Here is a 57,671-nt window from a genome sequence, read left to right as displayed (position 1 = left end):
ATACTGTCGTAAAGAGCTCGACCCACCACGCGGATCGACTCATCCATCTCGTGAATTTCAACGCCCATTTCCTGCAGCTTGGCCGTCATGGCTTCCATATGCTTCGGAATAATATTATCTACCGTCACGTCTCCCCGCGTTGCGGCTGCGGCAATCATGTAGGTCCCCGCCTGGATACGGTCAGGGATAATGGAGTGACGGCACCCGTGCATCTCGTCTACCCCTTCGATGCGGATCGTTTCCGTCCCGGCTCCTTTGATTTTCGCTCCCATGGAGTTGAGAAGTGTTGCTACATCTATAATTTCAGGCTCTTTGGCCGCATTTTCAATCAAAGTGAAGCCTTTGGCACGGGAGGCGGCAAGCATGATGTTGATGGTTGCGCCTACACTGACCATATCCAAATAAATTTTGGCTCCGCGGAGCTGTTTGGCCCGAATATGCAGCGAGCCGTTCTCATTCGAAATTTCGGCGCCCAGCGCCTCGAATCCTTTGATATGCAAATCAATCGGACGCGGCTCGAAATTGCAGCCGCCCGGCAAACCGATTATGGCCTCACCGAATCTTCCCAGCATGGCTCCCATGAGATAATAGGAGGCTCTAAGTTTCTTTACGTTGCCGTTGGGCATCGGCTTGCTCTTCATGGCGCTCGGATCGATAATCATCTGCTCGTTGTTCCATTCGATGGAAGCCCCGAGTTCGCTAAGAATTTCTGTATAGATAGCCACATCGCTGAGATGCGGCAAATTGTCCAAGGTAACCGTCGATTCGGCGAGTATCGCGGCGGGTATTAAAGCAACGGCACTGTTCTTGGCCCCGCTGATTGTTACTGTCCCTTTGAGCGGACGTCCGCCTGCGATCATTAATTTTTCCATAATGCGTTATCTTCCCCCTGCTTCCGGTAGATAGCTTAGCTGCTTAACTACAATTTGTAAAAAAATCAAAAGTGACCTGCTGCAACAACTAGAAGCAGCTTGTGTCTGGCTGCATACAAAAATAGAAGGCCGCCCGTTAAATCGGGGGCTGGCTTCCGGCTCACAAAATAAACATATCGGATAGAAATCAAGCGTACATATCTAAATAAAACGCAGTTTGCGTGCGTTGTCAACTTTTAAGGGAGTATGGGGCGTCTGGGATGGATACGGAACCTAAAATAGAAGAGAGAAATGCATCCGTTAAGATGCATTTCCCGTCTCTGTCTCTATCTGAATCGGTATTAAGCTTGGTTAGCGCTGCCGAACAGTTGAATTTTGGATTTCACGACTTCAACCATCGCTTTGCGTGCTGGGGTGAGGTATTTGCGAGGATCGTATACTTTAGCGTCGGCACCGAGAACTTCACGGATAGCGGCTGTAGCGGCCACTTGGTTCTCCGTGTTCACGTTAACTTTACCTGCGCCTGCTGCGATCGCTTTCTTGATCATTTCGTCGGGAACGCCGGATCCGCCGTGAAGAACGACAGGAATCGGGATCGCCTGCGAAACTTTCTCGATGATGTCAAAGTGAATGTTCGGCTCGCCTGCATACATGCCGTGTGCAGTTCCGACCGCGATTGCCACACAATCGACTCCGGTTTCTTCGTAGTAGCGGATCGCTTCTTCCGGCTTAGCCAGGTTAGCATCAGCTTCGTCTACGGAGATATCATCTTCAACGCCGCCGATCGTTCCAAGCTCGCCTTCAACGGAAACGCCCATTGCGTGCGCGGCTTTTACGACTTCTTTGGTCAGGCGTACGTTCTCTTCATAAGAGTAGTGGGAACCGTCGAACATAACGGAGCTGAAGCCGGCACGGATACATTTCATAGCCACTTCAAAAGAGCTGCCGTGGTCGAGGTGAAGAGCAATCGGAAGGCCGGACTGCTTGGCAGCCGCTTCCGCGATCGCTACCGTGTATTCGATCCCCATATACTTGAGCGCGCCTTCGCTGACACCGAAGATGAACGGAGAGTTCAGCTCCATAGCCGCTTCCGTGATCGCTTGGGCAAACTCCAGGTTGTTCATGTTGAACTGGCCTACCGCAAATTTGTTTGCTTTAGCCTTAGGTAAAAATTCATTCATCGAAACCAATGGCATGATTTCTTCCTCCTACTGTGTGTGTTGGCTTGATCGTTTTTAAGATGCGCTGCCGCTCTTTTTGTCATACGGTGTTATTATAGCACACTCCCTGATAAAACGTAACCGAGCCTGCCGGGTGACGTGAAAGTTTTCACAAAAAAAGGACCCTTGCAATCAGGATCCCAGCGGTGTAGTTTCAATCAACTGCGTATGAACAGCCAGTCGCAATTCGTCGATATCGAACGGTTTTGTAAAGTGCATGATGGCCCCAAGTTCCGTGGCTTCTTTGATCATATCCAGCTCTCCGTAGGCGGTCATCATGATGACCTTGATGGAGGGATCGATACTTTTGACGTGCTTCAGAATATCTAAACCGTCCATGCCTGGAATTTTCATATCCAGAAGGACCAGATCGGGAGAATGCGTTTTAACAATCTCCAAGGCGGTTTTGCCGTTAGGCGCTTGATAGGTTTCGTAACCCTCGTTGCTGAACACTTCCATAAGAAGCATCCGGATTCCATTCTGATCGTCCACGATTAGGATTTTTTTACTCACGGGAAAGCCTCCTTCCACAAGCTCAAGGCTGAGTTCCGAATATGAACTTTGCAGCCGTGCGAACTCGAACTCCCCCCTACTTCGCTATCGACTTGCCGATTTCCTCCCTACCATCCGCGAGAATGAACAAATAAGTAAAAAAAAGAAAAATCCCGGCTATTACGCCCGGGATTCTTGCTTATAGGTAAAGGCTGCTTTCACGAACTCACGGAAAAGCGGCTGCGGACGGTTCGGACGGGACGTAAATTCCGGATGGAATTGAACGGCCAGGAACCAAGGGTGGTCCGGAAGCTCGACGATTTCGACCAGACGGCCGTCCGGAGAAGTACCGGAGATGCGCAGCCCTGCGGATTCGATCATTTCACGGTATTCGTTGTTAAACTCGTACCGGTGACGGTGACGTTCATACACAAGCTCGTCATTGTAGCACTGCATGGCCAGGGAACCTTCCGCCAGTTTGCAAGGGTAGAGTCCCAGACGCATCGTTCCGCCAAGGTTCTCGATATCCTTCTGCTCAGGCAGCAGGTCGATAACCGGGTAAGGCGTAACCGGGTTGATCTCGGAGCTGTTCGCTCCCTCGAGGTTGGCAAGCGCGCGTGCATACTCGATCACCGCAACCTGCATACCCAGGCAGATACCGAAGAACGGAATCTTCTTCTCGCGCGCATGGCGGATGGCGATAACCTTGCCCTCGATGCCGCGGTCTCCGAAGCCGCCCGGAACGAGAATGCCGTCCACGCCGCCGAGAAGCTCGTCCACGTTGTGATCGTACACTTCTTCCGCGTTAACCCAGCGGATCTTCACTTCGGCTCCGTTGTCGATGCCGGCATGGCCCAGAGATTCCACAATGCTGAGGTAAGCGTCGTGAAGGGCGACATACTTGCCTACGATGGCGATCTCGGTCGTTTCTTTCAAGCCTTTGACGCGCTGGACGAGCTGTTCCCACTCGGTCATGTCCGGCTGCGCCGAGCCGCCGAGTTTCAAGTGGTTGACGACGATATCGTCAAGCCCCTGCTCTCTGAGCATCATCGGCACTTCGTACAAGGTCTCGGCGTCCAGGCATTCCACGACCGCTTCCGGATCGGTGTCGCAGAACTGGGCGATCTTGCGTTTCATGTCTTCCGTAAGAGCATGCTCCGTACGGCAGACGATCACGTGCGGCTGGATACCGAGGCTGCGCAGCTCTTTTACGCTGTGCTGGGTCGGTTTCGTTTTGACTTCGCCCGCGGCTTTGATGTAAGGAATCAGGGTGACGTGAATGTACATCACGTTCTCGCGGCCGATGTCGCTCTTGATCTGCCGGATCGCTTCGAGGAACGGAAGGCTCTCGATATCGCCCACGGTTCCGCCGATTTCGGTGATCACTACATCCGAACCCGCTTCGCGGCCGGCACGGAACACGCGGTCCTTGATTTCATTTGTAATGTGAGGAATAACTTGTACCGTTCCGCCCAGGTATTCGCCTCTGCGCTCTTTGGTAATAACGGAAGAATACACTTTACCCGTCGTTACGTTGGAGTTCTTAGAGAGATTGATGTCAATAAACCGTTCATAGTGACCCAGATCGAGGTCAGTCTCGGCGCCGTCGTCCGTTACGAAAACTTCCCCGTGCTGGTAAGGGCTCATCGTCCCCGGATCGATGTTAATGTAGGGATCAAACTTCTGGATGGTCACTTTCAGACCCCGGTTTTTGAGCAAGCGGCCCAGAGAAGCCGCCGTGATGCCTTTACCGAGCGAGGAAACGACACCCCCGGTTACAAAAATATACTTAGTCATCTGAGAACTCCTTTCGAGCATATCTAAATTCTTGGGTGCATAAAGGTTCGCCGTACAAAAGTGGGGGACCGAACGCCTGAGTGCCTGCCGCATATGCGGCAGTCCAAGAAAACGGCCGGTCCCTTCTAGGCTTCCACCAAAACCTCCGGGACATCAAATAATGTCCCTGAAAAAACAAAAAAAAGTGACACCCGTGGTATACGGGGCACTTTTTATATGGCGTAAATTTGGTCGTTCTTTTTAAAGCCCATGCAATAGTTTACTAAGAACGACATCCTCTGTCAAGAACCGCCGCGATGAATTATTTATCCTTCTTGTCGTCGGCCTCGAAATCTTCATCGTCGTCGGATTCATCGTCGGATTCTTCATCCACTTCTTCGTCGAGTTCGGCGTCTTCCAGTTCTTCGTCCAGCTCTTCTTCCTCGAAGAATTCGGTGTCTTCCTCTTCCTCTTCTTCCTCTTCTTCTTCTTCGGCGTCATTCTTGTCGAAGCCGTCCGCCGTGAAAGTATCGTACTCTTCTTCTTTGTATTCTTCTTCCTCGGAGTACGGATCCTCGTCGAGATCGTCGTCCTCGTCGTTGATGATACGCGGACGCTTGGCGTTGCCTACGGCATCGTCCGATTTCTCGACCGGATACCAGCGCTTCAGGCCCCACAGGTTTGTTCCGACGCAAGCAAAACGGCCATCGATATTAATCTCTGTATATAGTTGGGCAATGACATTCATCGTTTCATCTTCAGCCAAGCCTTTGATTTTCGCGATTTCCTGCATCAGGTCGCGATAATAGAACGGCGTGTTGGCCGCTTTAAGCACCTCAAACGCCAGATCCACCATCGGCATTTCCGCGGCTTTTTCCGGCTTGATTTTCAGTGTGTACGGGCTACTCATTTGTGGCACTTCCCTTCACCGTATTAACAATACTTTAACTACCTTATCCCATTTCATCCTTAAGTAAAACCTATTTTATGTAAAAATGCAACTCCCGCCCGCCTGTCCCCCGAAACAAGAGTAAAAGCGAAGGTTTCCCTCCGCTTCCCGACTGTATCCTGCGGTTACGAACGAATCGCCGATCCGCCCATCTCCGCCCCTTGAAACCGAGAGATGTTTCACCTCTCCCTTTATGTTATGTAGGCAAGAGCACGTTGACACGGCAATGCACCTATTTATTTGGAAAGGGGCCTTAATCTCAGTCGGGCCCCCCGACCTGTACATATAATAAGCCAGAATTGCACCTTCGGTTTATGGGAGGAATGGGGCTTTGGACTCGAAACGATTGCTCATGATGCTGCATGAAGAAATCCAGGCATCGCAGGGGGAGCGCCGGCACATCATTCTTTTCCAGAGCGATCGGGATTACCGCCAGGTCACCGAGCTTATCCGCCTGCACAAAGATACACATTCCAGCCTGTCCTCCGTCTATGATCTGAAACTGATCCGGGGGATCTCTTGCCCTATCCGTAACTGTGCGGAACTGATTAAGCATCCCGCCGTTCTCTCTATTGAAGAGGATGCGTCCATAAATATCCAACTGCGGCCCAGAAAGACAGTAAAGACATCGGAAATCGTCGAAAAAACTTCCGAAGGCTCTCAGTTTATCCCCTGGGGCGTCCAACAGATCAAAGCTCCGGACGTATGGAAAAAAGCTAAAGGAAGCCGCGTCACGATCGGCGTTATCGACACCGGCATCGACTACTACCACCCGGATTTGCAGGCTTCGGTCGCCCGGGGCATCAACCTGCTCAACCGCAACCAGCCCCCTTATGACGACAACGGACACGGTACACATATAGCCGGAACCATCGCCGCGGCGGGACGGATAGGCATTGTCGGGGTGGCTCCAAAGGCCATCATCCACGCGGTTAAAGCATTCGACATGAACGGGAGCGCGTTCGTTTCGGACATTGTGGCGGGTATCGACTGGTGCGTGCGCAACGGCCTGGACATCATCAATATGAGCTTCGGGATGAAAACGTACAGCCGGGCGCTGGAGGAAGCGGTGATAAACGCTTATCAATCCGGCACCATCGTCGTCGCTTCATCCGGCAACGACGGCAAAGGGGCTGCGATTGACTATCCGGCGCGTTTTCCGAGTGTCTTCTCCGTAGGAGCCACGACCAAGGTCAACAAAGTCGCCCCCTTCAGCAACCGCGGCAAACGCATAGACATTTTTGCTCCGGGGGAAAGCATCTATTCCTGTTGGCTGCACGGCAAGTACAACGAGCTCAGCGGCACCTCGATGGCGACGGCGCATGTGAGCGGCGTCATCGCGCTTATGCTGTCGGTTAGGCCCTCCCTGCGGCCGCAGCAGATCAAGCAAATTCTCCGGCGAAGCGCAACGCCGCTCACGAAAGCGAAGCAGCCGGAAGGCACGGATGCTCCCGGCCTCATCCATGCGAGGCGCGCCGTAACCGCCCTGCTCAAAACAAACCAAACCTGACACCGCTGAAAGCGTCAGGTTTGGTTTGTTTTGGTGCGCCGTGAAGCGGCAAGGCCGCTGACCCGCCCGCGGAAGTGCCGCGCGCAAGCGGCTGCAGCCACGAGCGGGGAAACCCGGTGGTCCAGGGCGGCTACTCCGGTTGCGTCCCCGTAGAACGGGACGCAGCCGGAGGCTGTCCCATTCAACGGGAATGGACAGCCCGGTCCGGACAGCCGAGTGAAGCCGCCCATGCTCAGCCGCCGCCAAGCGGCGCTCCACGACGTGCTGGCAGCTAGCGCCGTGCTTGACGCACAGCCCCTGTGCACAGGGGCTGGAAGCGCCTGAACGCGGCTGCGCAGTTGGTGTCCGGCCGCGCCGGAGCCTACATCCGGTCCGGAGCGGATACGCCTACGACCGCCAGCACGTTGGCGATAACGGTGCGCAGCGCGCCCAGCAGCGCCAGGCGGGCCTGTGTCTGCTCCGCATCCTCGGTGATGACGCGCTCCGCTCTATAGTAGCTGTGGAACAGCCCGGCCAGATCGTACACGTAGCGGATCAGGCGGTGCGGCGCATACAGCTCGGCCGCGACGGCGACTTCCTGCGGAAGCTCGCCGATTTTGCGCAGCAGCTCATACTCGGCTTCCGTCGAAAGCCGGGACAAGTCCACCTGCGCCAGCTCGCGCAGCTCCACACCCTGCTCTTCCGCCTGCCGGAAGATGCTGCAAATCCGTGCATGTGCATACTGCACGTAGAACACGGGGTTCTCATTGGATTTGGAAATCGCCAAATCCATGTCGAAATCAAGATGCGAGTCCATGCTGCGCATCGTGAAGAAATAACGGATGGCATCGACGCCGACTTCGTCCATCAGGTCTTCCATCGTAACCGCTTTGCCGGTACGCTTGGACATTTTCACTTTCTCGCCGTTCTGGAACAGGCTCACCATCTGGGCGATAAGCACTGTCAGACGGTTCGCGTCGTAACCGAGCGCCGTCATGGCCGCTTTCATACGCGGAATATAGCCGTGATGGTCCGCTCCCCAAATATTGATCAGCTCGTCGTAGCCGCGCTGGAACTTGTTCCGGTGGTAAGCCACGTCCGGCGTCAAATACGTGAAGGAACCGTCGTTTTTGATCAGGACACGGTCCTTATCGTCGCCAAGCTCTGTCGTACGCAGCCAGGTTGCTCCGTCCATCTCGTACACGTAACCGGATTCACGGAGTTTGCCGAGCACGTCGTCGATCAGATTGTTTTCATAAATCGAAGTCTCGGAGAACCACTCATCAAATTTAACGCCGAACCGTCCGAGGTCGCGCTTGATTTTATCGAGTTCTTTTTTCAGCCCGTACTGGCGGAAATAAGCCAAACGCTCGTCCTGTGCAAGTTTGGTCAGACGGTCGCCCTCTTCGGCCGCCAGCTCGCTGGCGAATCCTTTGATATCTTCGCCGTGGTAGCCGTCCTCCGGCATTTCGGCATCCTGTCCGAGAGCCTGCAAATAGCGCGCCTCAATGGATTTGGCCAGGTTGTTCACCTGGTTGCCCGCATCGTTGATGTAGTATTCGCGCGTAACGTTGTAACCGGCAAGAGCCAGTACGTTGCACAGGGCGTCGCCCACCGCCGCGCCGCGTGCGTGTCCGAGGTGCAAGGAACCGGTCGGATTCGCGCTGACGAACTCCATCTGCACCTTGCGTCCTTGTCCCACGTTTACTGCGCCGTAGGCGTCCGCTTGCTCCGCCACTTGGGCAAGAATCGGATAGAGGTAGCTTTTGTCCATACGGAAATTGATAAAACCGGGACCCGCGATTTGAACATCCGCGATCTGAGCCTTCTCTTTGTCGAGTTTCTGGATCAGCTGTTCCGCAATCGCGCGGGGATTCTGCTTGGCTATCCGGGAAAGCTGCATGGCCAGGTTAGTTGCAAAATCACCGTGAGACTTATCTTTCGGTACTTCCAGCACAATCTCGGGAAGCTCCGAAGCCTGTACGAGTCCCGCTGCGACCGCGGCCTCGCCTATCGTTACTTTAAGCGTTTCTTTTACCTGCTCGAGCACATTCATCTTACATCCTCCTGAATCGTTAACGATAATATATATAAACCGGCATGTTCCTCGCCTACATACAGGTCGTAGCTCCAATCAATGACTCCGATGCCGTCTTGGAGATTCCGGACGTACGTCCGCGTGCGGGTTTCCATAGGGAGAGAACCCTGGGGCATCCGGTACCAGCCTGTCCGGGAATGACCCGCGACAAACGTCTGCTCGGAGCCGACCTGTCCTTTTCTCGTAATCTTAAGCTCCTCGGGACCCGCTTTTACCATCGTCGAGGTGCTGCCCATTTCTTCGGATGTCTCCTGGTAGAGGACATATACTTTCCCCTCCCGGATATACAACTCTCCACGGGCTTCCTGTATGATCGATTCCTGTCCGGCAACGCTTGTTATGCGGATACGGACGTTTTTCTTGTTGGACATGGCCCGAACGCTCCGTTCTTTCTTGACTGTGCCCTGCCGCTTCCGGGAATCCCGGCCAAAACCGTCTTCCCGCCCGTGCGGCCCGGCAAAAAGCAAAGTTAGCTCTAAGTGTATAGTATCATACGGGTATTTTCAATGGATCATTGCAGCCGCCGTCCAAAGCCTTTATTTCGCCGGCACTGTCGCACGTGAAACCCCCGACGAGTAAAAATCCCCCAGACACAAGGCCTGGAGGATGGGATTACGCATCGTATGTTGTTGACGATTAAAAGCTATTTCACCAGACCCAGCAAAATCTCGCGGATCAGCTTGGCCGCTACGATCTGTGTCTGTTCGGACGGATCGTATACCGGGGCCACTTCAACCACGTCGGCGCCTACGATGTTCAGCTCGGAACCTGCGATAGCGTGAATAGCCGCAAGCAATTCCTTGCTTGTGATACCGCCAGCTTCGGCTGTGCCTGTGCCCGGCGCTGCGGACGGATCGAGCACGTCGATGTCGATCGTCAGGTAAACCGGACGGCCCGCAAGCTCCGGCAGCACCTTCTTGAGCGGCTCCAGAACTTCGAACGGGTAAAGGTTCAAGTTCTTGCGCGCGTATTCGAACTCTTCGCGCATACCGGAACGGATACCGAACTGGTACACGTTCTTGCCGCCGATAAGCTCGGCCGCTTTGCGGATCGGCGTCGAGTGAGACAGCGGCTCGCCTTCGTACTGCTCGCGAAGGTCGGCATGCGCGTCGATGTGAATGAGCGCCAGATCCGGGTACTTCGCGTACACTTCGCGGATAACCGGCCAGGACACGAGGTGTTCGCCGCCCATACCGAGCGGGAACTTGCCGTCGCTCAGAAGGCCGCGGACGTATTCGCCGATGATGTCGAGGCTGCGTCCCGCGTTGCCGAAAGGCAGCATCAGGTCGCCGGCGTCAAAGTAATTCACCTCGTCGAGGCTCTTATCGAGATACGGGCTGTATTCTTCCAGCCCGATGGAAACTTCACGGATGCGGGCAGGGCCGAAGCGGGAACCCGGACGGAAGCTGACCGTGTAGTCCATGGGCATTCCGTAAAGTACGGCACGGGAGGACGCGTAGTCCTCGGAGGCGGCGATAAAAATGTTACCGGAGTAAGCTTGGTCTAAACGCATGCGGTCATCGCACCTTTCTGTTCGGAAACGGTCCTTATTTTACGAGATCTTCAACGAATTTAGGCAGAGCAAACGCGGCCTTGTGGAGGCGCGGCGTGTAGTATTTCGTTTCGAATTCGGGAATCGAAGCTTCTTCGACTTGAAGCGGATCGTATTTTTTGCTGCCCAGGGTGAACGTCCAGAGACCGCTCGGGTAAGTCGGAATATTCGCGCCGTAAACACGGACGATCGGGAATATCTCACGAACGTCGCGGTTAACCGTTTGAATCAGGTCCGCTTTGAACCAAGGGTTGTCCGTTTGCGCCACGAAAATGCCGTCTTCTTTAAGCGCATCGTAGATGCCTTGGTAGAAGCCTTTCGAGAACAGTTCCACGGCCGGACCGACGGGCTCGGTGGAATCCACCATGATCACGTCGTATGTATTTTTGTGATCGTGGATATGCATGTAACCGTCGTTGACGATGACTTCGACACGAGGGTTGTCCAGCTCGCCGGCAATCTCGGGAAGGTATTTCTTCGAATACTCGATTACTTTGCCGTCGATTTCAACCAGAACGGCTTTCTCCACTTTCGGATGCTTGAGCACTTCACGAATGACGCCGCCGTCGCCGCCGCCTACCACAAGAACGTTCTTAGGGTTCGGGTGGGTAACCAGGGCAGGATGCGCAACCATTTCATGATAGACGAATTCGTCTCTTACGGTCGTCATGACCATGCCGTCCAGAACGAGCATGCGGCCCCATTCGGCTGTATCGATCATGGCCAGATCCTGAAAATCGGTTTTCTCGGTCACCAGCGTTTCTTTAATCTTGGCGGTGATGCCGAAGTCTTCCGTCTGTTTCTCGGTATACCAAAGTTCCATATTCCCAGCCTCTTTTCTTAAGTATAGTGATGTAAGGAGTGCATGCGGACAAGCCCGGAAATGAGACCGACCGCTCCATTATTTCGTACTGAATAGTATCCTCATCATTGTACCACAAGCGGGTAAATCCATGCGCGGAATGAGCCTTGCGCCTTGAGGGTTTGCACGCACAAATTGTATTATAGAGGATTGAACCCGAAATGCAAGAAATTTGCAGGACGGACGGGCCGTTTTACGAAATTTTAGGAAGCGGAAGGGAGAATACCTGAATAGGGGCCGGAAAGCTTTTCCATACTGTGTAATATGCCGCTATTATTTATCCTAAGCTCATGCTTGAACCCGCTAGGCCCGACAAGAAAGGAGAGTGAGTGACTCTTGGCCGACGACCAACAGAACGAACCCGAAAACAATGCCGCTCCCGACAAAAAGCCGCCAGGTCCAGCGGACAAGAACTGGCCTCGCCGTTTAAAACGGGGATTCACTTTCTCCTTTACGACGTTTCTGGTCCTGTGCGTACTGGGAGGAGTGTTCCTTCTCTATCTGCGCTCACAGGCGCTTCCGGTCACGAAGGTACTCCAGACGTCCCAAATTTTTGACGTTAACGGAGCTTTAATCGATACGCTGGATTCCGGCCAGAACCGCAAGATCGTGCCGATCAGCGACATTTCCGTGTATGTGGTTAAAGCGACGCTCGCGATAGAAGATCAGAACTTCTACAGTCATCCGGGCTTTGATGTCAAAAGCATTGCGCGCGCAGCCATCGTCAATCTGAAAAGCATGTCCAAGGTGCAAGGGGCCGGGACGATTACCCAGCAGCTGGCAAGGAACTTGTATTTGAATCATGACCGCACCTGGACGCGTAAAATCAAAGAAACGGTGTATGCCGTGCAGATGGAGATGCAGCTGACCAAGGATCAGATTCTGGAAAGCTACCTGAACCAGATTTACTACGGCCATTCCACGTATGGAATCGAGGCGGCTTCCCAGCTGTTCTTCGGCAAGCATGCCAAGGACTTGTCCCTGGCGCAGAGCGCGATGCTCGTAGGCGTACCGAAAGGGCCGAAATTTTATTCGCCCTACTATAACATGGAGAATGCGATGGACCGGAAAAATGTCGTGCTCCAGACGATGGCGAAGGAAGGCTTCATTACCCAGCAGGAAGCGGATGCGGCCAAGCAGGAGAAGCTGACCGTTCAGCCGCTGGTAGAGAAGAAACCTTCGCAGGCCCCGTACTTCCGCGACTATATCAAAACGCTGGCCGTGCAGAAGCTCGGCATCACGGAAGATCAGTTCGAACAAGGCGGCCTGAATATTTATACGACGCTGGATCTGAAAGCGCAGAAAATCGCGGAAGAGCAGATGACCAAGCAGCTGCCCAAAGAAAGCGAGATTCAGGGCGCTCTGATCTCGCTCGATCCGCGAACCGGCTACGTTAAAGCGATGGTAGGCGGCAAGGATTACGGAGCGAATCAGTTTAACCGCGTGTTTGCGACGACCCGCCAGCCGGGCTCCTCCTTCAAGCCGTTCGTCTACCTGACGGCTCTGCAGAACGGCTTTACGCCGCTCAGCACCGTCCGAAGCGAACCGACCGTCTTCAAATACGATGAGGGCCGGCAGTCTTACACGCCCCGCAACTACAATGACCAGTACGAAAATGCGGACATCGACATGCGCCGGGCGATCGCGAAGTCGGACAATATTTTCGCCGTCGATACGATCCTGAAGGTCGGTCCCCAGAAGGTCATCGACAACGCGCGGAAGTTCGGCATTACAAGCGATCTGAAACCGCTGCCCTCCCTCGCGCTGGGCACCTATCCGGTCAGTCCGTACGAGATGGTCGCCGCCTTCTCCGCCCTGGCCAACCAGGGAGTCCGAGTCGAGCCAACGGCCATTATCAAGATCGAAGATATGGCCGGCAGCATCCTCTATCAGGCTGCGCCGAAAAGCGAACGCGTCGCCGATGCCGCGCCCGCTTACGTGCTCACCCATATGATGGAGAGCGTATTCGAGGATGGCGGTACCGGCAGCCGGGTGGCCGCCACGATCAAGCGGCCCGTCGCGGGCAAGACGGGCACGACCGACACCGACGCGTGGATGGTCGGCTACACGCCCGAGCTGGCCACCGCCGTCTGGGTCGGCTACGACAAAGGGCGTGCGATCAACACGGCGGAATCGCATCTCGCTTCGCCGATCTTCGCCGGCTACACCGAAGCCGTCCTGGAGGCGATTCCGCCTAAGCTCTTCCCGGTGCCGGAGGGAGTCACGACCGTCTACATTGATCCGAAGAGCGGCAAGCTCGCCAATGAAGACTGTACGACCGGCGCGCGCAACGAGGCGTTCCTTTCCGGCACGGAGCCGAAGGAGTACTGCACGAACCGGGCTGCCAAAGGCAAAGGGTTCGGCAGCGGAGCGCGCTCCTGGTGGGAAGATGTGAAGCGCTGGTGGAACGAGTAGCAGAAGCGGAAGGCAGAAGCGGCAGCGATGCCGACAGATTCTCTCCGTTGAGGGTAACACCCGCAGACCCATTCCCGGTAAAAAACAGAACAAAGGCAGATGGCGAGCCCTCGCTCCCATCTGCCTTTGTTGTTTTCCAATCGGATTAATACCGGCCGGTGAGGATTTGTGTTCAGCTTCTTTCGTGGCTTGAACCAGGTTCTTTTATTGAAGCTTCTCCAAGCGGCGAAAGCCCTTTTACAGGAAATAACCGGGTGAACAGTCATTTATCTCCAACGCAAAAAGGCAGAACTAAGCGTCCTTAGTCTGCCTTTTTGCTGTCCTAGTATATGAGTGTAACATACACTAGTGTTAGTATACCCGCTTCCCCTGGGTCTCACAATCCATGACACAATTTGTACACATTTTCCGCAAGGCTAGGCAAGCGCCTGTTTAAGCTCCTCGGAAGAGTGGTTCCACCATTCCTCGTTATGCTCGATCAAAGCCTTGCGCAGCGCGGATTTTTCCGTTTCATCCAGACCTTCTACCATGATCTTGCGCTTCATTGCGGCGTCCATCCGGTTCACGTGATCGGCTAGGATTTTCCAGCCTCTGCGCGCTTCCGTATCGATCAGCATCTCGCAAGCCGTCACTCCGCCGTAGGAAGTTCCTTCCGGGGAACGGTCCACGGCTACCCATACGATCCAGCAGCGGCGTCCGTCCGGGACGTCTTCTTTGTTCGTCGAGAATTTAATCCGCTTCTCCACCTGGCTCTTCGCGTGCAGCGCGCCCATGTCGAGATAAGCTTCATCTCCGTCGAGGATAAGGCTGGATACGTTGCTCAGATCAATCGAACCCGCCCCGAATCCTTTGTGATTCACCTTCGTGCTGACGATATTCAGCGCCGCCGGTTTTTTCTTCGGTTCTTCTTTATGGGAATCCATGAAAGGCACCTACGCTTTCCTAGAAAAATAATTCTGCTCTTCTTCATTTATTTTAGCTAATAATCCCCGGAATGCAAACATATACATGCTGTAGATGCTTGTCAACGGGGTGAAAATCATGAAAGTAAAGATGGCCAACCGAAAAAAAGCCTGGCTCGTATCCGCAGCCGCCGCGTTCCTGGGCGCAGCTTTCCTCGCAAACTCGCTCCTTTCTTCCCCTGAAGAAAGGACGGGCCAGACAAGCCGGGCCGTTCTGTCCGGAACCGCTCAGAATCCAGTCGCCCCGGTGAATGCGGAACCTTCTTCTTCAATCGGTCAGCCGCCGGCGACAGGAGAAGGTGTCCACCAGCCTCTCAGCAAGCGCATCGTCGAATATCACATCAATGTGGAATACAGCCCGGAAAACCAGAAGCTCCTCGGCCAGCAGACCGTCACCTGGAAAAATCCGGGCAGTCAGCCTGTGCAGGAACTGTACATGCATCTTTATCCGAATGCCTTCGCATCGGAAAAGACGACTTTTATGAAGGAATCCGGCGGCAAGCTGCGGGGAGACGAAGCCAAAAAAGGCAGCTTCGGAGATATGGAACTGCGCAGCATCAAAACCGAGGACGAAACCGACCTCAGCTCCGCCATGCAGTTCGTCCAGCCCGATGACGGAAACCCCGACGACCGGACGCTGATCAAGATTACGCTTCCGAAGCCTGTCGCCGCAGGAGGCGCCATTACGCTGCATACGGATTTTGCGGTCAAGCTTCCGCAAGTGTTCGCTCGCATGGGCGTAACGAAAGATTTCGTTATGGCGGGACAGTGGTTTCCCAAGCTTGCCGTGTACGAGCCTGCCGGCACCCGGGGACGGACCGCGGAAGGATGGAACCTGCACCAGTACCACGGCAATTCGGAGTTTTACGCGGACTTCGGCATTTTCGATGTCCGTGTGAAAGTCCCGGCGGATTACATCGTGGCCGCCACCGGTTTTCCGACCAAAAATCCGGTCGTCGAAGCCGGTAAGAAAACCTATCAGTTTTATGCGGATGACGTGCACGATTTCGCCTGGTCCGCTTCGCCCAACTTCAAGGTGTTTGAGGAGCCCTATGCCGCTCCCAATTTGCCGGGGGTCAAGATCAAGCTGTACCTCGACCCCAAGCATGAACCGTACAAGTCCCGCTATATGATCGCCGCCAAAAAAGCGCTGAGCCGGTACTCCCAGTGGTATGGTACGTATCCGTACTCGACCTTATCCGTTGTCGTGCCTCCGGAAGAGGCTAACGGGGCGGGCGGCATGGAGTATCCCACGCTCGTTACCGCTTGGGGAGCCTCCGAGGGGACGCCCGACTTGGAACTCGAGCGGGTCGTCGTCCATGAGATCGGCCACCAGTTCTGGTACGGACTCGTCGCCACCAACGAGTTCGAGGAAGCCTGGCTGGACGAAGGGTTCACTTCCTACACCGAGGATAAGCTGATGGAACTGGAATACGGGTCGAAACCCAACCTCCCGGTCGAAGCCAGCTATATCACCTCTCCGGCCGCGCTGCAGAAAAATGCGTGGGGTTACCGCAGCCACGGCGAGTACGCCGACAACGTGTATACCCGCGCCAAGCTGGTTCTCAAGGAAATCGAAAACCGTGTCGGGCTGAACACGATGGACCGCATTATGAAAACATACTTCCAGCGCTGGAAATTCAAGCACCCGGGAACCCGCGATTTTCAAACGGTCGTGGAGGAAATCACCAAAACGAAATGGACGGAGTTTTTCGATCAGTATGTATACGGCAGCATGATGACCGACTATGCGGTCGATAGCATCCGCATTCGCCAGGCGAACGAGTCGGGACAGACGTTGTACGAAAGCAGCGTGCTGGTCCGCAAGTTCGGAGGCACTGTACCGGCTGTGCCGATCCGGTTCCATTTTGCCGACGGTTCGACGACAGAGAAGATCTGGGACGGACAGGGCGAGCAGATCGAATACAAGCTGACCCATAAATCCCCGGTGGATTGGGTTTCCCTGGATCCCAAGTACACCCTGAAGCTCGAAAACCGGCATATCAACAACTATATGAAAACCGAAGTCGACACCACGTGGAGAATCCGCTGGACCCTCGGCGTCGTAAAACTGCTGGAAACGCTGTTCGATACTGTAGCCTGGTGAGGTGATGAGATGCTCCGCTATCTTCGACAAGGCTTGACGGCCGCCCTCAAGCAGCCGTTCGCCGTTTGCGTGCTGTATGTGTACCAGTTTGCCTGGGGAATTCTGCTTTATAAATGGGTCCAATCCATTATCGTTCCCCTGCTCCACCGTTATCCGGCCAACGATCAGCCCCAGAGCGCCGTTCATTTGTTCTTGATGGAAAGCCAGTTCCGGCTTGTAAAAACGGATCTCATCCAGCCGTATCTCGAATGGCTTCTCATCCTGCTGGCCGTCCGGATGCTGATCAGCCCCATGCTGAACGCCGGCGTGCTGTACTCTCTGGAACACCGGCAGATGAATGCGGGCTACCGGTTTATGAAAGGAATCCGCGAGCTGCTGCTGCCCTTCTTCCTCTATTATCTCCTTCAAACGGTCCTGATGCTTGCGCCGCTCTACTGGCTGGCTCCCAAAGCGCTTGCTTTGTTCAACAAAGCCTACGGATTCGAGCAGCTCCTTCTGTCCATGCTTCCCTGGACGGCTCTCTATGCCGTGTATGCCCTGCTTGTTCAGCTCCTCTTCCTGTTCCTGCAGTTCGGCCGGGCCTCCGAGGATCGACGGGGACTTCTCTCGGTGCTTCCGGTCGTGTTCCGCCAAGGCTTACGGATCGCGGGCAATGCCCTGCTGCTCGTCCTGCTCGGCTTCCTTCTGGCCGTCGCGGCGACTTATGCCTCCTATATATGGGCAGGCCTGACGGCCCTCATTATCCACCAGTTATACCCTTTGGTCCGCACCTTCGTCAAAATGTGGTCCATCGCCGCGCAGCGTGAAATCTGGGAAAGCTACCGCACCTAGAAAGGCCTGTTTTTCTGCCCGTAAGCCGGGCGGCAAAACAGACGAGTCACAAACGCCACCCTCTTCTTAACCGTGCTCTTTCCGGATTGTTCCGGCGCGATATCCGTCTCCCCCTGCCGTTCACCGGCCAGGGGGTTTTTAGTTTCCATTTGCGTTTTTTTCAGCTATCATGGAAAGATAGAAGATAAAAGGAGGCATTACCGATGATATCCCCACGGACAAGCACCGTCGTGGCGGCAGTAATTGGCCTTTGTGTCGCCGCCGGGTCGTTCTTTTACGGACAGTCCGACGTTAAAGCCAAAGAGGTTGTGGCGATCGGTCACGACGTCCGCATCTCCAACCAAGCTTTCGACAAAATGAAAGCCGAAGTCGACCTGGCCTTTCAAATGCAGGGCGCTCAAAACAATTTGACCAACGATCAGCTTCTCGATCTGATGCTTAAGGACGAGCTCTTCGTCCGTTACGGCCAGAAGCGCGGCGTCAAAGTCAAAGAAGCCGAAGTGAAGCAGGCTATCGACCAGCAGCGCAAAGCGCTGGAAGCGGCCGGTCCCGAAGCGGCTCAGTTGAAAGAGATGCTCTACAAAAGCGCCGGCTTGACCGAAGCGACCTACTGGACCGATCCTAAAACCGTCAACCAGTACGCCAAATATCTCCTCCAGCAAAAGACGATCGAGTACCTCGTCAAAAAAGGCGAGCTGAAAACGCAGGAAGACCTCAACGCCCTGCAAGAAAAACTGCTTGCCGAAACGAAACCGGGGCTGCGCGTGAAGTTTCCGGATCAGCCGAAAACTTAGATTGCCTCTAAGCTGAAAGACATGGAAAACCCGCCCTTTTTATACAAGAAGGCGGGTTTTTTGATCTATTTTTTGCCCTGAAATCCGACTAAATAACTGCTTTTGAAACTTTTTTGTAACTATTTTTAGTTTTTTGGAAGGAATTTCTGGACCTATGGCGAATATTTAGTGTCGAACAGAAAAAGATTGCCGAATTTCTTCTTAGACGAAAGGAAGAGAACGGGGGATCCACTCTGGGTGAATTGATCTTGCAACAAAGGGATCATAGGGGACCTTCTACCGAACCCTCCAGCTAACCTCGTAGGCACAGGAAGGAGCAACACAGTTGAAGAAAGTCTTGTTGTTTGTTTTGAGCTTGACCCTGTTTTTGAGTGTGGAGATCGGCAGCGCTTCCGCGAAGTCGACGCTCAGTTCCACGATTGACGGATTGGTAGGGACGCCTTACAAGTATTCGGGCACATCGACCAGCGGTTTTGATTGCTCGGGTTTCACGTCCTACGTATTCGACCGGTTCGGCATTGATCTGGCACGCACTTCAAAAGCACAGAACGGCCAAGGATCCTCGGTTGCGAAAAGCGATCTGAGACCGGGTGACCTTGTATTTTTTAACACCGACGGAAAAGGCATCTCCCATGTAGGTATTTACATCGGGAACAACAAGTTCGCCCACTCCGCTACGAACAAAGGTGTTACAAAGAGTGACTTGAGCGAATCTTACTATGCGAAACGATACGTTTCTGCACGCCGCGTTATCGGCGATGACCTTTTTAATAAGATCACTGCAGACTAGTAAGACGCACTCGTAATGGAACGCAGCATATACCCGAAAGGGAGCCCCGTAATCCAGGTTGCCGCCTGGCTTGCCGGGCTTCTTTTCATTTGCGCCGGATTTCCTGTTACTATGAAGTTAGACGAAAAAGTAAGGAGCGTCCCTTCATTATGATCCTTTTTATTCATCGCAAAGATCTGCGGATTGACGACCTCACTGCGTTTGATTACATTCACAGCTTGGGGCGTCCAAGCCTGCACATCCTGATTCTGGACCCCTTCCTTCTGCGCGACGGCCGGGACCGGGAACACAGCGGAGTCAACTTCCTCCGTCACGTCTCCAGGCTCATCCGCGAATACCGGAGAGCCGGCGCTCATCTGGAAGTGCTTGCCGGCGAGCCTCATGCCGTGGTCGATCAGCTGCTGGCCGAGCTGCCGATTGAAGAAATCGTCCTGCACGGCGACGTTACGCCCTACGCATTAGTACGTGACTGCAAACTGAAGGTTTCAGCTTCCGCCCGCGGCGTTCCGGTTACCACACTGATCGACTATACGCTCGCCGATTTCGGAGACTTCCAGCACTTCGCGAAGCGCAGCGCCCCTTACCAGGTATTTACCCCTTTTTATAAAAAATGGAATTCTTATATGCATCTTTTTTTCCGGCCGTCGTCGCCCGTCACCGTGCGCGATTTGCAGACACGGCCGCTGCCGGACCGCGAAGCCTGGTCCGCCCGGTTTCCGCTTCCGCTGGACCCGGAAGCGGCAGGCACGGCGCCTGATCCCGCTCAGACTCTGAGCGGTTTTCTCGAAGGAGGTCTCCGCGCTTATGAAGCGCAAAGAGACCGGTACGCCTTCGAGACGACCAGCGGGATCAGCCGCCACCTGAACACCGGCGCGCTCTCCGTGCGCCGGGCGTATGAAGCCGCTCTCGGCAGCGAGTGGCACGAAGCCTGGACGCGCCAGCTGGCGTGGCGCGACTTCTACCTGTACCAGGCCGTCTATAATCCGGATTTCTTCGTCTACGAGAAGAAATTCGACTTCTCCGGCCTGGAGGACACACTCTTCGAGCGGTGGTGCCGGGGGCAGACCGGCATTCCGGTCGTGGATGCGGCCATGGCGGAGCTGAACGCCACGGGGCACATGCCGAACCGGCTGCGGATGGTGACGGCCATGTTCCTGACCAAGAACCTGCGCTGTCCCTTCACGCTGGGTGAACGGTATTTCCGGCGCAAGCTCGCCGATTACGACAACGTGCTCAACCGGGGCGGCTGGCTGTGGAGCGCTTCGCTCGGCTTCGACGCGTCTCCGTACTTCCGCGTCATGAATCCCGTCACCCAGTCGGAGACGCATGATCCGACGGGCATGTACATCCGGCGGTGGCTTCCCCAGCTCTCTCATCTGAGCGATAAGGAAATTCACAAGCCGCAGGCGGACGCGATTGTCGATCTGAAAAGCTCCCGTGCGGCAGCGATCGAGATTTACAAGCACATGCTGGCGGAGGCTAAACCTGATGCCGGTGCGGGTCCGGCCGGATTTTCTCCGGATGGCTCTCCCCCTGTTTAAAGCTCCGTTCTTCGGGTAAATAGAAGTACGAGGTGATAAACATGGAAAATCCAATGGTGAAATGCAGCATTGCCAACTGCGAATACTGGGAGCAGGGCAATAACTGCAGTGCGGAAGTTATTATGATCGAAGTAAACGCTCATTCGAACAAGCCACAACCGCAAGAACGGGACGGTCTGCCTTACGATTCCGGACATCAGGATTCCGCCGATGGCATCACCGACACCTGCTGTCAAACTTTCGAGGAACGTCATCATCACTAATTTCAATCAAACGTTTCATTAAAAAATGAAAATGCCGACAGCAGAGGAGCCGTAGAGCTCCCCTGCTGTCGGCTTACAAAAATAATCCCGCTGAGATCAGCGGGTGATTAAAGGCCGCGCAGGCTTCATCCTGCCCGGCTTTTTTTGTATGGACACGCTTCGTTTACTCTTGCAGGATGGTTCTATACGGAATCCCGTCCTTCTCCGCCTTACCAGCCGAGATCCAGTTTCTTTCCGGTCTCCACGAACGTTTTGATGGCGCTCAGCAGCATCCACCATGCGGGGTCCGCCTTCTCGTAGGAAGGGTGATTGTCGACCCACTCATCGTTGATCAGGGTTAATTTGGTGCAGCCGCCGACCGGCTCCAGCTTAATGGTTACCCGCGTTGTGATCTCCGCATGATTCGGATAATAGGAAGGTCCGGGATGTTCCGTATAACTCAGGATACGGTTCGGCTCGTATTCCAGCACTTCTCCGTAAATATGGACGGTCTGCTCGCCGTCATTGCCGGGTCCGATATACCGGATAGATTCACCGGGGACATAAGAAGAATCGATCACACAGTCGAAAAAGATTTTACGGGTTTTCTCCGGCGTTACGAAAACATCCCACACCTGCTCCGGGCTGCCGTCGATATAAAAATGATAAGTGAGATCCATTGAAAATTCCTCCCTAGCCTAGTGTCGGCGTCTTGTGATAGCTTGGCCGTTTTGCTACCATCAACTTTACAGGGCCACGGCGCAAAGCGATTGTAAAAAAGCGACATCTTCCCTGAGACTTCATCTGGAACGGAGGCGGCTCCGCATGAAACCCGAGGAGAACCCGGTCGTCGTCAACAAAGGCATTTTGAATTACGAAAAGGGCCGGCAAAAGTTCACCATTTCCCGAAGATTGCCCGCTCCGGAGCTGGCTTTTTTTATCCGGCATTACTGGCTGATTCATTGGGACTTGAGAGGACTTCCATCCCATACCCAGGAGGTGCTCCAGCCTCCATGCTTTAATCTGGTTTTCGAAAAAGACAACACGCGGATCTACGGGACGAATAAGGGGAAAATGTCGCAGCTTCTTGAGGGCAAAGGAGAAGTATTCGGCGTTTTGTTCCGGCCGGGCGGGTTTTATCCGTTTTATCGGCAGCCTGCTTCGGAGCTGGTCAACCGCAGCCTGCCCTTCCAGGAGGTTTTCGGCAGAAGCTGCCTTCCGCTGGAAGAGGCCCTTTTCTCCGAACCGGATGAAGAGGCAAAGGTCCGCTTCGTGGATGATTTTTTCATTAGAGAGCGGCCGCCGGCTGACGAACAAATCGAAATCGTCAATTCGGTGATCGATTATATTGCGGGACACAGGGAAATCAACCGGGTTGAGGACGTTGGAGCCAGGTTCGGCATCTCCGCAAGAACGATGCAGCGGATGTTCAGCCAGTATGTCGGCGTCAGCCCAAAATGGGTTATCAAGAGATACCGCTTGCAGGATGCCGCCGTATCGGCGGATGCGGGAGAATCGCCGGACTGGTCGAAGCTCGCGGTAGATCTGGGCTATTACGACCAGGCACATCTAATTAAAGATTTCAAAACGGTTATCGGCAAATCTCCGGAGGAGTACGTGCGCGGTAAACAAGGTTAGATCGGCAGAGCTGCATAAAAAAATGGAACGGCCCGCCGATTTAGCGCTTGGAAGCACTCTGCAATTCAGCGAGGCCGCTTTCTGAAAGTAGTCTTTAGTCCGCTTTCCGTAAAGACGGGATTTTAACGATCAGCCAGAAGGTAAAGGCGAGCAGAAGAAGAGCGCCGCCCATTACAATGTTCTGTATTTCCACACCAACGCTGAGAAGCAGTGAAGTCAAACCGTATGAAATAGGCGTAAGTCCCATGGAAGACATCGTCTGAATACTCATCACACGACCGATATAGGCATTGTCGGCATGATTCTGGATCACGGAAGTGGCGCAGATGTTCGAGATTCCCATCGAGATTCCCATACAAGCGGCGAACACGGCTCCGGTCCACAGTGTGCCGGCCATGCTCAGCGCGAGAAAGCTGAACGACAGGCCTAACTGGGCCAATACGCTAATCAAGCCTCTCCGGCGTTTCAAGTTGAGAATGCCCAGCACAATCGAGCTGACCAGCATTCCTCCAGCCAGGAAGGATTGCAGCATACTGAAATCGAGTGTCTCCCCGTGCAGAACGTGTTTGACGAAAACCGGGATGCCGATTGCAAAGGGACCGGTAAAAAACAGATTCAAAAACAGCGTCTTCAGCACAAACGCCTTCAATACGGGTGCTTGACGGACGTAGCCGATCCCTTCCTTGACGCTGGTCAGCATCGGAATCCGTTCCGCTTTCGTGTCCGGCGATGGGGATTTCCGCACGCGGACAAGCAGCGCGAATAGGGCGCCTAGCGCCAGCAGCACGGTAATCAGGCCGAAGATCCCTTCATACCGGAGAGCGACGATGACAAAACCGCTGATCATCGGCCCGAATATCGAGGCGGACTGATTCGTCGTCTGGATAATGGAGTTGGCCCTCGTCAGCTCCTCTTTGGAGACGATTGACGGGACGATCGAACCAGAAGCGGGCCAAAAGAACGCGTCCAGTATGCCGAACAGCAGCGCGAAAGCGGTCAGGGCTCCCAATCCGATTCCCCCGCCCTCCACCAGAACCAGAACCAGGGCGGCGAGCAGCGCCGATTTGGTTATCGTCGACACGAACATGATCTTCGACGGGCTGATCCGGTCCGCCAGCACGCCCCCGATCGCCATGAACAAGACGCGGGGCAGCGTCCCGATCAGATAAATAACGCCGAGGGAAGCCTCCATGTTCAAGACGTTCACCACGTACCAGGCTTCCGCGAAATAGAACATGTTCAGGGCGAGGCCGGAGAAAATCGTAGACAGCCACAGCATCGCGAATGCCCTTTCCCGGAAGAGCGAAGATGCCGGCCGGGGCATCCTCTCCGCTCGGATTCGGGCCTCCAAGCTACTCATCTTCCTTCTCCTCTTTGAAATACGGCTCGTCGATCTGGAACGCTACCGTCATCAGATAAAAAGTTTCCATCTCCTCTTCCGAAACCTCTTCTTCCGCCATCCGGTTCAGCTCCTGGATCAGCTCGTGATACTTCGCGACCCATTTCTTAAACTTTTCCTTCGGAATGTTCACCTCAGTCTGACTGGCTATGCGGTGCCACTTCCTGTGGTCTTCGGAATCCGTCAGGAAGGCGCTCTCCGGAGCCGCCAGGGCACGGCTCTTGGCCCGGTCCAGAGTGGATAGCGTCATCAGCCGGCGGCTCTCCCCGTATTCATTGTGAAAGGATAGCAGCTCCGTAGACGGAATAAAGCTTTTCGCCACGGCTTGATACAGCTTCTGGGTCATGTTCCCCTTGCGGTTTTCCTCCACCAGCCGAATCAAGCCGTTCTTCTCCAGATCCTGCAGGTGGTAGTGGATTTTCGAACGCGATTCCCCCATCTGCTGGGAAAGCTGCTGCCCCGACCGCGCCTCCTCCACCAGCAGGCACAGGATTTCGATTCGCAGCGGATCGCTCAAAGATTTCAACTGTTCGAGATTCGTTAATACCATAACGTCATTTTGTTTTTCCATACATGTCAGCTCCATTTTACTTGTCAGTTTTTATTGACAACAAGAACTTACCAAATAATCTTCTCTCCTGTCAAGGGGGATTCCGGAAAAAGAAAAGGCTGCATGGGATACTTTGCGTACCTCATGCAGCCTTTTAGAGAGAAGACCCCTCAAAACTCGGATCGGGATAATGCTGGCTCCCGAATTAATTTTTGTACAGCTTGCCGTGCCAGTTCATAAAATTGTTCACGACCACATTCAGAAACTCAATAGTAGGCTCGTGATGCAGGTTGCCGTCTTTATCGATTTTTTCATGGACAAGGCCTACGTACACTTCGTTACCGGGGAGCAGTACAGAGGAAATGCCGGGCGAGAACAAAATATCGCGCAGATTCTCCTGTGCCCGCACAGTGCCTAGAGTTCCCATCGAAGCGCCCATGATCCAGGATGGCTTGCCGATCATCACCCGGTCACCGCGCGACAGCCAGTCCAGGGCATTTTTCAGCACGCCGGGGATGGAGTAGTTATACTCGGGCGTAACCCAAAGCACGGCATCGGCGCCTGCAATTTTGCCGCGGAAATCCAGCACCGACTGGTCCGGATTCAGCTCGATATCTTCGTTGTAAAACGGCAGATCGTTTACGCGGACGATTTCCACGTCGAGCCGGTCTTTGAAGGTCTTCTGCACATACTCTGCAAGCTTCAGATTATATGAGTTTTTGCGGTTGCTTCCGATAACTGCTGCGATTTTCATAAGCGAACCCTCCGATATATAGTTTTAGTTGCTATATCAACTAAAAGATGAACAGGAGCGCAAGACGGGCTACCGCTTACGCACATTCTCGCGGACCTTTGTAAGAAGCCTCTTCAGCTCGGCCGTCTCTTCAGCCGTAAAGCCTGCTCTGAGATGCTGTTTCATATGGCTGCTGATCTCTTCCACGTTTGCTTTTAGCGCCCGTCCCTCATCGGTCAAATACACTTCAATCGAGCGGCGGTCGCCTGCGCTGGGAGTACGGCGTATAAAGCCTTTGTTCTCCAGACTGGCAAGCATTCGCGTAATGCCGGATTTGTCTTTGCTGAGGCGTTCCGCGATCTCGTTCTGCGACAAGCCCTCCTGCCTCATGAGAAGCGCGATCACCAGATGCTGTTCCGGAGCAAGCTGCATGGGAGCCAGCCGTTTCTTCAAGTAGCTGGTAATCTCCAAATCCGCCATATGGATCATCAAACCGATATGTTCTTCCATGTCCCGTTCCATTCGTTCACCCTGACCCTATTAGTTGATATATCAACAATTTCACTTTTATTATCTTAAAAACTTGGTGGAAAGTCAAGGGAAACGGGATTGTTGCAGACTGGTTTTGGATAAATTGGATTAGTCTAAACTAAACCTTGATAACCATGCAAAATTATCCCACGATGGTTCATGGGGGAACAGACAATCAGCATGCAATCTTTATATCCCCACATGACCTGAAGGAGTGATGTTGTTTGAATAGGAACAAAAATACAAAGAGCCTCCGCAGCGATGAGGATATGGAGGACCCTGACTCATCGGAGCTGGCCGTTGAGCTTAAAGAGAAGCTCACAGGGGCATGCGATCGGACAGGTGAACGTTACCGAACAACCGTCGAACTCAAGCCTGTTGATGAGAATAACTGGTATGACTGCACCGAGCTTGTAGTTACGGACGAGCAGAAGAACGTATTTCCCGTTCCGGTTGTGTATTGGCTTGCAGAGTCGGCTTATTGCGGCTTCACTCCTCTTGCCATGTACAATGGCGAACAGTTAATCGGATTTGCGGTCTACGCCGTCGATCCTGACGATGGGAGCTACTGGATCATGGCCTATATGATCGATCATAAGTTCCAGCATAAAGGCTTGGGGCGATCCGGCATGAAGGAACTGGTACGTTACATCCACGAAAAGCACGGCTGCGACAAAATCGTACTCGGGCATCGGGCCGAAAACGAACGGGCGTCCCATTTATATGCTTCATTAGGTTTTGAAGAAGTAGACCGGGACGGCATCGAAATTATACGGGAATTGACCCTTTCGAAACCATGATGATTAACGTTCGGGACTTAAAAGAGCCGCAAGATTTGCGGCTCCTTTCCATTTCCCCCGAGACCCGGCAGGCTACCGTTTATCGGATTGCTTAATTTCTTCGGAAGTAACGGTTGCGCCAGCAATACAACACCTCGAAAATCGCGAATACGCCAACTACCGCAGCAACCAAAAGAATTACCGAGATACCGAAAACGGTCATCGTCCCCGTAGTTCCTTTATCCTCCAGCAGAAGCACACTGCCGGCGACCCAAAGAATGTCGATCACGGCAATGACAAGCACCGCCGATGGAGGAACCATACTTCTGGATACGGTCCAAACGAGAAATGCGACAAACAAGAGTAGAAAAACCGCGGTTTCGACCAAGGCGGTTCTACTTTCTAGTCCCGTCCATTCGGCGACATACCCGGGAAAGGCCAATAACAGCAGCCCGAATATTCCGGACGAAACGGCATTCGTCAGCAAAACTTTACGGATGAGAGTTTCTCCTGTCGGCGTTATTGCTTCATTTGGTTTCATCTTGCACACCTCTTTCTTTCGGGGCGATTATTGATCGGCTTGTACGGCTTTCACAAGTGAAGAAATGATTCCCAAGTGCACGGCTTCGTGGATAAAAGCGAAGTTAAACAACTCGCCTGCCGTCTCGAACCTCAGCGGCCCCATTTCAAACGGCGCGCTCAAAGGTGCATTCAACGACTCGATGTCTAGATTGGACAAATCGTCAAGCTGCGCGGATAAAAATTGAATCAGCTCCGACTTCGACGGAGGCGTGACGGTCCAGTCCGACGGCTTCGTTCCGGTCATAAATAAGCCGGCATAGCTTTGCGGCAGCTTCGTATTTAACGCCGGACCTGCGGAGAGAAACCAATTCAGCATGGTAACGATATGGCCGGCGTTCCAACGAACCGTATTATTGAATCCTGCGGGCGTAATATCGTAAATTTCTTCCGGAATCGCTTGAATGGATCCGACAACCAATTGATGAGCCGTTTTTGCGGTTTGGATGCTTGCTTGTGACATTGTACATTCCTCCTAATGGTTGGGTTGTGCCTGACAACACCGAGATTAGCCTACAAACGACTGCCAGAACCATGCTTTTCACTGCCGTTTGGTGCCAATCTTGCCTATTTTCGTTCAAAAAAAAGGCGGCCGCTTCCCTGGGTATTCCCAAGGAAACAACCGCCATCCATGTCATTCATTTTTATTCCGCCTTAATAAGGCATTCTTCTCCTTTAGACTTGTCGCAATAAGACGCGCGCCGGCGTTCTGCCAATTATAGCAGGTGCGCTCGGGCACACAGGTACGGAACCACTCCAAAGCTTCTTTGGAAGGAGCATCCAGTTGATTGTTCGAATAACGCACGCTATACGGCTTAATGCCGGCGACGTAAGGAAAGTACAAAGCATTATAAAATTTCCATTCGTCCGTCGTGCCAAACGCTTCATCCGGGCGCGGCTTCATTTGCAATATACTTTCGATAAGCAAAGACTTAAGCTCGTTAGCACGTTCCACTACACCATCCGCCGCCCCGGATTTCCGAAGCCGCTCGTCAATTAGCGCCAATTGCGCCAGCGGACTTGCCGCCAATCGCTCCAAGTTCCCCAAGTTACTAGTCGCTCGCCGGATATGACGGTAGAACTCCTCATTGTCCATCTCCTCCGGATTCGCATCGTCATCAATACGGACCTGAACGCTTTCGACCAGACGCAGTTTGGTGCGTTCCGTGCGCAGCTTCGGGAACGTCATTAGAGCAATGTTGTCGAGTAAAGCCCGAATCGGATATACAAACACTTGGAATGCAATGGAAACCATTATGCTGACCATCAATAACAACAGCGTCGCAAAATCGAATCCCGTCCCCGTTCCGAGTATAATTACAAGGGCGACCTGACCGGAAAAAATGAGTGTAAAAAAGACGGAATAATCGAGAGACCGGAACAAATCCGGCAGCCAGGATTCCCCCTGCTCCCTGATCTCCTTGACTATCGTATATGCGCCAAACAGCAGCATTCCGGCACTGTTGGCCACAAGCGTCCACTTATTCCATACAACCTCAGGAAAAAACAAATTCAAAACCGTCATACAGGCAAATACAAAAAGCGGCACATAATTAAAGACATAGAAGGGAAAAGGCCGTTTAGTCCCACCGGACACCGCCCCCCATATGGAAAGCACCGTTACCAGGATAAAAAACACACATACTGCTGCTTTGCTGGAAACGAAGTATATGTCCGGATTAGCAGCGAAGGCCAGCCAAATCACGATGCCTACTGTCAACCCCGTCAGAACATACCTCCATAGCTGCCATAATACGTTTCGTTCACCCTCCTCTCGGGAGACAGTAGATAGAACGGCACCTTGCCACAATACCAAGGGCAGATAAAAGCAGATGTCCCGTACCGTGCTTAGCGGCGGCGCCATAAACGGGTCCCCTTGGCTATAGGGCATCAGTAAAGTCACCCCGAAACCAAGCGAGCAAACAATTACGCCGAGACCGGCCAGCAATAGCCGAATGTTTCTTACATCGCGATTAACCATGTATAAGCCGAACCAAAACAAGAGTCCGAAGTAGCTGAGCTGCACAATGATCAAGACGATCGTTCTCCTTTACCTGAGAGCCATCTTCAGTAAGATAAAGCAAAAAACCCACCCTATAGGTAGCCGCCGAAGGTGAGTTGGGTTCCAGTCATTATCTTGAAGGAATATCCCATCCAAAAACCGATTATGTAAGCTGAATGTCCGCGTACTCGTTTTTTCTAACGTAATTTTAACATGGAGGGCTCTCATTCAACAATAAGCGATGCCTGCAATGCCAAAGGAATGAAAATGCTGCTGACAGCACCCTAAGGGATGGATGGGTTGTGAGTGTATTTGCCTCAAATCAAAGCAGATTAAAGAATTGCCCACTCTTTCTCTGCTTGCCCAGAATATATTACAGATATCAATCAATAGGAGTTGATATTTTGGTACGTATTCTCGATAAAGCTGCCGTTCAGCCGCGCCGCAGATTCAACTTAGCAAACTCATTTATTATCCGACGTTCACCAGCAAGATCTCGTCTTGCAACAATCACAATCCTTATTCCAAGGAATTCTCAACCTAATCGGGTAGATTTGGTAGCAACCGTCGGTGTTCGAGGTGTCACTGGCATTGCCCAAATATTATTTAGAATCTTCCGCGATGGGAAAGAGATTTTCAACACACAGCAAGGTATCGAATCTGCTGGTTCTGAGCAAAATTATGCGGTTACGTTCCAGGCGGAAGATAGAAATGTAAGAACGGGCACCCATGTTTATACAGTCACAGCAGAAAACCTTACTGCAAATACAAGAGCAGATGTTGTCGGGCCTATATCGTTCAGCGGGCTTGCCGTTAAAACGAGAACATAACAACCCATTTGCATTTTTCAGCACCTGAATAGAGAGACCTGCAGATGTCTCGATTCGGGGAATGGTGTAGATGACAAAGTAAAAGCAGCTCGTTCCTTATCAGAGGATGGGCTGCTTTGTTCTAGTACGGAAGAGACGGCAACTTAAGCCTGCACGGCACTGCTGATCGAATCGAACGGGTCACGCTTGCCCATGCGGAAACCGGGGCGTCGGATGAAGTCGAAGTGGATGAAGTCGTCGTAAGTCACGGATATGATCGTGATTTCGGAAACCTCGTGAAATGGGGACTGGAGCGTGAAGACTACGGAATCACCGTCGACGCGAAAATGCGGACGAGCCAGTCGGGCATCTTCGGCGCGGGTGACTTCATCACCTACGGCAGCGGCCAGGCACCGAACGAATCCTCTTCGATCAGCAGCCTGGCTTATTGTTTTAACAAGGACTTTCGACAGGAAGCAACGATGTTTAGCCTTCTCGCAAAAGGGATTGAGGGGTTGTGGCATAAAACTTGCATGCATATCCTTAATTGTTGGGTCTGTTTGAAGCCCACTCCGTCGCTCTTGCCATTAATTCGCTAACAAATGATTCCTTGCCTTCTTGATACTTATATGTGTTGTCCGGAAACTTTTCAGCCAGGCTTATTTTCAATTCACCGTATTTTTTAGCTTCTTCAGGATGGGCGAGTAAGTATCCTTTGAAATCCAAATGCTTTTTAATGTTTATATTGTCGGCAGCATAGGTATGTACGTGATGGGTTCTATTATAGCCACCCTTTGTAAAATATCTTCTTCCTTCGATCCCTTGCTCCCCTCGGGTGGCATACCCCAGTTTGACCATTCCATCAACGTGTGAGTCGACTATATTAATATCCCCTACAACAACTAATAGGTCTATAATCGGTTTCGCATAACCAATATAGGGAACCGATGTACTTCCAATGTGATAAATATCAAGAATGTTATCACCAAAAATCCGTCTTATTTCCTTTGCTTCTACTGAATACATCTTATCCCATTCCTCAGTCCAAGCAGATATTATCGTTTTTCGCATAAATTCTCCTTTGGATTTTTGAAGGGTTCCGAAACAAAAAAATGGGGGTTCCGATCAGCGCGGCGGGGATGCCTCGGAGGATATGCCAGCACTTTCGTGTGCAATAATCTCCCTTGGCTACGCTTGAGAGCAATTCAAGAGTAAGAAGCCCGGTTGTTTGCAAGCCATCACAGTTGAACTATCGTTCCGTTAGTTCAATAATGATTTGGTTTTCAGCAGACTTTCCGTTTCCTGAATAAGATCGTGCATAATGCTGAACGCCTTCTTTAAACAATCTTGATCTTCTGTGATTAAGCCGTAGAGTTCATTTATTCTATGGGAATATTCGTTTGGTATTATGTCTAATGAATCGGCGATAGCGGTAGCTCCCTTCTCGTTCATCAAGTAGGTTTCATTAATTGCAAACAAAACCTGATTTAAGCAAGATACCGACCTGAAACAACATCCGGCGATATAGGATAAATCTTTTTTGTAGATACCTTTATATCCATTATCGAGAGAGAAGGCTGCCTCCCAAAAAAATTTTTGAATGATTGCTTTTTGAAAAGCGGGTGGAAATGGAATTGTTCTATTCTTCAGCTTTCCTACTACTCCAGAAGGGTCCCATAACACTTTGCATAACGCTATTTCCGCAAAATAAATCGAGTTGACAAATCCATGAGGATGTCCTGGCTGGTAATCAATTGTAATATCTCCCCTAACACACTGTTCAATCACTTGTGACACTTTATTTTGATCGCGGAATAAAAAATCGACTGGAATTTGATTAACTTTCAACCAGCCACCGCCATTAATCCATGGTCCCCATTCACCAATTTCTGTCACCAAGTTATCTCTACGGTCGTCATCCAGTGCAGCAGCAACCCGACGGAGCCCGGAAATGTCCAGTCCTTTATCGGAATCGTAGTAGATACCAATATCAATATCAGAGTTGGGGCTTTCAGCCCCCCTGGCTCTTGAACCGCCTAGAACCAGAGTACTTACCCCGTCGATTTGTTTTAAGCTGTCCACTATATTCGAAATTGTGTCTTGTACATTCATACTTCCCGCACCAATCCTAATTTTCATTATGTTCAATTATAGTCAATACAGTTCAAACAGTATGGTTTGAGCCAAGGCGAGGTATACTCCTGTGGCTGAGTCAAGCCGAACGGATCGCCAACAAAAGGCCAAGTGAAGCAAAGCGATGAACCGAAGGGATGGATAGGTTGTGGTTCGGTCAAGACTCAGCTGTTTGCAGACTGTTGATGAACGTTTGCAGCTTCAAGGAACGAAAACAACTGTCGATTCATTTCATCGGCACCTGTTCCAAGCCAAATCAAGTGTCCCCATAAGTCAAGCTCGCAAAGTCGGGAGTTCGGTATTAATCGACTAGCATGCCGAGCATGATCCACACTGACGGATGCATCATGAATACTATGCATAATTAGAGTAGGGCACTTGATGGCAGCAAGTGCTGAAGTCGCATCTTTACCCGTATGAACCAAATCTATCAGAAAGCCGTGTCCTGACCGCTGTTGAGCTATAATGCTTTTAAATTTCCTGCGATCGGCATCATTGATTTGCGGTAATACCTTCTCCTTGGGCAGTTTGCTAAAAGAGGGAATCATATTGCTCAACAGAAAGGACGGAAATAGCTTATTCAAAAGTCGAATCATGGCCCAAACGTATTTTTCTATAGGAGGCCGAAACAAGAATTGAGCAAATTTATACAGCTTGTCGTCTGGACTTAACCAGCATTGGGTTACGGCGGATTGCAAGACAAGGCTTCTTACTCGATTTGGAAATCTGGATGCCAAATGAATTCCGCTCGGGCCTCCGGCGGACATAGCAATAACATGGACCTGGGGAATTTGCAACTCATCAAGCAACTCGATATATGAATCACATGCGACAATAAGCGATTCTCCAAGTTCCTTGGATGTTCTGCCGTAACCCGGCCTCGAAGGAGTAATGACAGAGAAGTGACGAGCCGCGAGTTCGTTTCTGCCTAATTCTCCATAGCAACTCGAATGGCCCCCGTGCAGAACCAAAACCGGTTCTCCTTGGCCGACAATGCTGTACTCTAAGATAAATCCGTCTTTTGTCTGGTGTTGACGAATAGACTTATTCATTTACACCCTCCATAAATAAACTTAAATTCGTTATTGAAGCAAAAAATCGTAATCGTTTTTAAAGAATGGCTTGCAGACCTTGAAACCAAACCAGCAAATATTGGCGAACCATTCTTTTGCAATCTTCGGTTCCTTCATGGAGCCTAATAATCTCAAAATATCCTTGTAGAAATGCGACAGAAACAGGCCACGCGACTTGCGGCTTCAAGCCCTCCCCGCCCTTATTGCTGTAATCCGTTAAATGTACAGCTACATTATCCGCCATCATTTGGTGAAATTTCTGAACGGCGTTTTCGTTCCGGGTGCCTCTAGCACCATCGATTAAAATCAAGAGTGGTGTACGGTATTCAACGACGATATTCGTTAAAGCTTCAACGATAAGTTCAAAGATATTCCTTTGACCGTGTGGTTGAGCATGATGATTCTTTATCAGCGTTTCCAGCTCATGGTACACCGGCGATATAACGGAATCAAACAAGTCTTCTTTATCCGTATAATATCTGTACAAGTTCCCAACGGAGATACCTGTCTGGGCCGCAATTCTTTTCATGGATGCCCCCGCATATCCGAATTGAGCAAACTCAACTTGAGCACTCTTGATAACCGCTTGCCTCAATTCCTCTTTCAAAACCTGAACCATAAATGAACCTCCGTTCACTATTGATTGTAGAAAAAAATTTCCATAAACGCAAGTTGTTTGTTTAAAGCATACCCGCAACTGCCTTTTTCGACTTTATGTTTGCAAACTGTCGAATGGAAAGGGCCGCAACAGCCCGCCCTTCGGCAGTCTGTCACAGCCCTCTCAACCCGCAGCCGCGATAACCTACGGCCTATTCCTCGCCACCCGCCGCCATCGGATTCCCCGCGTAGGAAACCCAATCGCTCCAGCTGTCCTCCTATGTTATGACGTCGGATTATTATGACGCCTATGCTACAATAAGGTGACAAAGGGGGCGTCATTATTGAGTAAACAAAAAATCGTGATTATTGGCGCAGGAATTGTAGGGGCGTCCGTGGCCTATCATCTGGCCAAACGAAATCAAGATGTAACCGTTATTGAACGACACCCCGCCGCGGCGCGTGGAGTCACGGAAAAATCGTTTGCCTGGATACATACGACGCATAGGGTGGCTCCCGAATACTGGCATTTGTACGATGCGGCTTGTGAAGAATATCATGCGCTTCAGCAAGATTTGTCCGAACTGCACATTCATTGGCACGGGGCGCTGACTTGGGACAATCCGTCCCTAAGGGAGCAACTCCGTTTTCAAAAATTAAACCGGGAGCAGCTTGAGGCATTGGAACCGAATCTGAAGGAATATCCGGATGAAGCGATGTTTGTCAGCGAAGAAGGGGCGGTGGACCCGATAGGGTTAACGGATCTGTTGTTGAGCAAAGCGCGGGAGTACGGAGCAAAGGTTCAGTTCGGTACCAACGTTACACAGCTGCAGCAAGAAGATTCCTGCCTGGTCGGCGTCCACACGTCCAAGGGTTTTCTGGAGTCGGATGTCGTGGTATTGGCCGCAGGTACAGGCATACCCGAACTTTGCAACCCGTTAGGTTGTCCCGTGCCGGTAACGCCGTCGCCTTCCATTCTGATTCGGATGAAAACTGAGAATAAGCTGATACGCACATTAATCTCAAATGCGCAATTTGAAGCGCGTCAACTGACGGATCAAACGCTGCTGGCTGCGGAAGATTATATCGACGAGTCGGAAGAAAACGGGCCAGAGGCGGTCGGCAAGCGAGCGTTCGAGACGTTGCGTCGCAGTCTAAAGGGCGGAAATCAATTGGAACTGGAAAGCATCCGGGTCGGGATGAGACCAATGCCTGAAGACGGCTATCCGATCGTGGGCTTCCATGATCACATAAAGGGACTTTATCTGACAGTGATGCATTCTGCAATTACGCTTGCGCCGCTGATTGCACGTCTGGCTGCAAGTGAAATAATCAATCGGGAATCAAGAAGCGAATTAGTCCCTTGTCGACTCTCCCGTTTTAAGGACCACACGAGGGATGACCCCGCTGTTTCTCGCGCGTGAGGTTGTGAATCAAGTGGAATCGCATGCACGTGCAAATTGACCTCGATACTCCCGGACACAAAGCAAAGGAGTACATCGTCACATGAGCGACGACGTACTCCGTGTTACAACCTGTATAACTGCTTACGCCTTTTCCTTTTCCTCTTCCCCCACCGCAACTGGATTTTCCTCATAACTAATCCAGTCGCTCCAGCTTCCCGCGTACAGCTTCACGCCCGGGATGCCGGCTTCCTCCAGCGCGAGCACGTTCGGGCAGGCGGTGACGCCGGAGCCGCAGTACACGATCAGCTCTTCCGCGTTCTCCAGCCCGCGGAATCTCTCCTTCTGCTCCTCGGCGCTCCGCCAGGAGCCTTCCGCGTCGAGCGCGTCCTTCCAGAAGCGGTTACGCGCGCCCGGGATGTGTCCCGCCACCGGATCGATCGCTTCCTGCTCGCCGCGGTAGCGGGCTCCCTCGCGCGAATCGATCAGGACGGTGCCTTTCTCGCCGAGCTTCGCCTTCACCTCGTCCATGCTCGCCAGCATGTGCCGCTGAACCTTCGGCGAGAAGGTCGCCGGGCTTGCTTGCGGAGCCTCGGCCGTTACCGGGTAACCGGCCGCCTTCCACTGCGAATAGCCGCGGTCAAGCACGTAAACGCGCTCATGACCGAGAAAGCGCAGCATCCACCACAGCCTCGCTGCCATCGCTCCGCCCTGGTCGTCATAAGCCACGACCGTCTTGGAGGCGTTGACTCCGATCGCGCTCGCGCGCATGGAGAAAGCGCCCAGGTCCGGCAAAGGATGGCGGCCGCCGTGCTCCCGCTTCTCGCCGGACATGTCTTCCTCCAGATCCACGTAGAAAGCACCGGGGATATGGTCGATGCTGTAGTCCTGGCGGCCGCTCCACGGCTCACCCAGCGCAAACCGACAGTCCGCGATCAGAAGATCGGGGTCCTGCAAGTGTTCGTAAAGCCATTCCAAACTGACAATATTCCGCATCCGAATCAATGTCCTCCCCGCCCTAGCAGGCTGCATAATGAGTTTAAAACCGCATGGCGGAGCGGGAAGAACGGGCCCCTCTCCGGCAGAACCGCAGCCGTTCCGGTTATGGAACCGGCCGACAGCTTAATCTCCTACGCCGATGACAGGCTTGATGGAGTAAGGGTACCATTCTTCGCGTTCTCCGCCCATTTTCTCATAAAACTTCTGGGCATTCTCATTGGCCTTAGACGTTTCCCAAAGCATGGCCACATAGCCATTATAAGCGGCATACTGGTTGCATGCACGGAACAATTTGGTACCGACGCCCTGAATCCGGCATTTCTCCGTCACGAAAAGATCGTTCATAATGACGACTTTGCCCGTGCGTAACGTACTATATGTAAAATATAAGGTGGCGAAACCGACTAACTCCCCGTCGTACACGGCGACGAACTGCGTACCTGCTTTCTTTTCCATCAGGACATCCAACAGGTTCTCCAACTTTTCTTCTTCCGGACGCGGATATTGATAAAAATCATAAATATAAGTATTCATCAACCCGCGGAGAGCATCACGGTCGTTCAGCTCCGCCTCGCGTATTTCAACACGGCTCATACACAGCCTCCTCTTCTAATCCTTAGTATTCCTTAATTTCCCATTCCTGTCACTTGATTTTTATCGACAAAAAATGTGGGATTTCTTTTTGCCCTTATAGACAAGGTATTTTATAATAGAGATAATAAACGGGGGTAACTATAAGTTTACCATATGGAGCCCCATAAGAAAAATACCTATAGCGGTATATGATTTAGTTCTAAAATATTTTTTAGAATCTTATGCCCGGTAAAGGAGATGGATCATGCCCGATCAGGGTTATCTTGAGATGGAAAAGTCCTTCAGACAACTCTTGAGGAAAATGTCCAATGAATGGACGAAGTACGTCGATCGCTCTTTTTCCAAATCGCAGTTTCTTATTCTGGAAACGCTGGTTAAAGAAGGACCCCAGAAAGTATCGAGCCTGGCGGAAGCGTTGTTTATTACGGCGGGAGCTATCACGGGAATGTCGGACAAACTGATTGCCGGGGGTTATGCGGAACGGATACGGACGGAAGAAGATCGTCGTGTCGTGTTCCTGGCTGTTACTGAGAAAGGCCGCGAGATGGTAAAAGTGATGAGTGAGTATCGGCTCGGCATTATCAGGCGAATGATGCAGGGCTTAACCGACGAAGACATGACCCATATGTCGCGGATTTTCGCTCACATGATCGACAACCTCGATAAAGGAGAAGAAGCGGCAGACTAGCTTGCCGATAGCTGTCTCTCCTGCGCAAGCGGTTCCGCATCCGAATATTTTACAAAGAATAACGGCCTATTCCTTTATGAAAATTACCGGGGATAAGGGGCCGTTTTTACTTTTCAGCGGATGATTCCGAAATTCTCCCTCCCTCACCACAGCATTCGTTCCATGCGGCTGTTCTTAGTCTGTATAAGGTTAACTTCAAGCCTGTTCTAATACAGAATTCTGTTCTATAATAGAGCCAATCCTATTTTAACCAAAGGCGGACAAAACATGACTCTTGCAACCTCATGGCGCGTGCGCCCTTTTACCGAAACCGATGGAAAAGCCATCTGCGCCTGGTCCTATCCCGCCCCCTACAGCGTGTACAATTGGCCTTCCTGGGAAGAGCTTTCAGCGAGAGCGGAAGAATTCGCCGATCCCGATATCCGTGAGAAGCAGTATGCGGCCATTGTCGACGAGCGGGACGAGCTGTGCGGGTTTGCGCAATTTTTCCCTCTGACGGGCGTGACCCGCCTAGGACTCGGAATCCGTCCCGATCTGTGCGGGCAGGGACTCGGACCCTCGTACGTGGAATGCCTGGTTGCCGAAGCGCGCAGACGGAATCCCGGCAACGAAATTGACCTGGAAGTACTCGTACGCAACGAGCGGGCCATTAAAGCTTACATCCGGGCGGGGTTTGTCGTCACGGATACGTACGAACGGATGACACCGACCGGCATGGCCATGATGCACTGTATGGTTCACAGAGCGGAGCCCGCGTAAGCTTACCCGGCTGCGCCTCCGACCATCTCCTCGGCAGACTTTCTTTCGGCACGGGCCTGCGCCGTCTTATTGTGATAGCGTTTACAATTAAGAGTGCCATCGTCGCCTTACACGAATGTAGAAACCGTACATCCTGTAACGATCTGCAATCGTTGTCCGGCAAGGGAAGGGAGGATACAGCCCCTTCCCTTTTCTGCTTTCTAACGAGCACCGGTTTCCAAAAGTCCGCAAGACGCACTAAACGCCCCTCTTCAGCCGGGAATCCGGAACCCAGGCGTCTTTCTCGTACCCTCGCACTTCCCAGTACCCGATATGCTCGTCGCGGATCAGCTCGATGCTCTGAAGCCACTTGACCGATTTGTAGGCGTACATACTCGGGACGATAAGGCGGACAGGCCCTCCAAGCTGCTGCGGGATGGGTTTGCCGTCCATGAGCAGCGCGACGAGCACCTCATCCATACGGGCCTGCTCCAGGCTGAGACAGTCGGTATAAACCCCGTCCCCGGAGATGAACTTCACGAACCCGGCTCCGAGCTGTACCCCTGCCCGTCCGAGCAGCTCGGACAGCCGGATTCCCTCCCAGGTCACGCTGTTCACCGACCAGCCGGTCACGCAGTGAAAGTCGCTGACCTGGACGAGGCGTTCCACCTGCTGCAGCTCCTCCCAGGTGAATCGGAGCGGCTTGTCGACCATTCCCGACACACTGAACGCCCAGTTGTCGGAGGAGAACGCAGGGATTTCCGTTACCGTGTAAATCCGGAAATCCCCCTTCGCTCCGCCGCCGATAGGAGGCGACGATTCCGCCAGCGGCACGGGGGCCGGAAGCATGCGGTTCGCATCTGCGCGCACCGCCTCTTCCAGCCCTCCCCCGCCGAAGAGATTGCCGCGGGCCCACCTGACGAACGATGGGCCGATCACGACCGCGAGCGCCGCCGCCGCGCCCAGCTTCAGGAAGGCGCCCCGTGTCATGCGCCTTCCCAGCGACTCGCTCCACGCGCTCGCCTGAGTCGCCGCCCCGCCGGCATCCCGCGTCTCGTCGCGGAAGACGGCGCCCGTATCCGCGCGCAGGATAGGCTGCGGCGCATCCGCCTGCGGACGTGCGGCTTCGGCTGCCCGTGCAGGCGGACTCGGCGCGGATGCGGAGGCTGGCCGCTCCGCGCTGCGCTTCTTCACCCAGCGGCTGCGGGTGACGGAGTGATAGAGCAAATACGGCACGCCCACCCACGTAAAACCATCGTGGATGAACAGGGCCGTATTGCTCCACACCGGCGGCAGGCTGCGGAACTGCCACAGGATGACGCCGCTGACGATCCACCCGGCCGTAAACACAAGCACGCCGGCGAGATTGCCCTGCTGCCCGGCTTTCCTGCGCTTGCGCAGCTGCCCCAGATGCTTGGGCAGCAGCGGCACGTACAGCGCCAGCAGGAGGATGGAGAAGACGCCGAGCCAGATGTGCCCCTGCTTCAGCACCACACGCAAAGCTCCGAGGTCGCCGCGGATCCAGCCGATGCTGAGCACGATGCCGGTCAGGGCCAGAACAAGCGTGACCCAGGCATTCCAGGCGTGCAGCCGGTTCAGCTTCTTGCCGAACCCGGCCGACAGCCAGTTGTTCTTACGTTCCATACCGGCCTACTCCTCCCGCTTCATCGTTAACGTGATTAACGTTTTTTCATGTGAATGGTTTTTCTTCTATTTTAACAAACGGCCATGCCCTCCCACAAAAAGAGACCGCAAGACAGCGGTCCTCTATCTATCCTCCGGCCGGAGCCGGAAGCTAAGCTACGGGAAGCACACCATCGTATTGTACCGCGGAAGTAAAATCAAGGTCTGTGAGACCGCCCGCATCATGCGTGCTGAGCTGCATCGTTACCCGTCTGTCGTCCACTTTGATAAAGGGATGATGCTTTAGAGACTCTGCCACATCGGCCACCCGGCGGACAAAATCAATGGCCGTTTTGAAATCACGACATTCATAGGTCTTCTCGATTGTACGTTCGTCCCGCAAATTCCAGCCGTTCAATCCGGCCAGCTTCACGGCCACCTGATCGTACGAAAGCTTGTTTGCAGCAGCCATTGTGTTCCCTCCTTTCCCCTCTAAGCAGAAATACCCTCCAGGAATGGGATTCGAATCTCGATTTGTACACCTTTTCCACGCTCGGTATCCATATAGAACTCACCGTTCATCAGCAGCACCCTTCCCTGCATCTGATCGAGCCCGATGCCCGCTCCCGAAATAATCCGGTTCTTGCGGTTCATCTCTTTTACCTGGCGATCGAACCCGATACCGTCATCCTCATAAAACAGACTGATGCTGCTGTTCTCCTCCACCAGGCGGATCGTGACATGCTCGGCCTGCGAGTGCTTCTTCGCATTATTTAGCAGCTCTTGAATTACCCGGAACAGGTGCTTCTTCCTTTCGACCTCAAGCAGCTCGATCTGCGCCGTACAGTCGGCGATAAAATTAACCTGAAATTCGCTGTAGGAACTCTCCACATCGACCAGTTTGCGGATACTGCCGACCAGCCCCGTCTTTTGCAGCACATAAGGATTCAATTCGAAGCAGCTCTGCCGTAAGTTTTCATTAATCAAATCGATATGCGTCAGAATCCCCGTCAGCTGCCCGTACTCGTCCGTCATCTTGGGGAAACGCTGAAGAATCGGGTACAGCCTTCTTTTGAGCAGAAAAAGATCCTGCATCGTCGTATCGTGCAAGTCCATCGCAATGCGGATGCGTTCCTTCTCCTGAATGTCGTACATCGTTTTGCGGAGCCACACAAATTCCGGCGTTGCCTCTTCGTTCGGGATATTAGCCATCAGCTCGTACATTTTCAGCGTCAGCTTGCGGATGAGGTATACGTTCTCCAGGCTTGCAGACAAGTAGGTCACGATTAAATTGATCCAGTGCCGGTCCTCTTGGCCGAGATGCGTGTTGGACTTTTTGCCCGTTACAACCAGGAAACTTCGATACTCTTCGTGCCGGTTGATCTCAAAAGCCGTATACTTGTCCCCTTTGTAGACTCCATTTTCCATAGAGGTTTTAACATCTTCTTCATCAATGTCACCCGCCGTGATCACTTGGATGCCGTCTTTTTCTACAAATACGATGGCTCCGCCGTGGATTTCGAGGGTATTGACAATATCGTTGAGGATGATTTCCTTAAGTGCGTTAAAATTAGTGATCGTTCCAAGAGCTTTGGAAATTTTCTTAAGGGACAGCTGTAAAAAGTACTTGCGAGGAAACATGAATTTTTCAAGATTAATTGAAAAATATTCTATGAAGTAGGCAAAGACGGAGAAAATTGATAAAGCAAGAATAAAAATATAAGTAATTTCAATCCATGAAATATTTCTGTGAAAAATGAAACTGATGAAAAAAACAATTAAAAGGCTCGGTGGCACAGAGATAAGCGCAACAAACAGCACACGCCGCATATACAGGTCAAGATCATAAAGCTTTTTAGATAAAATAAGATAGGCGAAAGTAACTGGAAAAATAAAAATAAACCAACTGGTGTAAAAAGAGTGCACCAGTTCTCTTTTCATAAACATTGCGGGGAAAAAGGAAAGCAAAGCAAATGGAGCGAAGCTAACGAATAAAGAATACCAGATTGTTCTAAGTAAAGAACTAAGCTCTCTATTTCTTCTGACTTGTTTGTGTACACGGCTTAAATACCAGAAGTTATTGAACAAACAAAATAAAAAAAACGGTATAACGGTTAAATTAAATGACATATATATATTATAGGACAGTGACTCTATAAAGAACGAACTTCTTATTACAGTCCCACCGATCACTAAACCATACCAAATTTTCAGCGCATTTTCAGAAGAAATATTAACCCCTTTCTGTTTAAAGAAAATCATCAAAAAGTGGAGGAAGAAACAAGGAATTAATAGTATGAACGTACATATTAAAATTTTGCCGGTAATATCCCCCCGATTTGAAGCCCCGAGAGTCATAAAGGTTGCGCCTATTGCAAAAAAGACCAAAGCCAAGTAAATCGCTGATCGCTCTTGATTACTCCCCTTACCCTTGAAATAAATAAAACCAGCGAGAGCGAAGCAAATAATCTCAAAGAATAAGGCAATTAAATCATGAATTTGGATATTAGCTTCATCTTTAAAGTAGACTTCATTGGATTCATTGTCCCTTAGGTATGTAATGGAATGGGCTTTCTCCACATTCCTCCATAACTTAAACTCTCTATGTTCAGATAATTCCTCATCATTAACTTTTTGAATCTTATCACCCGTTTGCAAACCATACTGCTTGCCTACCCCCAATTCATCAAAAGAATCAATAACCCAATCTCCGTTATTATTTTTGTCTATATAAATCCCTAAATAGGGATGAGTGTAAACTAAATTTAAAAAATGAGTCTGTAAGCCCACTAAATATAAAATACATATAAAAAAGATTAATTTTCTCCTCACCAATATACTTCACTCCTACTAAATGCTATAATAATTATTAATTTTTAACAATAAAGGAGGTTTTTTGTATGAATAATGAACTTATCTTGTGGTCACCCGAATTGAAGCGGGAAATAAGAAGCGAAAAATTAAAAAATAGGGTCTCCAGTACTAATGAAACCGTTCAAAAAATCATTAAAGAACAGACTGAAAAAATTGGAGTACGCAGAATCTCCTGGTTCTAGTATAATTTTACCTTTTATGAATAATCATGTATATGTTTTTTTTGATGAATCCAAACGGCTGTTTTTCAATTTAAAATTCTCCTCTGTTTCATTGCCCTCGCCAAGAAACCGCCTTTCTTGAAGGCGGTTACAAAAACATTCGAAACAGGCGCAAAAGTAGTGAAGTATATTCAAAAGTCCGCTCTTGAGCGGACTTTTTCTCTTACCCACGAAAAAAAAGCATTCTTCAAGAAGTATCGGAATCAGCCAAAGCCTTTGTCCAACTCTTCCTTAAAGAATGCTTTTTAAGTCGTCTATAAACAATAAGTCCCTTACCTCACATCAAAACTCTCCCGCATAAGCCTCCTGCTCCCGCACATATTCCTGCAAAAGCTCCAGGAAAGGAAGGCCGTAATTGCGGAACTTCACCTCGCCGACGCCTTTGATCTTCAACATCTGGGCTTCGGTCGTCGGGCAGCGCTCGCTCATTTCACGAAGCGTGCTGTCGTTGAAAATAATGTACGGCGGCACTTTTTCCTTCGCGGCCATGTCCCGGCGCAGCAGGCGCAGCTGCTCGAACAGCATGTTGTCCACGGCGGACTCCAGCGGCTGGCTCGGGGTGACCTTCTGGAACACCTGAACACGCCCCTGCAGAACCTCTACAGCCGGCGCTTGAAGCCGGACCACAGGATATTGCCCCTCGGACAATCCCATGTACCCTTCGGCGATAAGCACGTTAATCAGATCGGCGATTTCTTTCTCGGTCCGGTCCTTCATAATGCCGTAGGTCGGCAAATTGTCGAACTTGTACTGAAGCACCTTCTTGTTTCTCGATCCTTTCAGGACGCCGGCAACCATCGAGATGCCGAACCGTTCCTGCATACGGCGGACGCAGGAGAAGATTTTCTGCGCTTCCACCGTAATATCGACGGTTTCGCGGTCATCTTTGCACGAGCTGCAGTTGCCGCAGGGAACAAGCTCGCCTTCATCTCCGAAGTACTGCAAAATATAATTTTGCAGGCAACGCGGTGTGTGGCAGTAGTCGATCATTGTCTGCAGCTTCTTGTACTCGTTGCTCTTGCGGTCCTGGGAAAGCTGATTCTGCTCGATAAGGAATTTCTGCGTCAGAATGTCCTGGGCACTGAACAGCAGCATGCATTCGCTGGGATCTCCGTCACGGCCCGCACGGCCCGCTTCCTGGTAATACGCCTCCATGTTTTTCGGCATATTGTAATGGATCACGTACCGCACGTTGGACTTGTCGATCCCCATCCCGAACGCGTTCGTGGCGACCATCACCCGCACGTCGTCGTAGAGAAAGGCCTCCTGGTTGCGGGCCCGCTCCTCGTCGGAAAGTCCGGCATGATAGTGCCCGGCGGCCAGCCCTTTACGGCGCAGTTGCTCGTACAGCTCGTCCACCTCTTTACGCGTGGCGGCATAGACGATGCCGGGCTGGTGAGTGTGCGCTTTGGCATAGTCGAAAACAAAGTCGCGTTTGTTGACGCCCCGCAGTACGGACAGCTCCAGATTGCTCCGGCCGAAGCCCGTTACCACGACCTCCGGGTCGTCGAGTTCCAGCAGCCGGGCGATATCCTGCGTAACCTCCGTTGTCGCCGTAGCGGTAAAAGCCGCAACTAGCGGACGGCTCGGAAGGTCCTGTACGAACGGAGCTATATTGACATAGCTGGGGCGGAAGTCATGCCCCCACTGCGAGACGCAGTGCGCCTCATCTATCGCAACGAAGGAGATATTCATGGAATGCATCCACTGGCGGAACCAGTCGGATTCAAGCCGCTCGGGGGCGATATACAGCAGCTTGTACTTGCCCTGCATCGCCTCCCTAATCCGGCGACCGGCTTCTCCCGCTTCCAGCGTGCTGTTCAGGAAGGTCGCCGGAATGCCGACCGTATGCAGAGCATCGACCTGGTCCTTCATCAGCGAGATGAGAGGCGAGACGACTAGCGTGACGCCCTCCATCATTAGCGCCGGGATCTGGTAGCAGATCGATTTCCCGCCGCCGGTCGGCATAATGCCGAGTGTATCCCGTCCTTCCAGAAGGGCGGAAATGATGCGTTTCTGCCCTTCCCGGAATTCCGGATATCCGTAATACTGCTGCAGAAGCTCTTGCGCTTTGGCTAGCATGTTAGATTGCACCTCTTGTTTCTTTTCCTGGGCGGCCCGGCCTCCAAAGACCGGAACCTCTTTCGTATCCGTGCTTACGCGGATGTCAGCCGCACAATCGTGACAACCTGATCGTCATGGTCGATCTGAATAAGGTGTCTATCCTTCAAATAGCGCACCTTCGCGTCCGCAATCTGGAGCAGCGGCTCGGAACCGAGTCCGTAGAACACATCGTCGGCCAGCGTACGAAGGCATTCCTGACGGTCTTCCTCGGGAAGCTCATGCCAATCCGACTCGCTCATTTCAAAAAATCCGTAAAACCCGTCCACATGTCCAAGCCCGTTCATCAAATCGCGGATGATGTCTTCGTACTCTCTGCCGAACTTGATCCCCATACGTTTCGAGTGCCTCCCTTAAGTGGAAAAGGCTCCTGCTCCGGAGCCTTGCTCTTGTGTTCCCAGTATACCACCGGGATGTTTGAATTTCCAAACCTGCGTTCGTTTTTTATTATTTTAACCGAATTCCTGAATCAGCAGACGTATAGTGGTAAAATGGTAGGAAGGCCTCGGCGGCCTCACCCTTTTTTCCCTGCCAGTTTATTCTTTTTATTACATGCCGGATCATGCGCAAGCGTGCTCCCGAGCGAGGGCTGCCGCCTCCCGGCAGATGCGGTTTTTTTACAAGGCTGAGGCCCCTTTCGCCTATCTTGATGGCACGTCTAAAAAATCCTCCATTAGCCAATCCTAAACCAATGGGCAAAACAGGAAAAAATCTGGTACTATGGAGAGATAAGGATACCCCGGAGGTTCAGAAGGAATGCTCGAACTGCAAATACCCAAGAACAGAATGAACTACTTGATCAAGCAGATGCAGACCCACATGGACCCCGAGGATATGGAACGGGGTTGGATGTTTCACCACAAAGGCCGCGTGAGCGGCGTGGAACTTGTGGGAGGAACGGTCGTGCATGCATCGGTACGGGGCAACGACCGTTACCATACCACGATCGATCTGGAAAGCTTCAGTGCAGGCGACTGCACCTGCTCGTTCGATAAACCGTGCAGACACATGGCAGCGGTTATATTTGCCTTGTACGTTCCTCACGGCAGGCCTGAACTGCTTGTTCAAGAGTTGAAGCGCGCGATGACGACGAAACGGAAGCCCGCCAAGAACGCCGACCGCGAGTCCAAACGCCGCACTTCCGAACCGGTGCCGGGAGGCTCTCCCGAAGATTGGCACCGCTTTTTTGAAGCGCAGTATCACGGTTTTTCGATTTCTCATCAGTATTCGTTCGATTTGTTTGTCACTTCCGCTTTCGAGCGGTTTCAAGCTTATGCCTCCGGCTGGCCGGACGGCATCCGCCTTTTATACGACCTGCACGTGACCTTTTTTGTGATGCACCGCATGGAGCAGTTTTTTGGAGATACGAAAAGTTCCTACTTATCCGGCTATCATGAGTCCAACGCCACAACGGCCGCGGCCGACTGCCTGTCCCGTCTGGACCGGCTTTTGGCTTCGCCGGCACTTCCGGTCTCGGTCAAAGAACACCCCAAACGCTGGACGGAAGCGTTGAACCGCCTGGCCTCACTGGCCCTCCAGGGCAAAGAAGGACCGAACGACTGGCTGTATGCCTACCGGGCGGTATGGTGGGCTCTGCCGAAGAAAGCGGAATGGATCAAGCGCGAGAAAGAACGGCTGGATAAACAGCTCCAGGAACGGGAGGAGGGCCGCCGGAACCGCAAGCAGGACGTTCTGCTTGTGGCCCGGGCTCATTTCGACCTCATGGAGAACAGTCCGGACGCGGCGTTTCTTAGACTGGAGGCTCTGCATCAGCGCAGAGCAAGAGATTTTATCCTCTATATGAGACGCTGCCATGAACGCGCCGAGTGGGACACCTTGCTGAGCTGGCTCCGCTGGCTCGCTCCGACCATGCAGTCGGCGGCCCAGGACGACTTCCGCCTGCTCTGCCAATATTGGACGGACGCCGCCAAGCATGCCAATGCGGACGACGAATGGGTTCGCATCATGGAGACGCTTCTTCCGCGTTCCTACTATGTTTACACCGGCTATTTGCTTCAAACGAAGCGCTACCGGCAGTGGGTGGATCTGCAAATCGCCAACCGGATCGGCCCCCAGAACCTGTATGCCCTGGAGCTGAGATCGGTAGAGGAATCCGATCCTTCCCTCCTTCTCCCCCTGTACCATCAGGCCGTGGAACGGTCCGTGCTGGAGAAGAACCGAACGTCTTATAAAACCGCTGTCCGCCTTCTGAAAAAGCTTCACGGCTATTACACGACCCTCGGGCGGAAGCGCGAATGGGAGACATACATTAACCGGTTGTCGGATCACTTCGTCCGCCTCCGCGCGTTTCAGGAAGAACTGGAGAAAGGAAGCTGGCTGCCATGATAGAAACGAGTCCGCTGACGGTTCATGCCGTCTGGATGCCGTCCGGCGCCTTCTTCGTATGGGGAACCCGGGAGAACGGCGGCATCTGGGATGCACAAGATCTGAAGGGCCTGCTTTTCGCCTGGCATGCCCCTTCCTTTTACGGAACCTTTATTGAAACGACCGAATGGGGACACCGCGAAGGCTTGTCCCTGCCCGCTCTAACGGCGCTCGATTTTTTCGGCGATCCGCATACCGTGAAGCATCTTTCCATCCGCTGGGATACGGACACCACGAATCTCCGGAAGCTCGCTCCCGAAGTTAAGGAAGCGCTTGCCGCAGGACGCTTCGTTCCCGATTACGAGCAGTGGAAGACGGGCACCCTGAGCTGGAAGCTGCAGCTCGAAGGGGAAGCCGCCGCGTCCGTCACTTCGCAGGCGGAGCTGTGGCTCGACCAGCTCATCCCCGTCTGGATCGAAGCGGACGGCTCCCGCAAAGCGGCGCTCCGCCGGCTCGAAGAGGCGCATCCGCTGCTGCGCCTGGGCACACGTCCGGCCGATACTTGGCTGGACGAAGAGGACTGGCTCGTGTCGATCGGCTGGAAGCACGATCCGACGCCGTTCCGCGCAAGCCTCCAGCTCATGGAACCCGAAGGGGACCCGGACTGGAGGCTGCAGATCCTGCTGCAGGACCGCTCCGACGACACGGTCCTGCGCGCCGTAACTCCGGCGGGCGAGCCGCTGGAAGGCGAGCTGGCTCTGCCGGAGTCCTGGATCGCGGACCTCGGACGCGTCCCGCGGGATGTCGGCAGATGGCTGCGCCTTCTGCCGTGGCTGAACGCGGCGGACGAAGGAGAGCCGCCGCAGCTGCGCACGCGTCTGAGCGACGAGGAGGCGTGGCGCTTCCTCGCGGAAGGCAGCGTGCGGCTCGTGGAGGCGGGCTTCGCCGTCATGCTGCCCGCCTGGTGGGAACGGGCGCGCAAGCTGCGCCCCAAGCTCCAGGCCAAGCTCAAAAATTCGCTTGGCGGCGGAGGCGGCGAGTCGATGTTCGGACTTACCCAGCTCATGCAGTTTGACTGGCGCGTCGCCATCGACGATTTCGAGCTGAGCGAGGAAGAGTTCCTCCAGCTTCTCGAAGAGAAGCGCAAGCTCATCCGCATCCGCGGCCACTGGGTCCAGCTCGACCCGCAGTTCCTGCGCCAGGCGGAGGAGCTGCTCGCCAGAGCGGACCGGCAGCAGGGACTTACGCTGCGCGAGGTGCTGGAGCTTCAGCTGCTGGGCGGCGGTACGGGCGGAGAGCCGGAAGGACCGGCGGACGAAGCCGCCGATCCCGACAACCGGCCGCCTGCGGTCGAGATCGAGCTGACCGGCCAGCTCCGCCGGCTGTTCCAGCAGCTCACGCGCACGGCCGAGCTGCCCCGCATCGACCCCCCGGCTTCGTTCCTGGGGACGCTGCGGCCTTATCAGCTGGAGGGCAGCACGTGGCTGCTCTTCCTGCGGCGCTTCGGCCTGGGGGCTTGTCTTGCCGACGACATGGGTCTCGGCAAGACCATCCAGTACATCACCTATCTGCTTCAGGTAAAGGAAACCGAAGCCCCGGAGGCGCCTTCCCTGCTTATCTGTCCGACCTCCGTAATCGGGAACTGGCAGATGGAGCTGCGCCGTTTTGCGCCGAACCTCCGCGTTCACATTCATTACGGGCCGCAGCGCGCCAAAGGAAGCTTCTTCCCGGAATCCGTAGAAAGCGCCGACTTGGTCATTACCTCGTATACGCTGTCCCATCTCGACGAGGAGGAACTGCGCGAGGTGTCGTGGAGCTCCATCTGTCTGGACGAAGCTCAGAACGTCAAGAACCCGTACACGAAACAAGCGGCTGCTATCCGCAGTTTCTCGGGCCTCCACCGGATCGCCTTGACGGGTACACCGATGGAAAACAGGCTGACGGAGCTGTGGTCCATCTTCGATTTCCTCAATCCCGGCTATCTTGGCACGCTCACGCAGTTTACGCGCCGGTTCGTCACGCCGATCGAGAAATCCCGCGACAGCGGCCTGATCTCCGGGGTACAGCGCCTTGTGCGGCCATTCCTGATGCGCCGCATCAAGAAAGACCCCGCCATTCAGCTCGATCTTCCGGAGAAGAACGAGTCGAAGACGTTCGTGACGCTTACAGCCGAGCAGGGTACGCTCTACGAGCATTATATCCGCGACCTCTTCGAGAAAGTCGACGCGATGTCTCCGATGGAGCGCAGAGGGCATATTCTTGCCGCTTTGACGAAGCTCAAGCAGATCTGCAACCACCCTGCGCTCATTATGCGCGAGGGACCTCGCACCGATTGGCGTAACCGCTCCGGCAAAGTGGAGCGTCTGCTCGACATGGTGCAGGAGCTGCGCCAGCAGGGCGATAAGTGCCTGATCTTCACCCAATTCGTGGAGACCGGCCATCTTCTCCAGGAAATTTTGCAAAGCGAGCTAAGCGAGTCCGTCTCCTTCCTGCACGGAGGCACTCCGCGGCAGACGAGGGATGCGATGATCGCCCGTTTTCAGAACGCGGAGCTTCCCCTGGAAGAGCAGTTCTCCGTCTTTCTGCTGTCGCTTAAAGCAGGCGGAACCGGTCTGAACCTGACGGCCGCCAATCACGTCTTTCATTTTGACCGCTGGTGGAATCCCGCCGTGGAGAATCAGGCGACGGACCGCGCTTTCCGGATCGGACAGACGCGGGACGTGCAGGTGCACAAATTCGTTACGCTCGGTACACTGGAAGAGAAAATCGACGAAATGATCGAGAGAAAGCTCGGCCTGAGCGAGCAAATTGTGGGCAGCGGGGAGAATTGGATTACGGAGCTGTCTACGGACGAGCTGCGTGATCTGCTTTCTTTGCGGATGGAATGGATGAATGGGTGAAATGGTAAAAAATGCTATAACTTTTCCCACATTGGTGGTATACTAAAGTTACAATAGACTAGGCATTTTCAAGGGTGGTCGGCTAACCTTCTCGAGTAGGAGGTGATGCCCTGTGGAAGTTAAAGACGCTTTGACGCTGATGATCTCATTCGCGAGCTTAGTGGTTCTCATTCTTTCACAGAAGAAGAAATAGACCTCCCTTGGGCAACCGGCCTTGGAGGTCTATCTTCGTCACACCATATGCAGCTGATCACCCTTGAAGGGCGAGCTATTGAAAAAGACCGCAGATGCCCCCGCATCCGCGGTCTTTTTGGCATGGAGAACGGTATAGCTTATGCATAAAAATACAAAAGTGCCACGGCTGCACGCGCACACATAATCCATCTATACGTTAGTTACCCGTATTTTAACACAGTGCATCGGCAAAACAAAATCAATTCTTTCTTAAATCCCTGAACCCGGGTCGGCATTACGGCTTGGCCTACTTCCATTTTACCCCATTTCGCTCTGGAGAACAATGACGAAAAGCACGCTCGTTTTATGCAGGATTCCGTCTTTTCATGTCGAATGTGGACTGTTGCTGGATTTTTCCAGAATTATTTTCAGAAACCAGGTGAACGCATGAAATTCAATCGCTCGCGCTTATCTCTTTCGTACGTGATTGCCATCGTTTTGCTCCTTGCTCTCGTCGGAACGTCCAGTTACATCTCTTCATTGAATATGGAGCGGCAGAGCGATGCGGTTATTGAAGACGCCATTCCCGTCATATCGGCGGCCAACAATCTCCTTCAAGACCTGCTCAACCAGGAAACGGGCATACGCGGCTACCTGATCTCCAGCGATCCGAAATATCTGGAGCCTTACGAGAACGGCAAAGCGGCACTTCAGAAAGACCTGGAAGTCATTCACACGCTTGAATCGGGTCATAACGATCTCCGTATTCTCATACAGACACAAGTGAATCCGCATATCCAGAAAATGCTTGCATTCTACAGCTCCCAGATCGAACTCGTGCAGACCGGTAAAGTACAGGAAGCCCAGGGGCGGATCAATATCGGCAAACAGTATATGGACCAGTACAGAACTCTGCACCTGAGCATCTTGGATGTGTTGAACAAAATCAGCGATTCTTCCCACGACTCCATTAAGAGAGCCGGGTCCGTCTCGCGGATGATCATTTTGAGCGGCGGCATTCTCGGTATCCTGATCGGAATCTGGTCAGGCCTGATCCAACTGCGCGCCAGCCGTGCCGAATCTCAGCTCCGCAAGAGCGAGGAAACCTACCGTTTCATGGCGGAAAGTCTGGAAGCCCAGAACGAGGAAATTATCGCCCAGCAGGAAGAGCAGCAGATTACGCTGGCTAAGCTGTCCGACCGCGAACGGGAGCTGGAGCTGATCTCGAATTATCAGGAGAAGCTGACGGGCTTTACGGAGCTGAAGCAATTCCTGCAGCATTCGATCCCTGCCCTTCTCGATTCCGTCAGTTATGACGCGGCTCTTGTCGTTCTGAAGAGCAAGGAGGCCGAACACTATGAGGTTCTCTTCTCCAGCGGCTATCCGCGCAGCTTCGCCTCCAGAGCCCAGAGCGAGCTTTACGGCGCGTCTCAGCGTGTGTTCGACGAAGGCTGCGCTTTTGTTCAGAAGCGGGAAGCGACCGAGGCGGAACGGGGATTTCATGACGGCATTTCCGTTGCCGTCGATCATTACTTCCCTCTGCAGGATGACCAGCAGCAGGTGATCGGCTTCCTGCTCCTGACCAACTTCCACGGTTTCGACCGGCATGAAGAGAAGGAGCGGCTGACGCTGGGTCTGATCCGTCAGTTCGATCTGGCGTTTTACGCCCAGATTATGAACGACGAGCGCCGCAAGCAGGCTGCGCATCTCGAAGAGCTTAACGATCAGCTCGTCCTGGAGAAGCAGTATATCGAGTCCCAGCGCGATCTTATCGAAGGGATTCTGGAAGCGGCGCATGAAGGCATGATGATGTGCGACAAGCACGGTAAAATTCTGATTGCAAACAATCAGATGCATAAGTTTTTCCATCTGGACGAGCAGATCGGACACGACTTCGTGGATTCCTGCCAGGAAATCGCCGCGGCGTCAAGCGGATTCACCGGCGTTTCTCAGTCCATTAAAGCGCTGTTTGACGGCGATATCAACCAGCTTAACGAGCGCTTCACCTTTATGAACGGAGAAGAGCCGCAGTTCACGGAGATTTACGCCACCTCGGTCGGCGAGAACGATAGCGATGAATCCGGTTATCTGTTCGTGTTCCGCGACCGGACGGAGGAAGAGCGTATCGATGCCATGAAAAACGAGTTCGTCAGTATTGTGTCTCACGAGCTGCGTACGCCGCTGGCCAGCGTGCTCGGTTTCATCGAGATTCTCATCCACCGTGAGCTTCCACGCGAGAAACAGCAGAAATACCTGGATACCATCTTTAAAGAAGCTACGCGTCTCGCCAATCTCATTAACGACTTTCTCGATCTCCAGCGGATGGAATCCGGCCGCCAGGTGTATCATTTTGCACCGGTGGATACGAAAGAGCTCGTTTACGATATCGTCGAGAAATGGCAGGACAAACAAAACCATGACATTGTGGTATCCGTCCTTTCGCCGGCAGAAGTTTGGGTCCGCGGGGATAGCGATCGGCTCCGCCAGGTCGTTCAGAACCTGCTCAGCAATGCGATCAAATATTCGCCGGGTGCGGAACGGGTAGATCTGCAGATCCGGGAAAGCGGCGGTTCTGTTTTCATTGATGTGACCGACTACGGACTCGGAATTCCGGAAGAGGCGAAAGAGCACCTTTTCTCCAAGTTCTACCGGGTAGATAACTCCGACCGCAGGCAAATCGGCGGTACCGGACTAGGACTTGCCATCGTCAAAGAGATTGTGGAAGGCCATCAGGGTAAGCTCACCTTCCGTTCCCAGATGGGTAAAGGGTCTACCTTTACAGTCGAACTGGTTCCGTTTGAAATGGTCTCGCTAAATAACAAAATCGTTATTTTCGAGGACGACGACAACCTCGCTAAACTGATCCAGGTCGCGCTTGCGAAGCTTCAGCTTCCTTCCGTTCAGCTCCGTTCCGCGGAGGAAGGCATTCTCTCCTTAAAGCGTAAAACGACGGAAGCGCCGCTGCTCTTCATCGTGGACATTCATCTGGAAGGCAGCCTGACGGGATGGGATTTCATTTCGGAACTCTACCACCATCCCGTTTATAACCGGACGCCTGTCATTGTCTCCACCGCTTTGGAGCCGCCTCTCGATTACCACGAGAAAGATATCGAGAAGTTCATGCGGAAGCCGTTCACCATGGAAAGACTCATTCAAGTCGCTCAGGATCTTCTCAGCAACAGGGACAAGCCTTCCTACGTTTTTCCGTCGCAAGACCGCAATCTGATCACGTCCTCCTTGGCGCGTAACGGAATTAAAGTACATGATGTCAGAGTAAACGCCGACACCATTGAATTTGAGATCGAAACGGAAGATGAAGAGAAGGAAACCTGACCTTGTATTTTAAAAGAAAACAACAAAGAAGCTATCCCGGCAATCCGGTGATAGCTTCTTTGTTGTTTGATCTGTCAGTCGTTGATTGTACGCAGGCTGCGTTCAGATCTATTTCTGCGGCCAACCTGGACAAATCTTGAAGACTCATCTGTTTCGGATTAACTCCTTTGATGCCTCACCTTGACTGCGATTCTTCATTCCGCATGAAGAGCTCATACACCTAGCTGTCCTCTGCCTTGTGTTCTGTAGCTCTGTAAGGGCACATTCAGGTCCATGTAAGCCCTTGTCGGCATTTTACCGCTTCAACCCTGATCCTACCGGTTACACTCTATTTCTACGTATTGCCCTTATCTACTTTGCCTTTCTTGGCCGGTTTGACTGGTTTGTCCGGCTTCTGCCGTTTCTGTTTCGGCTGTTTGATCTTTTTGTTCCTGACCTCTTTGTCGTCGGTTTCGTTGTCTGTGGATGCGTCTCTCTCTACGGTAAACTTGCCGGACAGTTCCTGGAGCTCGGAAGCTAACCGGGTAAGCTCGGATGCGGAGATGACGATCTCTTTCATACCGGCGTGCTGTTCTTCCGTCGAACGCGACATGCCGTTCATTTTGCCAAGCGAGTCTCTGGAAATTTGAACCGTTTCCTGCATGGAAGCCGCAACTTCTTCCGTACCGGCCGAAATTTGCTGTGCCGCCGCGGAAACTTCCTGGATTTGTCCGTTAATCGACGATACGGTCTCGAGAATATCCTCAAACACCCTATCCGTATTGCGTACCTGCTCTACGCCCCGGTCCACTTCGGCTTTGCCGTGCGACATCGATGCGGCGGCCTGTTTGGTGGCCGACAGGACTTGTTTGATCGTGTCGTTGATTTGGACTGTCGCCCCGGAGGTTTGTTCCGCAAGATTTTTTACTTCCTGTGCAACCACGGCGAACCCTCTTCCATGCTCTCCCGCACGCGCCGCCTCGATAGAAGCGTTTAAAGCAAGCAAATTCGTCTGTTTGGCGATTTCGGATATAAACCCGACTACTTGATGAATACGGGCTGAGCTTTCCTCCAGCGCCTTTATAGTCAGGGAAGTCGCTTCCACTGCTTCGCTTGCCTGTTGGATTTGGTGAATCGCATCCTGCATGTCTCGGGAGCCCTGGTTTACTCTTTGCACGGCTCCCTGCGCGACTTCCGACACCGTGGAGGCGGAATCCGCAATTTTGGTCACACCCGCCGCCATTTCATTCATGGCCTCCGTTGTCTGTTCAGCCGTTTCGAATTGGGTCTCGGCCCCTTTTACCATAACCAGGACGGTCTGATTCACATTCTGGGAAACATCCGCCGATTGGGTTGCAATAGCGCTTAACTGCTGGGACGATGCCGCCATGTGCTCAATCGCCATGCTTAACTTCTGGAGAAGCGCAGAGAAGGAATTCAGCATTTCGTTGATATTCTGCTGCACGTCCCCCATCTCATCCTGCGATTGTACCTTTAGCCTTCTGGACAAGTCTCCTCCGGCGATCCGTTTCATCATAGCGGAAATACCGAGAAGAGGCTTCAAAATAAACGTAGACAGCCAGATAGCGGCAGCTACTACTACAACAGCGGATACAAGAACGATTATCTTGGCGATGAAGTTTACCTGATCGACCTGGGAGTAAATCTCATCCGAGTTTCCTGTTACGACTATGCGCCAGCCAGGAACCTTGATTTCTTCGAAAGCCGCGACCTTATTGGTATTATCTTTTTCTTTATAAGCCACTTGCCCCTGCTCTTTAACAAGTACCGTCTTTTTGTAGAGCTCCAGTCTTTCCGGAGTCGCTATATCCGATAACGGCTTACCGATACGGTCCACCTGAGGATGAACCATATAGATGCCTTCTTTGGACATGAGATACGCATATCCGGTTTCGCCAATCTTTACCTTGTTGACCTGACTGATCATCCGGCTCGGATTTATTGCGGTTTGCAGCATACCTGCGAATTGTCCATCTGTCCCTATGACAGGCGCGCTGACCTTCAAAGAATATTGATTGGAGCTGGAGTCCTTAATAATATCGGACACAACCCGTTTCTTCGTATCTTTAACGCTTTTAAACGTCTCGTCATTCGCGAGGCTGCTTTTCTTGCCGTTCTGGTCGATCGCTTGTCCGTCTTTATCCGCGAACAGAGCAATCTTCACCTCGGTGTCGTTCTCCGACATCGTTTTAAGAATCGCGATTTTCTGTGCCTCCGTTTGAGTGCCAATTTCAGTATGATTTTGGATCACGCTCTGAACCGTAGACACTTTCTGAACAAGTGTGGAAGATATGTAATCGGCCGTATACGTGGTTATCTTCACTTGATTCTCCTCTATGCTTTTCCGGAGTACCGATGTGAATTGACTACTGAGAAAATATTCCGAGACAAGCAGCGGAACCAAAGCCAAAATTAACAAAAGAAGCGGAATCTTCACCTTTAGCGAGTTCCGGTTCATTCCTTTAAAGCTTTTCGTTAGCATTTGTTTTTTCATCTCTTTAATCCCCCTCTTCCTGTTTAACGTCTATGTGTATTTATTTAAAAGAGATGACACCCATTTTCTATGTCCTAATCAAGTATATCGGTTTAATTGGGTTAAAAGTTTTGAACAACGGTCAAAAAATAAACATAAAATTTACATCAAATAACATAGGAAGTGAGGTTTTTTAGACAGAAAAACTCTAAAATTCCGATCATTAAATGTATGATAACCCTTTCATTATTCGTTTTAAAAAATATACAGCTCCTCGCTTAAACTTGGAAAGAGCTGCATAAAGTAACTCACAGGCTAAGGAAAAGAAGGAAAACAAATAGCATCTTTCAAGGAAAAAACGATGATAACAAAAGAAGCGCAGATCCTGTAAGATCTGCGCTTCCCGTGACGTCCCAGGAGGACGTATAAATATGCCGAAAAAGCCTGATATATCAAGGTTTTTCCATGACTCTGTGTAAAATATGTGTAAAATCATGTTTTTAAACCTTCAATGCCCGCCGTTCGGATTAAAGAAGCATTAGGCATCAAACAAAGCGAGCGCCCTTAAAGGCTGCTCGCTTTTTCTTGTTTACTTCCCCTGGACAGCGGGCCTATACTTTTTTATGAAGTTTGTTCATGAAGGAGGTAAAGACTTGGCGCTCCGTATTGGGAGGAGCCGTTTACCGATATTATTGAAGGAAGCTGACATGACACAAGTTGATCTAGCCCGACGGATAAAGCTTTCTGAATCATTCATATCCAAGGTAATTGCCGGTGAAAGACGGTTATCTGTCATAAAAATGAAGATGGCCGCAAACACTTTAAATTGCAACATGGATGATTTATACGAATGGGAAGATGAATAGGTAAACGGCGGTAGCAGGAAACCTGCTCCTCCCGTCGGCGCGAAACTTGACGTATAAGACAAGATTACCTTACAATTACTGTAAATTTGTAAGGGCGGTTGAACATGAAAAAGAGGTTTGATGAAGGTGAGCTGGGGGGCCATTTACTCTTCTTTGGCTTCTTAATTTACGCGGCTATCCTAATGCTCCCACTTTTATTGAAATGGAACGAATAATTTAGATAGAGGTGTGTAACTTGCCGTACGTTATTATTCGGTCAAATCGAGTAGTGGCCGAGTGTTTGACCGAATTTGAAGCACAAGAATACATAAGGAAAACCAGTGAACCGGAGAAATATTCAATCTTTCGATTCGTCCCTCGGAAGTGATGAAAAAAAGCTCCCGGCCTAAAGGCGCGGGGGCTTTTCTTTATACTTTATCTTGCTTCGGTGGTTTATTATACTGCATCCAGGCGGCCTCAATCGTCGCAAGCAGCTTTTGCCGGTCCGCATTAATCCCGCGCCGCTGCAGCTCCTTGGCCGCATA

At 52.3% G+C, this 57,671-nt stretch carries 52 protein-coding genes and 1 riboswitch (1 of these 53 running past the window's edge); of the genes, 21 read left to right on the top strand and 31 right to left on the bottom strand.

Translation table 11 applies throughout. The annotated features are described in order from the left end of the window. The 5 genes from ABH899_RS26990 to rpoE form a co-directional block, all read right to left on the bottom strand. Nucleotides 1–872, bottom strand: the 5' portion of a protein-coding gene (locus tag ABH899_RS26990) for a UDP-N-acetylglucosamine 1-carboxyvinyltransferase (protein WP_009671631.1). The gene continues 388 nt to the left of window position 1, outside the view; 872 of the gene's 1,260 nt are visible here — the first part of the coding sequence; the start codon lies at nt 870–872; the stop codon falls past the left edge of the window. 341 nt (nt 873–1,213) lie between these two features. Beyond that, entirely contained in the window at nt 1,214–2,068 is an 855-nt protein-coding gene (gene fba / locus ABH899_RS26985; RefSeq protein ID WP_009671622.1) for a class II fructose-1,6-bisphosphate aldolase, read from the bottom strand. Nucleotides 2,069–2,224: 156 nt separating this feature from the next. Beyond that, the gene (locus tag ABH899_RS26980) at nt 2,225–2,605 is read right to left on the bottom strand and encodes a response regulator (RefSeq protein WP_009671611.1); all 381 of its coding nucleotides are present in this window, start codon (nt 2,603–2,605) and stop codon (nt 2,225–2,227) included. 159 nt (nt 2,606–2,764) lie between these two features. Further along, nucleotides 2,765–4,381, bottom strand: coding sequence for a CTP synthase (locus tag ABH899_RS26975; protein ID WP_009671614.1), 1,617 nt, complete (start codon nt 4,379–4,381; stop codon nt 2,765–2,767). A 301-nt stretch (nt 4,382–4,682) separates the two neighbouring features. Further along, on the bottom strand, nt 4,683–5,270 hold the full coding sequence (gene rpoE, locus ABH899_RS26970; RefSeq protein ID WP_009671589.1) for a DNA-directed RNA polymerase subunit delta: 588 nt from the start codon (nt 5,268–5,270) through the stop codon (nt 4,683–4,685). A 370-nt stretch (nt 5,271–5,640) separates the two neighbouring features. Here rpoE and ABH899_RS26965 point away from each other — a divergent pair, with 370 nt between their 5' ends. After that, a complete protein-coding gene (locus tag ABH899_RS26965) occupies nt 5,641–6,819 on the top strand; it encodes a S8 family peptidase (protein ID WP_370001902.1) in 1,179 nt (392 codons plus the stop codon). A 14-nt stretch (nt 6,820–6,833) separates the two neighbouring features. Here the strand turns inward: ABH899_RS26965 and ABH899_RS26960 are convergent, their stop codons facing one another. From ABH899_RS26960 to speE, 5 genes are all read right to left on the bottom strand, one after another. Beyond that, a complete protein-coding gene (locus tag ABH899_RS26960) occupies nt 6,834–7,049 on the bottom strand; it encodes a hypothetical protein (protein WP_370001901.1) in 216 nt (71 codons plus the stop codon). A gap of 131 nt (nt 7,050–7,180) precedes the next feature. Further along, complete coding sequence (gene argS, locus ABH899_RS26955; protein ID WP_370001899.1) at nt 7,181–8,854, bottom strand: arginine--tRNA ligase; 1,674 nt, start codon at nt 8,852–8,854, stop codon at nt 7,181–7,183. Further along, a complete protein-coding gene (locus tag ABH899_RS26950; protein ID WP_009671605.1) occupies nt 8,851–9,267 on the bottom strand; it encodes a YwiB family protein in 417 nt (138 codons plus the stop codon). The genes argS and ABH899_RS26950 overlap by 4 nt, the downstream gene beginning before the upstream one ends. A gap of 272 nt (nt 9,268–9,539) precedes the next feature. Next, complete coding sequence (gene speB, locus ABH899_RS26945; protein WP_370001896.1) at nt 9,540–10,409, bottom strand: agmatinase; 870 nt, start codon at nt 10,407–10,409, stop codon at nt 9,540–9,542. Between the two features lie 34 nt (nt 10,410–10,443). Continuing rightward, nucleotides 10,444–11,271 (bottom strand): polyamine aminopropyltransferase, encoded by an 828-nt coding sequence (speE, locus tag ABH899_RS26940; RefSeq protein WP_370001894.1) that lies wholly within the window; start codon nt 11,269–11,271, stop codon nt 10,444–10,446. 375 nt (nt 11,272–11,646) lie between these two features. Between speE and ABH899_RS26935 the strand changes: the two genes are divergently transcribed. Then, nucleotides 11,647–13,725, top strand: a complete 2,079-nt coding sequence (locus ABH899_RS26935) for a transglycosylase domain-containing protein (protein ID WP_370001893.1) — start codon at nt 11,647–11,649, stop codon at nt 13,723–13,725. A gap of 416 nt (nt 13,726–14,141) precedes the next feature. On the opposite strand, the gene ABH899_RS26930 is transcribed toward ABH899_RS26935, so the two are convergent. Then, nucleotides 14,142–14,648 (bottom strand): YwhD family protein, encoded by a 507-nt coding sequence (locus ABH899_RS26930; RefSeq protein WP_009671595.1) that lies wholly within the window; start codon nt 14,646–14,648, stop codon nt 14,142–14,144. A 118-nt stretch (nt 14,649–14,766) separates the two neighbouring features. On the opposite strand from ABH899_RS26930, the gene ABH899_RS26925 reads away from it, so the two are divergent. From ABH899_RS26925 to ABH899_RS26900, 6 genes are all read left to right on the top strand, one after another. Next, the gene (locus ABH899_RS26925; protein WP_370001891.1) at nt 14,767–16,794 is read left to right on the top strand and encodes a M1 family metallopeptidase; all 2,028 of its coding nucleotides are present in this window, start codon (nt 14,767–14,769) and stop codon (nt 16,792–16,794) included. A 9-nt stretch (nt 16,795–16,803) separates the two neighbouring features. Continuing rightward, the gene (locus ABH899_RS26920) at nt 16,804–17,625 is read left to right on the top strand and encodes a hypothetical protein (RefSeq protein ID WP_370001889.1); all 822 of its coding nucleotides are present in this window, start codon (nt 16,804–16,806) and stop codon (nt 17,623–17,625) included. 203 nt (nt 17,626–17,828) lie between these two features. Then, nucleotides 17,829–18,419: a SurA N-terminal domain-containing protein gene (locus ABH899_RS26915; protein WP_009671606.1), complete on the top strand. Its 591-nt coding sequence runs from the start codon at nt 17,829–17,831 to the stop codon at nt 18,417–18,419. Between the two features lie 177 nt (nt 18,420–18,596). Further along, nucleotides 18,597–18,741, top strand: a riboswitch (cyclic di-AMP (ydaO/yuaA leader). A 3-nt stretch (nt 18,742–18,744) separates the two neighbouring features. Continuing rightward, nucleotides 18,745–19,209 (top strand): C40 family peptidase, encoded by a 465-nt coding sequence (locus ABH899_RS26910; RefSeq protein WP_009671580.1) that lies wholly within the window; start codon nt 18,745–18,747, stop codon nt 19,207–19,209. A gap of 149 nt (nt 19,210–19,358) precedes the next feature. Further along, entirely contained in the window at nt 19,359–20,750 is a 1,392-nt protein-coding gene (locus ABH899_RS26905) for a cryptochrome/photolyase family protein (RefSeq protein ID WP_370001886.1), read from the top strand. Nucleotides 20,751–20,791: 41 nt separating this feature from the next. Then, complete coding sequence (locus ABH899_RS26900; RefSeq protein WP_218231742.1) at nt 20,792–21,013, top strand: DUF1540 domain-containing protein; 222 nt, start codon at nt 20,792–20,794, stop codon at nt 21,011–21,013. Between the two features lie 209 nt (nt 21,014–21,222). Here the strand turns inward: ABH899_RS26900 and ABH899_RS26895 are convergent, their stop codons facing one another. After that, nucleotides 21,223–21,672, bottom strand: a complete 450-nt coding sequence (locus ABH899_RS26895) for an SRPBCC domain-containing protein (protein ID WP_218231743.1) — start codon at nt 21,670–21,672, stop codon at nt 21,223–21,225. A gap of 145 nt (nt 21,673–21,817) precedes the next feature. Between ABH899_RS26895 and ABH899_RS26890 the strand changes: the two genes are divergently transcribed. Continuing rightward, on the top strand, nt 21,818–22,630 hold the full coding sequence (locus ABH899_RS26890; protein ID WP_370001884.1) for a DUF6597 domain-containing transcriptional factor: 813 nt from the start codon (nt 21,818–21,820) through the stop codon (nt 22,628–22,630). A 94-nt stretch (nt 22,631–22,724) separates the two neighbouring features. Here ABH899_RS26890 and ABH899_RS26885 read toward each other — a convergent pair whose 3' ends face one another. The 4 genes from ABH899_RS26885 to ABH899_RS26870 all read right to left on the bottom strand — a co-directional run bounded on the left by ABH899_RS26885 (nt 22,725) and on the right by ABH899_RS26870 (nt 25,834). Beyond that, nucleotides 22,725–23,990 (bottom strand): MFS transporter, encoded by a 1,266-nt coding sequence (locus ABH899_RS26885; protein ID WP_370001882.1) that lies wholly within the window; start codon nt 23,988–23,990, stop codon nt 22,725–22,727. Next, complete coding sequence (locus tag ABH899_RS26880) at nt 23,983–24,600, bottom strand: ArsR/SmtB family transcription factor (protein WP_370001880.1); 618 nt, start codon at nt 24,598–24,600, stop codon at nt 23,983–23,985. The genes ABH899_RS26885 and ABH899_RS26880 overlap by 8 nt, the downstream gene beginning before the upstream one ends. A gap of 184 nt (nt 24,601–24,784) precedes the next feature. Further along, entirely contained in the window at nt 24,785–25,333 is a 549-nt protein-coding gene (locus ABH899_RS26875) for an NADPH-dependent FMN reductase (RefSeq protein ID WP_370001878.1), read from the bottom strand. Between the two features lie 69 nt (nt 25,334–25,402). After that, nucleotides 25,403–25,834, bottom strand: coding sequence for a MarR family winged helix-turn-helix transcriptional regulator (locus tag ABH899_RS26870; RefSeq protein ID WP_370001877.1), 432 nt, complete (start codon nt 25,832–25,834; stop codon nt 25,403–25,405). A gap of 233 nt (nt 25,835–26,067) precedes the next feature. Here ABH899_RS26870 and ABH899_RS26865 point away from each other — a divergent pair, with 233 nt between their 5' ends. Then, a complete protein-coding gene (locus ABH899_RS26865) occupies nt 26,068–26,643 on the top strand; it encodes a GNAT family N-acetyltransferase (RefSeq protein ID WP_370001875.1) in 576 nt (191 codons plus the stop codon). Between the two features lie 91 nt (nt 26,644–26,734). On the opposite strand, the gene ABH899_RS26860 is transcribed toward ABH899_RS26865, so the two are convergent. From ABH899_RS26860 to ABH899_RS26850, 3 genes are all read right to left on the bottom strand, one after another. After that, nucleotides 26,735–27,163: a hypothetical protein gene (locus ABH899_RS26860; RefSeq protein WP_370001873.1), complete on the bottom strand. Its 429-nt coding sequence runs from the start codon at nt 27,161–27,163 to the stop codon at nt 26,735–26,737. A 27-nt stretch (nt 27,164–27,190) separates the two neighbouring features. Next, the gene (locus ABH899_RS26855; RefSeq protein ID WP_370001871.1) at nt 27,191–27,664 is read right to left on the bottom strand and encodes a DinB family protein; all 474 of its coding nucleotides are present in this window, start codon (nt 27,662–27,664) and stop codon (nt 27,191–27,193) included. Nucleotides 27,665–27,835: 171 nt separating this feature from the next. Further along, on the bottom strand, nt 27,836–29,227 hold the full coding sequence (locus ABH899_RS26850) for a hypothetical protein (RefSeq protein WP_370001914.1): 1,392 nt from the start codon (nt 29,225–29,227) through the stop codon (nt 27,836–27,838). Nucleotides 29,228–29,607: 380 nt separating this feature from the next. Between ABH899_RS26850 and ABH899_RS26845 the strand changes: the two genes are divergently transcribed. Both ABH899_RS26845 and ABH899_RS26840 read left to right on the top strand, forming a co-directional pair. After that, complete coding sequence (locus tag ABH899_RS26845; RefSeq protein ID WP_370001869.1) at nt 29,608–30,033, top strand: exosporium protein C; 426 nt, start codon at nt 29,608–29,610, stop codon at nt 30,031–30,033. Between the two features lie 224 nt (nt 30,034–30,257). After that, entirely contained in the window at nt 30,258–30,611 is a 354-nt protein-coding gene (locus ABH899_RS26840) for a hypothetical protein (RefSeq protein WP_370001867.1), read from the top strand. Here ABH899_RS26840 and ABH899_RS26835 read toward each other — a convergent pair. The 4 genes from ABH899_RS26835 to ABH899_RS26820 all read right to left on the bottom strand — a co-directional run bounded on the left by ABH899_RS26835 (nt 30,556) and on the right by ABH899_RS26820 (nt 33,837). After that, nucleotides 30,556–31,083: a GrpB family protein gene (locus ABH899_RS26835; protein WP_370001866.1), complete on the bottom strand. Its 528-nt coding sequence runs from the start codon at nt 31,081–31,083 to the stop codon at nt 30,556–30,558. The genes ABH899_RS26840 and ABH899_RS26835 overlap by 56 nt on opposite strands. A gap of 189 nt (nt 31,084–31,272) precedes the next feature. After that, a complete protein-coding gene (locus ABH899_RS26830) occupies nt 31,273–32,124 on the bottom strand; it encodes a nucleotidyltransferase domain-containing protein (protein WP_370001864.1) in 852 nt (283 codons plus the stop codon). A 185-nt stretch (nt 32,125–32,309) separates the two neighbouring features. Further along, entirely contained in the window at nt 32,310–33,197 is an 888-nt protein-coding gene (locus ABH899_RS26825; protein ID WP_370001862.1) for an alpha/beta fold hydrolase, read from the bottom strand. A gap of 58 nt (nt 33,198–33,255) precedes the next feature. Next, a complete protein-coding gene (locus ABH899_RS26820) occupies nt 33,256–33,837 on the bottom strand; it encodes a TetR/AcrR family transcriptional regulator (RefSeq protein ID WP_370001860.1) in 582 nt (193 codons plus the stop codon). Between the two features lie 322 nt (nt 33,838–34,159). Here ABH899_RS26820 and ABH899_RS26815 point away from each other — a divergent pair, with 322 nt between their 5' ends. Further along, nucleotides 34,160–35,239, top strand: coding sequence for an NAD(P)/FAD-dependent oxidoreductase (locus tag ABH899_RS26815; protein WP_370001858.1), 1,080 nt, complete (start codon nt 34,160–34,162; stop codon nt 35,237–35,239). Between the two features lie 123 nt (nt 35,240–35,362). Here ABH899_RS26815 and ABH899_RS26810 read toward each other — a convergent pair whose 3' ends face one another. Beyond that, nucleotides 35,363–36,214: a sulfurtransferase gene (locus tag ABH899_RS26810; protein ID WP_370001856.1), complete on the bottom strand. Its 852-nt coding sequence runs from the start codon at nt 36,212–36,214 to the stop codon at nt 35,363–35,365. A 126-nt stretch (nt 36,215–36,340) separates the two neighbouring features. Continuing rightward, nucleotides 36,341–36,811: a GNAT family N-acetyltransferase gene (locus tag ABH899_RS26805; RefSeq protein WP_218231757.1), complete on the bottom strand. Its 471-nt coding sequence runs from the start codon at nt 36,809–36,811 to the stop codon at nt 36,341–36,343. A 244-nt stretch (nt 36,812–37,055) separates the two neighbouring features. Here ABH899_RS26805 and ABH899_RS26800 point away from each other — a divergent pair, with 244 nt between their 5' ends. Together ABH899_RS26800 and ABH899_RS26795 are read left to right on the top strand one after the other, a co-directional pair. Further along, nucleotides 37,056–37,499, top strand: a complete 444-nt coding sequence (locus ABH899_RS26800; protein WP_370001853.1) for a MarR family winged helix-turn-helix transcriptional regulator — start codon at nt 37,056–37,058, stop codon at nt 37,497–37,499. 267 nt (nt 37,500–37,766) lie between these two features. Beyond that, nucleotides 37,767–38,258 carry a GNAT family N-acetyltransferase gene (locus ABH899_RS26795; protein ID WP_370001851.1) on the top strand — a complete coding sequence of 164 codons (492 nt, stop codon included), beginning with the start codon at nt 37,767–37,769 and terminating at the stop codon, nt 38,256–38,258. Between the two features lie 237 nt (nt 38,259–38,495). Here ABH899_RS26795 and ABH899_RS26790 read toward each other — a convergent pair whose 3' ends face one another. From ABH899_RS26790 to ABH899_RS26780, 3 genes are all read right to left on the bottom strand, one after another. Further along, on the bottom strand, nt 38,496–39,881 hold the full coding sequence (locus tag ABH899_RS26790; protein ID WP_370001849.1) for a molybdopterin-dependent oxidoreductase: 1,386 nt from the start codon (nt 39,879–39,881) through the stop codon (nt 38,496–38,498). 151 nt (nt 39,882–40,032) lie between these two features. Beyond that, a complete protein-coding gene (locus ABH899_RS26785; protein ID WP_009671588.1) occupies nt 40,033–40,332 on the bottom strand; it encodes a 4a-hydroxytetrahydrobiopterin dehydratase in 300 nt (99 codons plus the stop codon). A gap of 20 nt (nt 40,333–40,352) precedes the next feature. After that, on the bottom strand, nt 40,353–42,692 hold the full coding sequence (locus tag ABH899_RS26780) for an ATP-binding protein (RefSeq protein ID WP_370001846.1): 2,340 nt from the start codon (nt 42,690–42,692) through the stop codon (nt 40,353–40,355). Nucleotides 42,693–42,760: 68 nt separating this feature from the next. On the opposite strand from ABH899_RS26780, the gene ABH899_RS26775 reads away from it, so the two are divergent. Next, nucleotides 42,761–42,916 (top strand): hypothetical protein, encoded by a 156-nt coding sequence (locus ABH899_RS26775; RefSeq protein WP_370001845.1) that lies wholly within the window; start codon nt 42,761–42,763, stop codon nt 42,914–42,916. Between the two features lie 321 nt (nt 42,917–43,237). Here ABH899_RS26775 and recQ read toward each other — a convergent pair whose 3' ends face one another. Then, nucleotides 43,238–45,037, bottom strand: coding sequence for a DNA helicase RecQ (gene recQ / locus ABH899_RS26770; protein ID WP_042235144.1), 1,800 nt, complete (start codon nt 45,035–45,037; stop codon nt 43,238–43,240). A 74-nt stretch (nt 45,038–45,111) separates the two neighbouring features. Then, nucleotides 45,112–45,411 (bottom strand): hypothetical protein, encoded by a 300-nt coding sequence (locus ABH899_RS26765; RefSeq protein ID WP_217562842.1) that lies wholly within the window; start codon nt 45,409–45,411, stop codon nt 45,112–45,114. Between the two features lie 421 nt (nt 45,412–45,832). Here ABH899_RS26765 and ABH899_RS26760 point away from each other — a divergent pair, with 421 nt between their 5' ends. The 4 genes from ABH899_RS26760 (at nt 45,833) to ABH899_RS26745 (ending at nt 53,808) form a co-directional block, all read left to right on the top strand. Further along, on the top strand, nt 45,833–47,422 hold the full coding sequence (locus ABH899_RS26760) for an SWIM zinc finger family protein (protein WP_370001842.1): 1,590 nt from the start codon (nt 45,833–45,835) through the stop codon (nt 47,420–47,422). After that, the gene (locus tag ABH899_RS26755) at nt 47,419–50,301 is read left to right on the top strand and encodes a DEAD/DEAH box helicase (RefSeq protein WP_370001840.1); all 2,883 of its coding nucleotides are present in this window, start codon (nt 47,419–47,421) and stop codon (nt 50,299–50,301) included. The genes ABH899_RS26760 and ABH899_RS26755 overlap by 4 nt, the downstream gene beginning before the upstream one ends. Before the next feature lie 112 nt (nt 50,302–50,413). Beyond that, entirely contained in the window at nt 50,414–50,494 is an 81-nt protein-coding gene (locus tag ABH899_RS26750) for a putative holin-like toxin (RefSeq protein WP_219819079.1), read from the top strand. Between the two features lie 428 nt (nt 50,495–50,922). Then, nucleotides 50,923–53,808 (top strand): ATP-binding protein, encoded by a 2,886-nt coding sequence (locus ABH899_RS26745; protein ID WP_370001838.1) that lies wholly within the window; start codon nt 50,923–50,925, stop codon nt 53,806–53,808. A gap of 334 nt (nt 53,809–54,142) precedes the next feature. Here the strand turns inward: ABH899_RS26745 and ABH899_RS26740 are convergent, their stop codons facing one another. Further along, complete coding sequence (locus tag ABH899_RS26740) at nt 54,143–56,302, bottom strand: methyl-accepting chemotaxis protein (RefSeq protein WP_370001836.1); 2,160 nt, start codon at nt 56,300–56,302, stop codon at nt 54,143–54,145. A 632-nt stretch (nt 56,303–56,934) separates the two neighbouring features. On the opposite strand from ABH899_RS26740, the gene ABH899_RS26735 reads away from it, so the two are divergent. Next, nucleotides 56,935–57,147 carry a helix-turn-helix transcriptional regulator gene (locus ABH899_RS26735; protein ID WP_370001834.1) on the top strand — a complete coding sequence of 71 codons (213 nt, stop codon included), beginning with the start codon at nt 56,935–56,937 and terminating at the stop codon, nt 57,145–57,147. Nucleotides 57,148–57,671 lie beyond the last annotated feature (524 nt).

It is taken from the genome of Paenibacillus sp. RC84 (assembly GCF_041260495.1).
Classification (GTDB): domain Bacteria; phylum Bacillota; class Bacilli; order Paenibacillales; family NBRC-103111; genus Paenibacillus_F.
Note: the sequence above shows the minus strand (reverse complement) of the source record. Positions and strands in the feature narration are given on the sequence as shown.

Excerpts from the sequence above, each read along its gene's own strand:
- ABH899_RS26805 (WP_218231757.1), bottom strand. The coding sequence starts at position 36,811 with ATGAGCCGTGTTGAAATACGCGAGGCGGAGCTGAACGACCGTGATGCT.
- ABH899_RS26915 (WP_009671606.1), top strand. The coding sequence starts at position 17,829 with ATGATATCCCCACGGACAAGCACCGTCGTGGCGGCAGTAATTGGCCTT.
- ABH899_RS26960 (WP_370001901.1), bottom strand. The coding sequence starts at position 7,049 with ATGGGCGGCTTCACTCGGCTGTCCGGACCGGGCTGTCCATTCCCGTTG.
- speB (WP_370001896.1), bottom strand. The coding sequence starts at position 10,409 with ATGCGTTTAGACCAAGCTTACTCCGGTAACATTTTTATCGCCGCCTCC.
- recQ (WP_042235144.1), bottom strand. The coding sequence starts at position 45,037 with ATGCTAGCCAAAGCGCAAGAGCTTCTGCAGCAGTATTACGGATATCCG.
- ABH899_RS26885 (WP_370001882.1), bottom strand. The coding sequence starts at position 23,990 with ATGAGTAGCTTGGAGGCCCGAATCCGAGCGGAGAGGATGCCCCGGCCG.
- ABH899_RS26760 (WP_370001842.1), top strand. The coding sequence starts at position 45,833 with ATGCTCGAACTGCAAATACCCAAGAACAGAATGAACTACTTGATCAAG.
- ABH899_RS26900 (WP_218231742.1), top strand. The coding sequence starts at position 20,792 with ATGGAAAATCCAATGGTGAAATGCAGCATTGCCAACTGCGAATACTGG.
- ABH899_RS26950 (WP_009671605.1), bottom strand. The coding sequence starts at position 9,267 with ATGTCCAACAAGAAAAACGTCCGTATCCGCATAACAAGCGTTGCCGGA.
- ABH899_RS26775 (WP_370001845.1), top strand. The coding sequence starts at position 42,761 with ATGAATAATGAACTTATCTTGTGGTCACCCGAATTGAAGCGGGAAATA.
- ABH899_RS26870 (WP_370001877.1), bottom strand. The coding sequence starts at position 25,834 with ATGGAACGGGACATGGAAGAACATATCGGTTTGATGATCCATATGGCG.
- ABH899_RS26835 (WP_370001866.1), bottom strand. The coding sequence starts at position 31,083 with ATGCGAAAAACGATAATATCTGCTTGGACTGAGGAATGGGATAAGATG.
- ABH899_RS26765 (WP_217562842.1), bottom strand. The coding sequence starts at position 45,411 with ATGGGGATCAAGTTCGGCAGAGAGTACGAAGACATCATCCGCGATTTG.
- ABH899_RS26860 (WP_370001873.1), bottom strand. The coding sequence starts at position 27,163 with ATGAAACCAAATGAAGCAATAACGCCGACAGGAGAAACTCTCATCCGT.
- ABH899_RS26925 (WP_370001891.1), top strand. The coding sequence starts at position 14,767 with ATGAAAGTAAAGATGGCCAACCGAAAAAAAGCCTGGCTCGTATCCGCA.
- argS (WP_370001899.1), bottom strand. The coding sequence starts at position 8,854 with ATGAATGTGCTCGAGCAGGTAAAAGAAACGCTTAAAGTAACGATAGGC.
- ABH899_RS26855 (WP_370001871.1), bottom strand. The coding sequence starts at position 27,664 with ATGTCACAAGCAAGCATCCAAACCGCAAAAACGGCTCATCAATTGGTT.
- ABH899_RS26790 (WP_370001849.1), bottom strand. The coding sequence starts at position 39,881 with ATGGAACGTAAGAACAACTGGCTGTCGGCCGGGTTCGGCAAGAAGCTG.
- ABH899_RS26825 (WP_370001862.1), bottom strand. The coding sequence starts at position 33,197 with ATGAATAAGTCTATTCGTCAACACCAGACAAAAGACGGATTTATCTTA.
- rpoE (WP_009671589.1), bottom strand. The coding sequence starts at position 5,270 with ATGAGTAGCCCGTACACACTGAAAATCAAGCCGGAAAAAGCCGCGGAA.
- ABH899_RS26795 (WP_370001851.1), top strand. The coding sequence starts at position 37,767 with ATGACTCTTGCAACCTCATGGCGCGTGCGCCCTTTTACCGAAACCGAT.
- ABH899_RS26975 (WP_009671614.1), bottom strand. The coding sequence starts at position 4,381 with ATGACTAAGTATATTTTTGTAACCGGGGGTGTCGTTTCCTCGCTCGGT.
- ABH899_RS26875 (WP_370001878.1), bottom strand. The coding sequence starts at position 25,333 with ATGAAAATCGCAGCAGTTATCGGAAGCAACCGCAAAAACTCATATAAT.
- ABH899_RS26930 (WP_009671595.1), bottom strand. The coding sequence starts at position 14,648 with ATGGATTCCCATAAAGAAGAACCGAAGAAAAAACCGGCGGCGCTGAAT.
- ABH899_RS26895 (WP_218231743.1), bottom strand. The coding sequence starts at position 21,672 with ATGGATCTCACTTATCATTTTTATATCGACGGCAGCCCGGAGCAGGTG.
- speE (WP_370001894.1), bottom strand. The coding sequence starts at position 11,271 with ATGGAACTTTGGTATACCGAGAAACAGACGGAAGACTTCGGCATCACC.
- ABH899_RS26890 (WP_370001884.1), top strand. The coding sequence starts at position 21,818 with ATGAAACCCGAGGAGAACCCGGTCGTCGTCAACAAAGGCATTTTGAAT.
- fba (WP_009671622.1), bottom strand. The coding sequence starts at position 2,068 with ATGCCATTGGTTTCGATGAATGAATTTTTACCTAAGGCTAAAGCAAAC.
- ABH899_RS26745 (WP_370001838.1), top strand. The coding sequence starts at position 50,923 with ATGAAATTCAATCGCTCGCGCTTATCTCTTTCGTACGTGATTGCCATC.
- ABH899_RS26880 (WP_370001880.1), bottom strand. The coding sequence starts at position 24,600 with ATGGAAAAACAAAATGACGTTATGGTATTAACGAATCTCGAACAGTTG.
- ABH899_RS26810 (WP_370001856.1), bottom strand. The coding sequence starts at position 36,214 with ATGCGGAATATTGTCAGTTTGGAATGGCTTTACGAACACTTGCAGGAC.
- ABH899_RS26785 (WP_009671588.1), bottom strand. The coding sequence starts at position 40,332 with ATGGCTGCTGCAAACAAGCTTTCGTACGATCAGGTGGCCGTGAAGCTG.
- ABH899_RS26920 (WP_370001889.1), top strand. The coding sequence starts at position 16,804 with ATGCTCCGCTATCTTCGACAAGGCTTGACGGCCGCCCTCAAGCAGCCG.
- ABH899_RS26820 (WP_370001860.1), bottom strand. The coding sequence starts at position 33,837 with ATGGTTCAGGTTTTGAAAGAGGAATTGAGGCAAGCGGTTATCAAGAGT.
- ABH899_RS26755 (WP_370001840.1), top strand. The coding sequence starts at position 47,419 with ATGATAGAAACGAGTCCGCTGACGGTTCATGCCGTCTGGATGCCGTCC.
- ABH899_RS26800 (WP_370001853.1), top strand. The coding sequence starts at position 37,056 with ATGCCCGATCAGGGTTATCTTGAGATGGAAAAGTCCTTCAGACAACTC.
- ABH899_RS26830 (WP_370001864.1), bottom strand. The coding sequence starts at position 32,124 with ATGAATGTACAAGACACAATTTCGAATATAGTGGACAGCTTAAAACAA.
- ABH899_RS26740 (WP_370001836.1), bottom strand. The coding sequence starts at position 56,302 with ATGAAAAAACAAATGCTAACGAAAAGCTTTAAAGGAATGAACCGGAAC.
- ABH899_RS26905 (WP_370001886.1), top strand. The coding sequence starts at position 19,359 with ATGATCCTTTTTATTCATCGCAAAGATCTGCGGATTGACGACCTCACT.